The sequence below is a fragment of the Symbioplanes lichenis genome, assembly GCF_030709675.1.
Taxonomy (GTDB): Bacteria; Actinomycetota; Actinomycetes; order Mycobacteriales; family Micromonosporaceae; genus Actinoplanes; species Actinoplanes lichenis.
Map to the genome: position 1 here is coordinate 335,795 of NZ_JAUZQD010000009.1, position 47,383 is coordinate 383,177.

44 protein-coding genes (1 of these 44 only partly in view) are annotated in these 47,383 nt (G+C 72.5%); 28 read left to right on the top strand and 16 right to left on the bottom strand.

Going from position 1 to position 47,383, the window contains the following annotated elements; all coding sequences use genetic code 11:
* Positions 1 to 1,269, bottom strand: the 5' portion of a protein-coding gene (locus tag RAN62_RS23515; RefSeq protein WP_305786888.1) for a sodium:solute symporter family protein. 408 nt of this gene lie to the left of the window's left edge; 1,269 of the gene's 1,677 nt are visible here — the first part of the coding sequence; it begins with the start codon at positions 1,267 to 1,269; its stop codon lies off the left edge, out of view.
* Positions 1,270 to 1,397: 128 nt separating this feature from the next.
* Here RAN62_RS23515 and RAN62_RS23520 point away from each other — a divergent pair, with 128 nt between their 5' ends.
* Positions 1,398 to 3,263, top strand: coding sequence for a Xaa-Pro dipeptidyl-peptidase (locus RAN62_RS23520; protein ID WP_305786889.1), 1,866 nt, complete (start codon positions 1,398 to 1,400; stop codon positions 3,261 to 3,263).
* 63 nt (positions 3,264 to 3,326) lie between these two features.
* Positions 3,327 to 5,882 (top strand): NPCBM/NEW2 domain-containing protein, encoded by a 2,556-nt coding sequence (locus RAN62_RS23525; RefSeq protein ID WP_305786890.1) that lies wholly within the window; start codon positions 3,327 to 3,329, stop codon positions 5,880 to 5,882.
* Here RAN62_RS23525 and RAN62_RS23530 read toward each other — a convergent pair.
* A complete protein-coding gene (locus tag RAN62_RS23530; protein ID WP_305786891.1) occupies positions 5,840 to 6,571 on the bottom strand; it encodes a TetR/AcrR family transcriptional regulator in 732 nt (243 codons plus the stop codon). The genes RAN62_RS23525 and RAN62_RS23530 overlap by 43 nt on opposite strands.
* Positions 6,572 to 6,668: 97 nt before the next feature.
* Between RAN62_RS23530 and RAN62_RS23535 the strand changes: the two genes are divergently transcribed.
* Positions 6,669 to 7,844 (top strand): FAD-dependent monooxygenase, encoded by a 1,176-nt coding sequence (locus RAN62_RS23535; RefSeq protein ID WP_305786892.1) that lies wholly within the window; start codon positions 6,669 to 6,671, stop codon positions 7,842 to 7,844.
* Between the two features lie 105 nt (positions 7,845 to 7,949).
* Here the strand turns inward: RAN62_RS23535 and RAN62_RS23540 are convergent, their stop codons facing one another.
* Positions 7,950 to 8,606: an HAD family hydrolase gene (locus tag RAN62_RS23540; protein WP_305786893.1), complete on the bottom strand. Its 657-nt coding sequence runs from the start codon at positions 8,604 to 8,606 to the stop codon at positions 7,950 to 7,952.
* Complete coding sequence (locus RAN62_RS23545; RefSeq protein WP_369077191.1) at positions 8,603 to 9,481, bottom strand: LLM class F420-dependent oxidoreductase; 879 nt, start codon at positions 9,479 to 9,481, stop codon at positions 8,603 to 8,605. Before RAN62_RS23545 ends, RAN62_RS23540 begins: the two co-directional genes overlap by 4 nt.
* Before the next feature lie 553 nt (positions 9,482 to 10,034).
* Between RAN62_RS23545 and RAN62_RS23550 the strand changes: the two genes are divergently transcribed.
* The gene (locus tag RAN62_RS23550; RefSeq protein ID WP_305786895.1) at positions 10,035 to 11,036 is read left to right on the top strand and encodes a glycosyltransferase family 2 protein; all 1,002 of its coding nucleotides are present in this window, start codon (positions 10,035 to 10,037) and stop codon (positions 11,034 to 11,036) included.
* Positions 11,037 to 11,219: 183 nt separating this feature from the next.
* Here the strand turns inward: RAN62_RS23550 and fgd are convergent, their stop codons facing one another.
* Both fgd and RAN62_RS23560 read right to left on the bottom strand, forming a co-directional pair.
* Positions 11,220 to 12,218 carry a glucose-6-phosphate dehydrogenase (coenzyme-F420) gene (fgd, locus tag RAN62_RS23555; RefSeq protein WP_305786896.1) on the bottom strand — a complete coding sequence of 333 codons (999 nt, stop codon included), beginning with the start codon at positions 12,216 to 12,218 and terminating at the stop codon, positions 11,220 to 11,222.
* Between the two features lie 9 nt (positions 12,219 to 12,227).
* Positions 12,228 to 14,138 carry a sigma-70 family RNA polymerase sigma factor gene (locus RAN62_RS23560; RefSeq protein WP_305786897.1) on the bottom strand — a complete coding sequence of 637 codons (1,911 nt, stop codon included), beginning with the start codon at positions 14,136 to 14,138 and terminating at the stop codon, positions 12,228 to 12,230.
* A gap of 184 nt (positions 14,139 to 14,322) precedes the next feature.
* Here RAN62_RS23560 and RAN62_RS23565 point away from each other — a divergent pair, with 184 nt between their 5' ends.
* From RAN62_RS23565 to RAN62_RS23580, 4 genes are all read left to right on the top strand, one after another.
* The gene (locus RAN62_RS23565; protein WP_305786898.1) at positions 14,323 to 14,751 is read left to right on the top strand and encodes an ATP-binding protein; all 429 of its coding nucleotides are present in this window, start codon (positions 14,323 to 14,325) and stop codon (positions 14,749 to 14,751) included.
* 100 nt (positions 14,752 to 14,851) lie between these two features.
* The gene (locus RAN62_RS23570) at positions 14,852 to 15,970 is read left to right on the top strand and encodes a PP2C family protein-serine/threonine phosphatase (RefSeq protein WP_305786899.1); all 1,119 of its coding nucleotides are present in this window, start codon (positions 14,852 to 14,854) and stop codon (positions 15,968 to 15,970) included.
* A gap of 71 nt (positions 15,971 to 16,041) precedes the next feature.
* Positions 16,042 to 16,497, top strand: a complete 456-nt coding sequence (locus RAN62_RS23575; RefSeq protein WP_305786900.1) for a MarR family winged helix-turn-helix transcriptional regulator — start codon at positions 16,042 to 16,044, stop codon at positions 16,495 to 16,497.
* 100 nt (positions 16,498 to 16,597) lie between these two features.
* Positions 16,598 to 17,473: an LLM class flavin-dependent oxidoreductase gene (locus tag RAN62_RS23580; protein ID WP_305786901.1), complete on the top strand. Its 876-nt coding sequence runs from the start codon at positions 16,598 to 16,600 to the stop codon at positions 17,471 to 17,473.
* Between the two features lie 609 nt (positions 17,474 to 18,082).
* Here RAN62_RS23580 and RAN62_RS23585 read toward each other — a convergent pair.
* The gene (locus RAN62_RS23585; protein WP_305786902.1) at positions 18,083 to 18,430 is read right to left on the bottom strand and encodes a histone-like nucleoid-structuring protein Lsr2; all 348 of its coding nucleotides are present in this window, start codon (positions 18,428 to 18,430) and stop codon (positions 18,083 to 18,085) included.
* 600 nt (positions 18,431 to 19,030) lie between these two features.
* On the opposite strand from RAN62_RS23585, the gene RAN62_RS23590 reads away from it, so the two are divergent.
* Positions 19,031 to 20,383 carry a D-alanyl-D-alanine carboxypeptidase family protein gene (locus RAN62_RS23590; RefSeq protein WP_305786903.1) on the top strand — a complete coding sequence of 451 codons (1,353 nt, stop codon included), beginning with the start codon at positions 19,031 to 19,033 and terminating at the stop codon, positions 20,381 to 20,383.
* Between the two features lie 46 nt (positions 20,384 to 20,429).
* Here the strand turns inward: RAN62_RS23590 and RAN62_RS23595 are convergent, their stop codons facing one another.
* Positions 20,430 to 20,927 (bottom strand): DUF456 domain-containing protein, encoded by a 498-nt coding sequence (locus tag RAN62_RS23595; RefSeq protein WP_305786904.1) that lies wholly within the window; start codon positions 20,925 to 20,927, stop codon positions 20,430 to 20,432.
* Positions 20,928 to 21,078: 151 nt separating this feature from the next.
* On the opposite strand from RAN62_RS23595, the gene RAN62_RS23600 reads away from it, so the two are divergent.
* The 4 genes from RAN62_RS23600 to RAN62_RS23615 all read left to right on the top strand — a co-directional run bounded on the left by RAN62_RS23600 (position 21,079) and on the right by RAN62_RS23615 (position 23,586).
* Positions 21,079 to 21,381, top strand: coding sequence for a hypothetical protein (locus RAN62_RS23600; RefSeq protein WP_305786905.1), 303 nt, complete (start codon positions 21,079 to 21,081; stop codon positions 21,379 to 21,381).
* Positions 21,378 to 22,007: a PIG-L deacetylase family protein gene (locus RAN62_RS23605; RefSeq protein WP_305786906.1), complete on the top strand. Its 630-nt coding sequence runs from the start codon at positions 21,378 to 21,380 to the stop codon at positions 22,005 to 22,007. The genes RAN62_RS23600 and RAN62_RS23605 overlap by 4 nt, the downstream gene beginning before the upstream one ends.
* Before the next feature lie 214 nt (positions 22,008 to 22,221).
* Positions 22,222 to 23,115 carry a sigma-70 family RNA polymerase sigma factor gene (locus RAN62_RS23610; RefSeq protein WP_305786907.1) on the top strand — a complete coding sequence of 298 codons (894 nt, stop codon included), beginning with the start codon at positions 22,222 to 22,224 and terminating at the stop codon, positions 23,113 to 23,115.
* A gap of 141 nt (positions 23,116 to 23,256) precedes the next feature.
* Positions 23,257 to 23,586, top strand: a complete 330-nt coding sequence (locus tag RAN62_RS23615; RefSeq protein ID WP_305786908.1) for an HAD hydrolase family protein — start codon at positions 23,257 to 23,259, stop codon at positions 23,584 to 23,586.
* On the opposite strand, the gene RAN62_RS23620 is transcribed toward RAN62_RS23615, so the two are convergent.
* Positions 23,570 to 25,894 (bottom strand): HelD family protein, encoded by a 2,325-nt coding sequence (locus RAN62_RS23620; RefSeq protein WP_305786909.1) that lies wholly within the window; start codon positions 25,892 to 25,894, stop codon positions 23,570 to 23,572. The two genes, RAN62_RS23615 and RAN62_RS23620, sit on opposite strands and share 17 nt — an antisense overlap.
* Before the next feature lie 152 nt (positions 25,895 to 26,046).
* Between RAN62_RS23620 and RAN62_RS23625 the strand changes: the two genes are divergently transcribed.
* Positions 26,047 to 26,559: a hypothetical protein gene (locus RAN62_RS23625; RefSeq protein ID WP_305786910.1), complete on the top strand. Its 513-nt coding sequence runs from the start codon at positions 26,047 to 26,049 to the stop codon at positions 26,557 to 26,559.
* Positions 26,560 to 26,602: 43 nt separating this feature from the next.
* Here the strand turns inward: RAN62_RS23625 and RAN62_RS23630 are convergent, their stop codons facing one another.
* Positions 26,603 to 27,505, bottom strand: a complete 903-nt coding sequence (locus RAN62_RS23630; protein WP_305786911.1) for a sigma-70 family RNA polymerase sigma factor — start codon at positions 27,503 to 27,505, stop codon at positions 26,603 to 26,605.
* Between the two features lie 252 nt (positions 27,506 to 27,757).
* Between RAN62_RS23630 and RAN62_RS23635 the strand changes: the two genes are divergently transcribed.
* Positions 27,758 to 29,314: a DEAD/DEAH box helicase gene (locus RAN62_RS23635; protein WP_305786912.1), complete on the top strand. Its 1,557-nt coding sequence runs from the start codon at positions 27,758 to 27,760 to the stop codon at positions 29,312 to 29,314.
* 158 nt (positions 29,315 to 29,472) lie between these two features.
* Here the strand turns inward: RAN62_RS23635 and RAN62_RS23640 are convergent, their stop codons facing one another.
* Positions 29,473 to 30,117 (bottom strand): hypothetical protein, encoded by a 645-nt coding sequence (locus RAN62_RS23640; protein WP_305786913.1) that lies wholly within the window; start codon positions 30,115 to 30,117, stop codon positions 29,473 to 29,475.
* A 17-nt stretch (positions 30,118 to 30,134) separates the two neighbouring features.
* On the opposite strand from RAN62_RS23640, the gene RAN62_RS23645 reads away from it, so the two are divergent.
* The gene (locus RAN62_RS23645; protein ID WP_305786914.1) at positions 30,135 to 30,311 is read left to right on the top strand and encodes a hypothetical protein; all 177 of its coding nucleotides are present in this window, start codon (positions 30,135 to 30,137) and stop codon (positions 30,309 to 30,311) included.
* Positions 30,312 to 30,314: 3 nt separating this feature from the next.
* On the opposite strand, the gene RAN62_RS23650 is transcribed toward RAN62_RS23645, so the two are convergent.
* The 3 genes from RAN62_RS23650 to RAN62_RS23660 form a co-directional block, all read right to left on the bottom strand.
* Complete coding sequence (locus RAN62_RS23650; RefSeq protein ID WP_305786944.1) at positions 30,315 to 31,316, bottom strand: App1 family protein phosphatidate phosphatase; 1,002 nt, start codon at positions 31,314 to 31,316, stop codon at positions 30,315 to 30,317.
* A 137-nt stretch (positions 31,317 to 31,453) separates the two neighbouring features.
* Positions 31,454 to 32,176, bottom strand: coding sequence for a hypothetical protein (locus RAN62_RS23655; RefSeq protein ID WP_305786915.1), 723 nt, complete (start codon positions 32,174 to 32,176; stop codon positions 31,454 to 31,456).
* Positions 32,177 to 32,320: 144 nt separating this feature from the next.
* The gene (locus tag RAN62_RS23660) at positions 32,321 to 32,647 is read right to left on the bottom strand and encodes a hypothetical protein (protein ID WP_305786916.1); all 327 of its coding nucleotides are present in this window, start codon (positions 32,645 to 32,647) and stop codon (positions 32,321 to 32,323) included.
* A gap of 163 nt (positions 32,648 to 32,810) precedes the next feature.
* Between RAN62_RS23660 and RAN62_RS23665 the strand changes: the two genes are divergently transcribed.
* From RAN62_RS23665 to RAN62_RS23700, 8 genes are all read left to right on the top strand, one after another.
* Positions 32,811 to 33,656, top strand: coding sequence for an NAD-dependent protein deacetylase (locus RAN62_RS23665; protein WP_305786917.1), 846 nt, complete (start codon positions 32,811 to 32,813; stop codon positions 33,654 to 33,656).
* Between the two features lie 444 nt (positions 33,657 to 34,100).
* Entirely contained in the window at positions 34,101 to 35,108 is a 1,008-nt protein-coding gene (locus RAN62_RS23670; RefSeq protein WP_305786918.1) for a LacI family DNA-binding transcriptional regulator, read from the top strand.
* Positions 35,109 to 35,221: 113 nt separating this feature from the next.
* Entirely contained in the window at positions 35,222 to 36,904 is a 1,683-nt protein-coding gene (locus RAN62_RS23675; RefSeq protein WP_305786919.1) for an ABC transporter substrate-binding protein, read from the top strand.
* A gap of 94 nt (positions 36,905 to 36,998) precedes the next feature.
* Positions 36,999 to 38,087: an ABC transporter ATP-binding protein gene (locus RAN62_RS23680; RefSeq protein WP_305786920.1), complete on the top strand. Its 1,089-nt coding sequence runs from the start codon at positions 36,999 to 37,001 to the stop codon at positions 38,085 to 38,087.
* Complete coding sequence (locus tag RAN62_RS23685) at positions 38,084 to 39,064, top strand: ABC transporter permease (RefSeq protein WP_305786921.1); 981 nt, start codon at positions 38,084 to 38,086, stop codon at positions 39,062 to 39,064. Before RAN62_RS23680 ends, RAN62_RS23685 begins: the two co-directional genes overlap by 4 nt.
* Before the next feature lie 4 nt (positions 39,065 to 39,068).
* A complete protein-coding gene (locus RAN62_RS23690) occupies positions 39,069 to 40,154 on the top strand; it encodes an ABC transporter permease (protein ID WP_305786922.1) in 1,086 nt (361 codons plus the stop codon).
* On the top strand, positions 40,151 to 41,155 hold the full coding sequence (locus RAN62_RS23695; protein ID WP_305786923.1) for an ABC transporter ATP-binding protein: 1,005 nt from the start codon (positions 40,151 to 40,153) through the stop codon (positions 41,153 to 41,155). The genes RAN62_RS23690 and RAN62_RS23695 overlap by 4 nt, the downstream gene beginning before the upstream one ends.
* On the top strand, positions 41,152 to 42,519 hold the full coding sequence (locus tag RAN62_RS23700; RefSeq protein ID WP_305786924.1) for a GH1 family beta-glucosidase: 1,368 nt from the start codon (positions 41,152 to 41,154) through the stop codon (positions 42,517 to 42,519). Before RAN62_RS23695 ends, RAN62_RS23700 begins: the two co-directional genes overlap by 4 nt.
* On the opposite strand, the gene RAN62_RS23705 is transcribed toward RAN62_RS23700, so the two are convergent.
* Complete coding sequence (locus tag RAN62_RS23705; RefSeq protein ID WP_305786925.1) at positions 42,491 to 43,342, bottom strand: LysR family transcriptional regulator; 852 nt, start codon at positions 43,340 to 43,342, stop codon at positions 42,491 to 42,493. The two genes, RAN62_RS23700 and RAN62_RS23705, sit on opposite strands and share 29 nt — an antisense overlap.
* A gap of 89 nt (positions 43,343 to 43,431) precedes the next feature.
* Here RAN62_RS23705 and RAN62_RS23710 point away from each other — a divergent pair, with 89 nt between their 5' ends.
* Entirely contained in the window at positions 43,432 to 44,415 is a 984-nt protein-coding gene (locus RAN62_RS23710) for an NADP-dependent oxidoreductase (protein WP_305786926.1), read from the top strand.
* Positions 44,412 to 44,777, top strand: a complete 366-nt coding sequence (locus tag RAN62_RS23715; RefSeq protein ID WP_305786927.1) for a nuclear transport factor 2 family protein — start codon at positions 44,412 to 44,414, stop codon at positions 44,775 to 44,777. Before RAN62_RS23710 ends, RAN62_RS23715 begins: the two co-directional genes overlap by 4 nt.
* A gap of 10 nt (positions 44,778 to 44,787) precedes the next feature.
* On the opposite strand, the gene RAN62_RS23720 is transcribed toward RAN62_RS23715, so the two are convergent.
* On the bottom strand, positions 44,788 to 46,044 hold the full coding sequence (locus RAN62_RS23720) for an ROK family protein (protein WP_305786928.1): 1,257 nt from the start codon (positions 46,042 to 46,044) through the stop codon (positions 44,788 to 44,790).
* Between the two features lie 170 nt (positions 46,045 to 46,214).
* On the opposite strand from RAN62_RS23720, the gene RAN62_RS23725 reads away from it, so the two are divergent.
* Together RAN62_RS23725 and RAN62_RS23730 are read left to right on the top strand one after the other, a co-directional pair.
* Positions 46,215 to 47,036 (top strand): class I SAM-dependent methyltransferase, encoded by an 822-nt coding sequence (locus RAN62_RS23725; RefSeq protein ID WP_305786929.1) that lies wholly within the window; start codon positions 46,215 to 46,217, stop codon positions 47,034 to 47,036.
* A gap of 57 nt (positions 47,037 to 47,093) precedes the next feature.
* A complete protein-coding gene (locus tag RAN62_RS23730) occupies positions 47,094 to 47,303 on the top strand; it encodes a hypothetical protein (protein ID WP_305786930.1) in 210 nt (69 codons plus the stop codon).
* Positions 47,304 to 47,383: the final 80 nt, after the last annotated feature.

The window sequence follows — 47,383 nt, forward strand, 5'->3', positions numbered from 1 at the left end:
CAGCGCCTGGATGTAGTTCATGATGTTGTCGTAGCCGGAGGCGATGAACGCCGTGCCGATGCTGATGATGATGCCGGCGATGGTCGCGATCCGGCCGACCCGCAGGTAGTACTCGTCCGAGCGGTCCTTGCGGACGTAGGTCTGCCACAGGTCGTACGTGAAGACGGTGTTGAAGCCGCTGACGTTCGCCGCCATGCCGGCCATGAACGACGCGACCAGGCCGGTGACCGCGACGCCCAGCACGCCGTTCGGCAGCAGGTCACGCATCAGCAGCGGGATCGAGTTGTTGTAGGTCAGGTCGCCGGACGCGGCGCCGAGGCCCTTGACGGTCACGATGGCGATCAGGCCGGGGATGACCGTGACGATCGGGATGAGCAGCTTCGGGAAGGCGCCGATGATCGGCGTCCGGCGGGCGGCGTTCATGTCCTTGGCCGACAGGGCGCGCTGCACCTCGGCGAAGTTCGTCGTCCAGTAGCCGAACGACAGCACGAAGCCGAGGCCGAACACGATGCCGATCCAGTTGGCGCCCAGCGGGTTGCCGGAGTTGGCTGTGCCTTGCCACGTGTGCAGAGCCGCGTCGCCCAGGTCGCTGTTGCGGACCGCGTCGAACAGGCCGTCGATGCCGCCGACCTTGACCAGGCCGACGATGGTCACCGGGAGCAGGCCCGCCAGGATCACGAAGAACTGCAGCACCTCGTTGTAGATCGCCGAGGACAGGCCGCCGATGGTGATGTAGGAGAGCACGATCGCGGCGCCGACGATGATTGAGACCCACAGGGGCCAGCCGAGCAGCGCGTCGAGGATCAGCGCGAGGGCGTAGAGGTTGACGCCGGCGATGAGGACCTGGGCGACCGCGAAGATGATCGCGTTGAGGAGGTGCGTCGGGGTGTTGAACCGCCGGCGCAGGAACTCGGGGACCGAGCGGACCTTCGAGCCGTAGTAGAACGGCATCATCACGATGCCGAGGAAGACCATCGCCGGGACGGCGCCGATCCAGTAGTAGTGCAGGGTCATGAGCCCGTACTGCGCGCCGTTGGCGGCCATGCCGATGATCTCGAGCGCGCCCAGGTTGGCCGAGACGAAGGCCAGACCGGTGACCCAGGCCGGCATCGCCCGCCCCGACAGGAAGAAGTCGGCGCTGGTGCTGATCGCTCTTCGGGCGGCGAGCCCGATGCCCAGAACCGTCGCGAAGTAGATCGCGAGGATCAGGTAGTCGAAGACATCGAGGTCGAGCCGTAGCCCGGGCCCCTCGGCGGCGAGCAGGTTCATGGGCACCTCCTGTGCAAGTCGGGCGCGGTCTACCCGACCCGAAGCTTTCTCACACCTGTGAGCCCGGACTCGTCGGTCATCGGATTGAATGGGATGGATCTCTTTTCACCCGACCGGAAGGTGTCTTCATGCTCCGGATCACCCCCTTCCTCGCGGCCGGCGCCCTCGTCGCCGCCCTCCTCGGGGCCTCGCCCGCCCAGGCCGCGCCGCCCGCCCACATCCGCGGCCTCGAGACCGTGCCCGTCTACGACTACGGCGCCGCGATCCGCGAGAGCGTCTGGGTGCAGACCCGCGACGACGCCGACCGCGACGGCGTGCCCGACCGCGTCGCCGTCGACCTGGTCCGGCCGCGCACGGCCCCCGGCGTGAAGGTGCCGGTCGTCATGGACGCCTCGCCCTACTACGCCTGCTGCGGGCGCGGCAACGAGAGTGAGCTCAAGGAGTACGACGAGAACGGCGTCATCACCAAGGCGCCGCTGTTCTACGACAACTACTTCGTCCCGCGCGGGTACGCCTTCGCCGCCGTGGACCTGACCGGCACCAACCGGTCGACCGGCTGCGAGGACGTCGGCGGGCCGCACGAGGTCGCCGGGGCCAGGGCGGTCGTCGACTGGCTCAACGGGCGCGCCCCTGCCTTCGCCGCCGACGGCCGCCGGGTGTCCGCCCGCGCGTGGACCACGGGCAAGGTCGGCATGATCGGCAAGTCGTGGGACGGCTCGATCGCCAACGGCGTGGCCGCGACGGGTGTCGAGGGCCTCGAGACGATCGTGCCCATCGCGGCGATCTCCAGCTGGTACGACTACATGCGTTACAACGGCACGCTGCGCTCCACGGACTATCCCGAATATCTGCAGGGCGTGGTCAGCGACCGGCTGGCCGAGTGCGCGGCCGTGACGGCGGACCTCGATCGGAACAGCGCCGAGGAGACCGGCGACTACAACGGCTTCTGGCGCGTACGCGACTATCGCCCCGCCGCCCGGAAGGTGCGCGCGAGCGTGCTCGTCGTGCACGGGGTCAACGACCTCAACGTCAGCACGCCGCAGTTCGCCGCGTGGTGGTCGGCGCTGGCCGAGGCCGGCGTGCCCCGCAAGATCTGGCTGCACCAGACCGGACATGTCGACCCGTTCGACCTCGATCGGGACGCCTGGGTCGACACGTTGCACAAGTGGTTCGACCGCTGGCTGCAGGGCCTGCCCAACGGCATCGACCGGGGGCCGCGGGCGACGATCGAGACCAGCCCGGGCGTGCTCACGACCGCGAAGGACTGGCCCGTGCCCGGCACGCGGCCGGTGACCGTGCCGCTCGGGAAGGGCACCCGGGCCATGACCGACCTCGGCCTGTCCGAGGCGGCGGCGACCGCGAACCCGGCCGCGGACCTGCCCGGACGGCTGGCGTTCCGGTGGGGGCCGCTGACCCGGCCGCTGCGCCTGTCGGGCACGCCGTCGGTGACGCTGCGCGTCCGCGTCGACCGGCCGACCACGCAACTGACCGCGAAGCTGGTCGACTACGGCACCGCGGAGCGGGTCGACTACGGGCGCGGTGAAGGCGTCACGACGCTGACGACCGAGACGTGCTACGGGGAGTCGACCGCGGACGACGACGCCTGCTACCGCGACGTGGCCGAGCGCGTGGTGACGAGCGACTACGCCGTGCTGACCCGGGGCTGGCAGGATGCGGCGCACCACGTGTCACTGCGGTTCACGACGCCGCTGACGCCCGGGCGCTGGTACTCGATCAAGGTGCCGCTGGCCGCGTACGACACGACGGTGGCGGTCGGGCACACGCTCGGACTGGTGCTGACCCAGAGCGACGCGCGCTTCACCGAGGCGCCGGACACGGGCGCGACCGTGGAGGTCGATCTGGCCCGGAGCAGGCTCACGCTGCCGGTGGCCGGCCACGTGACGCTCACGCCGGCGCCCGCCGCCGTGACCAAGGTGACGCCGGGCGAGGGCATCACCGCCGGAGAGCGGCCGGAGTACGAGCTCCCACGCTGAGGCGCACCGCGCCGGGGCCGGTGACGGTTCCGCTCAGGACATCGACGATGTTTAATTCTCGCTATGCGGGTGATCGCGATCGCGTTGATGCTCCTGGCCGGCTCGCTCGCCGGACCGGCCCCGGCTTCGGCCGCCGCAGCTCCCGGCGACTGGACCGTCACCGGGCCCGGCGGGGTGGTCACCGCCCGGCTCGGGCTCGATGCCACGGGCGGCCTGAGCTTCGGGGTCGATCGTCGCGGGACGACCGTTCTGGCGAGCGCGCCGATCGGCCTCGACGGGTTCGAGCCGGCCTTCCTGTCGCGCAGCACGCGCACGGTGCGGGAGCGCTACACGCGAACGACCGGCAAGCAGCGGGTACGAGACGTCACGCTCACCGAGTCCACGTTCCGGTTCACCGCGTTCGACGTTGTGGTGCGGGTTTCCGCCGAGGGGGCGGCCTACCGGTACGTGCTGCCCGCCGGCGCCACGATCACCGGCGAGAAGTCGTCGTGGCAGCTGCCGGCGGACGCACCGGCGTGGCTGCTGCCCTACACGCCGAACTACGAGGAGCCGCGCGTCACCACCACGGCCGGGACGGCGGCGGCCGGGGACTACGGGTTCCCGTCGTTGTTCCGGGTCGGGGACACGTACGCGCTGCTCAGTGAGTCCGATGTCGACGGGCGGTATGCCGGGGCGCGGCTGACGCACGGGGCGGGCTCGGGGGCGTACAGGATCAAGCTGGCCGACCCGGCGATCACCGCGACCGGTCCGCTCAGCACGCCGTGGCGCGTGGCCGTCGTGGGCGACCTGGCCACGGTGACCGAGTCGGCGCTGACCGACGACCTGGCGCCGCCGTCGCGGATCGGCGACCCGTCCTGGATCCGGCCCGGCACGGTCGCCTGGTCCTGGCTGTCGGAGCACGCCAGCCCGGCCGACCCGGTACGCCAGAAGCAGTACATCGACTTCGCCGCGCGCAACGCCTGGCCGTTCGTGCTGATCGACGAGGGCTGGGACGCGCAGTGGGTGCCGGAGGTCGTGCGCTATGCCCGGGCGCGTGGCGTGGAAGTGCTGCTGTGGTTCCACTGGACCACGGTGGACGACGCCGTGCTCTCCCGGATCCAGTCCTGGGGCGTCGCCGGGGTGAAGATCGACTTCCTCGACTCGGACAGCGCCGAGCGGTTCCGCTTCTACGACTGGGTGCTGCCCGCCACGGCGTCGCGGCATCTGATGGTCAACTTCCACGGGGCGACCGTGCCGCGCGGGATCCAGCGGACGTGGCCGCACGTGATGACGATGGAGGCGGTCCGCGGGGCCGAGCAGTTCCGCACCCGCGCGGAGCAGAACACCATCTTCCCGTACACCCGGAATGTCGTCGGTGGCATGGATTACACGCCGGCGGGCTGGGCGGTCGGCGACCGGGACACGACCGACGCGCACGAGGTCGCGCTGGCGCTGGTCTTCGAGTCGGGCTGGCAGCACCTGGCCGACCGGCCCGAGTCCTACGAGGCGCACGCCGAGGCGTTGCGCACCCTCAGCCGGCTGCCGGCCGCGTGGGACGAGACCCGCTTGCTCTCGGGTACGCCCGGAGCGTCCACGGTGGTCGCCCGGCGCCACGGGTCGCGGTGGTACGTCGGCGGCATCTTCGCCGAGCCGGCCACGCCCGCACGAGTGCCACTCGACATGCTCGGCTCGGGGCGGTTCCTGGCCGAGACCCTGCAGGACGGCGACCACGGGCTCGAACGCGTGTCCCGGATCGTGCGCCGGGGCGACGTGCTGGACGTGCCGGGTGCCTTTGTGACGGTGCTGTGCGCCTATACCGGGGCGGCGACGTGCGACACGCCTTTGCGGCACGTTCCGGCGACGACGTTGACGCTGACCCGCGACGGGTTCACGGTGTCGGCCACGTTCACGGTGCCGGCGGGTGGGCCGCTCTCGGGCGTACGGGTGGCGCCGCGCCCGCCCGCCGGATGGACGGTCTCCGGACGGGTCGTCACCGCGGCCACCCTGCGCGGCGGGCAGTCATTGACCGGGACGTGGACCTTCACGCCCGGGGCGGACGTGCGGCCCGGCTACGTCGACCTGCCGGTGGCGGCGACGTTCACCTTCGCCGGCGACGCGGGCTATCCGGACCGGCCGGGTCCCCTGCCGGTGCACGTCGAGCAGGCGTCCCGGGTGCTGGTGCCGCCACCGGACCCGGCCGGGACGGCGGACGTCAGTGACCTGCCGTTCCTCACCGAGACCAACGGGTACGGGCCCGTCGAGCGCGACTCGGCCAACGGGGAGGCGGCGGGCGGCGACGGGGGGCCGCTGACGCTGGACGGGATCGCGTACGGGAAGGGGCTGGGCATGCACGCGCCGGGTGCGGTGACGGTGTGGCTCGGCGGGGCGTGCAGCGAGTTCTCGGCGACGGTCGGGATCGACGACGAGGTGACGTCGCCGGGCTCGGTGGACTTCCAGGTGCTCGGGGACGACGTGCCGCTCGCGGCCTCGGGGGTGCGGCGCAGCGGCGACTCGCCGCTGGCGTTGAGGGTGCCGGTGGCGGGGGTGCGGGTGCTGACGTTGCGGGCCACCGACGGGGGTGACGGGAAGAACTTCGATCACGCGGACTGGGCGTCGGCCCGGGTGACCTGCCGATCCTGATCCTGCCTGTCTCTGAGCAGGACCTCCACGCCGTCGAGGATGCGGGCCAGGCCGTAGTCGAAGGCCTGGTTCGCGCCGCCCGGCTCGCCGATCGCCGCAGTCAAATGGGGAAAGCGGTCGCCGTGGCTGCGCAGGACGGCGCCCATGGCCCTCACCATCTCGTCCTCGGCGCCGTCCGGTGCGGCTTCCCCCGGCATCGCCCCGGCCTGCTGGGCGAGCATGCGGCCGTGGCCGGCCAGGACCGCGATGGTGTCCAGGCGCTCGGAGCCGGTGAGCGGGAGCCCCGACAGGCAGGCCAGGGCGGTCTCCATCCAGCTCAGCTCGTGGGGCCCCAGGGGCCGGCGCCCCACCGTCGCCTCCACGGCCCAGGGATGCGCGAGATAGCGGGCCAGCAACAGCGTGGACCATTCCTCGAGCCGGGCGCGCCACTCCCCCGGCGTCAGCTCCGGCGGGGCGCCGATCGCCCGCTCCAGCATCAGCGCGACCAACTCGGTCTTGCCCGGCAGATAGCGGTAGAGCGACATCTTCGTGAAGCCGAGCTCCGCCGCCACGCGCTGCATCGACACCGCGGCGAGACCCTCCGTGTCGGCCACCGTCACGGCCGCGTCGGCGATGGCGTCGAGGGTCAGGGCCGGCTTGGGCCCTCGCGTGGACCGGGGCCGCTCGTGCCAGAAGAAGTCGATCGTCATCCTGCCGCCTTGCGCTTCACGGGAACTGTCTCTACCGTACACAGAGGAAATTGAGGCCGTCGGACACAGTTTCACGGGGGGGGTCATGGGTGGACGGGTGCTGATCTCAGGAGCGGGCCTGGCCGGGCCCGCGCTGGCCTGGTGGCTGGGCCACCACGGGTTCCGGCCGACGGTGGTGGAGCTGGCCCCGGCGCTGCGCACGGGGGGCAGCGCCGTGGACTATCGCGGGCCGGTGCACCTCGGCCTGCTCCAGCGCATGGGCGTGCTCGAGGCGCTGCGGGCGGTGGCGACGAGCGGCACGGCGATGCGGTTCGTCGACGAGCGGGGCCGGCGGCTCATGGAGATGCCGCCGGACTTCGCGGGCGGCGACCTGGAGGTGCGGCGCGGCGACCTGTCCCGCGTCCTCGCCGGGGCGAGCGGCGACCGCACCGAGTGGATCTTCGGCGACACGGTCACGGCGCTCACCGAGACGGCGCAGGGGGTGCGGGCGACGTTCCGCAGCGGCGGCGAGCGCGAGTTCGACCTGGTGATCGGGGCCGACGGGGTGCACTCCACCGTGCGGCGGCTGGCCTTCGGGCCGGAGAAGCGGTTCGTGCGGCACCTCGGTCACTACGTGGCCGGCTGGGATCTGCCGTCGTCCGGCCCCCGCGCCACCGCCTCGCCGGGGCGGGTGTCGTGGCACTACAACGTGCCCGGGCGGCTCGCGGCGGTCGGCGACGACGGCGCCTTCGTCGCGTTCTCGGCGCCGCGGCCGCTGACCTACGACCATCGGGACGTCGCCGCGCAGCAGCGGCTGGTGCGCGAGCGGTTCGCCGGGCTCGGCTGGGAGGTGCCACGCATGCTCGCCGGGCTCGAGACGGCCGCCGACTTCTATTTCGACGCCATCTGCCGGGTCGACGTGCCCACGTGGCACCGCGGCCGCATCGCGCTGGTGGGCGACGCGGCGTGGGGCGCGACGCTCGGCGGCATGGGCAACGGCACGGCGCTCGTCGGGGCCTACGTGCTGGCCGGCGAGCTCGCCGCGGCCGGGGGCGACCACGCCGTGGCCCTGCCGCGCTACCAGCGGCGGATGGCGCGCTTCGCCCGGCGCGCGCAGAAGGGCGGCGACACCACGGGCCGCTTCCTCGCCCCCCGCACCGCCCGCGGCATCCGCCTGCGCAACACCCTCTACAACCAGCCCTGGATGCTGCGCCTGACCATGAGCATCGCCGACGACCGGGGCGCCCGCATCGACCTCCCCGACTACGCCGCCCCGAGCCCGGCCGCCGCCTGACGCCTCTCAGCTTTCGCCCGCCGGGCGGGTGACCGGCGGGCGATTCGCTGTTCTGTCATCGCGACTTCTCGGGCCTGTCAGCGCGTCTTTCCGGGACTGCGGCGGTCAGCGCAGCTTGTCGACGGCTTCGACGGTGAGGTCGTCGAGGCTGTGCAGGACCAGGCCGGCGAGGGCCAGGGCGTCGTCGGCCGGCGGATAGACGCCGTGGGGGACGGCGATCACCGCGAGGCCCGCGGCGGCCGCCGAGCGGAGGCCGTTGCTGGAGTCCTCGACCGCCGCGCAGGTGGCCGGGTCGAGGCCGAGCCGGCGGGTCGCCTCGAGATAGGCGTCCGGGGCGGGCTTGCCGCGCGGCACCTCCTCGGTGGACAGCGTCGTGCGGAAGGCATCGGCGAGGCCGGCCGTCTCGAGGACCTGGTCGATGAGGATCCGCGCCGACGAGCTGGCCAGGGCCAACGGGAAGTGCTCGGCCAGGCGGCGCACCGCGGCCACCGAGCCCGGGATCAGCGGGACCGCCGTGCGATAGCGCTCCGCCATCCGGCCCAGCACATCTTGGGCCACCTGCTCCGGGCTGCGCGGGACGCCGACCTCCTCGCTGAGATGGGCCGACCACTCGGGGGTGCTCATGCCCATCATGCGCGTCTGGGTGTCCGGCAGGAACTCCTTGCCGTGCTCGGCGACGTAGCCCCGGCGGACCTCCTCCCACACCTCCTCGGTGTCGATGATCACGCCGTCGAGGTCGAAGACGACCGCTGCGATGGTCACAGGGCCTCGATGGCGGGGAGGACCTGCGTGCGGATGATCTCGAACTTCTTGAGCTCGGTCACGCCCGCCATGCCGCCGTGTGCGACGGTGAAGCCCATCCCGGCCAGCCGGGTGGCCTCGGCGACGAGCCGCTCCACGTTCTCGCCCTCGGCGCCGGGGTCGAGGGCGAGGGTCACGGTCTTCTCGATGGTGTCGTAGTCGCGGCCCTCGTTCTCACAGTGCTGCCGGAGCACGTCGAGCTTGCGCTCCACGTCCGGCGAGTTGAAGAGGTTGCAGGCGTCCGCGTACTTCGCCACGAACCGCAGCGTCTTCTTCTCGCCCCCGCCACCGATGAGGATCGGCGGGTGCGGCCGGCTGATCGGCTGCGGCGAGTTGAGCGTGCGCCCGAGCTGGTAGTGCTTGCCCTCGAAGGGCCCGTCCTCGCCGTGGAACATCCGCAGGCAGATCTGCAGCGTCTCCTCCAGCCGCTCGAAACGCTCGGCCGTCGGCGGGAAGAAGAGCCCCAGGCCGCGCGACTCCTCCTCGTTCCACGCGGCGCCGAGACCCAGCATGGCCCGGCCGCCCGAGAGCACGTCGAGCGTGGTGACGGCCTTGGCCAGCAGGCCCGGGTCACGATAGGTCACGCCCGTCACCAGGGTGAGCAGCTTCGCCCGGCGGGTGCGGGCGGCGAGGAAGCCGAGCGCGGTGTACGCCTCGAGCATCTCGTGCTCCGGCGGCCCGATCATCGAGATCTGCCACAGGTGGTCCATGACGCTGATCCGGTCGAACCCGGCCTCGTCGGCGGCCGCGGCCACGTCGGCGAGCTCGGGGCCGAGCCGGGACGGGCCGTTCGGCCACGTGAAGTCGGAGATGTGCAGACCAAGTTTCACGGCCATGTCCTTTCCGGGGGCGACTCCGCCGACCCTACCGCCGGGAGGGTGGTACCCGGGCGCGCCTCCGCCAAGCCACCGAGCCGCCCTTGGTTGGCCGGCTGCGTGTGATGGGCGGCGCACCTCCGCCTTGCGGCTGCGAACGGCAGCTGGGGCCGGCGGCTGCGGCTCGCGGGCAGGGGCGGCGGCGCGGGCGGCGGGCGGCGGGCGCGGGCGGCGGGCGCGGGCGGCGGGCGGCGGGCTCGGCGGGCGGGCGGAGCAGGCGGCGGGCGGGCGTAGGGGTGAATTGCAGATGGCGCGGGGCGGGGCATGGGGGCGAGGGGCCGAGGGCGGGGCGGAGCCGAGCGACCGCCTGGGGTGACGGGGGTGGTCTCACCGTCCGTAGTGGATCGTGACCTCGCCTGAACCGGTTAAGCACAACGTGCCCGCGAGGTTGACCGACCGTAGTCAGTTGATAAGTTGTGAGCCGCCCACCGATCCGACCGCCGCCGAGGAGCCACCGCCCATGCCTCCCTCGTCGCGACGCCCGGCCCCGTCGCACACCATGCAGTCACCGACCGTGACCGTTGTCATCCCGGCCCTCAACGAAGAGCACAATCTGCCGCTCGTGCTCGAGAATCTTCCGCCCGTCGACGAGGTGATCGTCGTGGACGGCCGCTCCGACGACGACACCGTGGCCGTCGCCCGCGAGGTGCGGCCCGGCGCGATCGTCGTCCGCCAGACCCGCTCCGGCAAGGGGAACGCCCTGGCCTGCGGATTCGCCGCCGCCACGAGCGACATCGTGGTGACGCTCAACGCCGACGGGTCGGCCGACCCGGGCGAGATCCCGCGCTTCGTCGACGCGCTGCTGTCCGGGGCCGAGGCGGCCCACGGGTCGCGCTTCCGTCAGGGTGGCGCACACCGCGACGCCCTGCCGGCCGAGCGAGCGGCGCACGCCACGCTCAGCCGGGTGGTCAACGTGTTGTTCCGCACGCGGTTCACGGACCTGAGCTGCGGCTACAACGCGTACTGGCGGGAATTGCTCCCCGTGCTCGACCTGCCCCGGCCGGTCGACGGGCGCCTCAAGCGCGGCCGGCTCGCCTGGGGCGACGGTCCCGAGGTGGAGACGTTGATCACGGTCCGGATGGCCACCCGCGGGCTGCGCGTCGTCGAGGTCGCCACGGTCGGCTACCCCCGGATCCACGGCGAGCGGCCCCGCCGCTTCCTGCCGGCGGCCTGGCGCATCCTGCGCACGATCGCCACCGAGTACGCCCGGCGCTGGAGCCGCGAGCCCCGCCGCCCGGTCTACCGCGCCGCCGAACTCCCGGAAAGCCAGATCATGCGGCCCGAGAGAATGCCCGGCGCCGACCGCGGGCGGCCGGACGACGGACGCCACAGCCGTCACGCGGTCCCTCCACCGCCCCGCCCCCGCCGCCGCACCGACCTGCGCGTCATCCGCGGTGAGAGCGACGAGTGGGGCACGCGCGGCGACAACGGGCCGCGCTCGGCGGAGAACAGGCGTGACCGCTGGGACGACCCGGGCCCCTACTACCAGGCAGTCCCGGGCGAGAACTACCGCTGAGACGAACGAACCCGGTCCGGCGAGCGCAGACCAGCCCGGGGCCACGCCGCCACGTGGCTCCGGGCTCCGACCTCACTAGCGCACGCAGACCTCGAATTCGCACGCGAGCGAGAGAACGCGCGAGCGAGAGAACGCGCGAGCGAAAACGCGCACGAGCGGGAAAACGCGCGCAAGCGAGAGACCTCAGGAACCCGCACGCAGCCGGGGCAGGATCTCCTCGCCGTACACCTGGAGGAAGCGCTCCTGGTCCGGACCCGGCGCGTGGAACACCAGGTGCTTGAAGCCCATGTCGAGGTACTCCTTCACCTTGGCGGCGTGTTCGGCCGGGTCGGACGACACGATCCAGCGCGACACGGTCCGGTCGACCGGCAGCGCGTCCGCCCGGCGCTGCATCTCGATCGGGTCCTCGACGCCGGTCTTCTCCTCCGGGGAGAGCGCGAGCGCGCCCCAGTAGTGCGTGTCGTTGCGCGCCTTCTCCAGGTCGGGGTCGAAGGACACCTTGACCTCGATCATGAGGTCGAGGTCATCGAGCGACTTGCCGCCCTTCTCGGCGCCCTCGCGCACGGCCGGCAGGAGCGTGTCGGTGTAGAGGCTGTGCCCCTTGCCGCTGGTTGTGATGAAGCCGTCGGCGATGCGGCCGGCCAGGCGGGTGGCGGCCGGACCCGAGGCGCCGATGTAGATGGGCACCGGGGTGGCCGGCTTGTCATAGATGGTGGCCGTCTCGGTGCGGTAGAACTGGCCCTCGAAGGTCACCCGGTCCTCGGACCACAGCCGCTGGATCAGTTGCACGGCCTCCTTGAGCCGGGCGAAGCGCTCCTTGCCCTCGGGCCAGGTCAGGCCGAGCGGCACCTCGTTGAGCGACTCGCCGGAGCCGACGCCGAGGATGACGCGGCCCGGGGCGAGGCAGCCGAGCGTCGCGAAGGCCTGCGCGACGACGGCCGGGTGGTAGCGGAACGTCGGGGTGAGCACGCTCGTGCCGATCAGCACCCGCTCGGTGCTGGTCGCGAGCGCGCCGAGCCAGGGCAGCGCGGCGGGCGCGTGGCCGCCGTCGTGCCGCCAGGGCTGGAGGTGGTCGCTGACGAAGACGGAGTCGAAGCCCTGCCGCTCCGCCTCGATGCCGTAGCGGAGCAGCTCGCGCGGGGCGAACTGCTCCGCGGATGCCTTGTAGCCGAACCGAATCATGGATCGACCCTATCCCGCGGCCTTGTACGCCTTACCCGCCTCCGTGGGAGTCGACGAGTCCTTGTAGAGCCCGAAGTCGACGCTGTCCCCGACCGCGGGGAGGCCGAACCAGGCGTAGCGCTCGACGAACGACCGGGACTCCAGCCCCTTGGTCGTCCCCTCGATGAAGGCGACCTCCTGGGCGGCGCTCGGATACTTCGGGCTGCCCGAGAAGTTCATCAGCCCGAACTCGGTGACCCAGATCGGCAGCCCGTACTTTTGGTGCACCGCGTCCACGTACCCCAGGAACTGGCCGACCGCCGCGTCGCTGAAGTCGGATCCGTACCAGTGGATCGGGATGAAGTCGACCTTGAGCCCCCGGGCCTTCGCGCCGTCCATGAAGCGGTCGAGCCACCCGTCCTCGGTGTCGCCGCCGTAAGCCACGGCCGGCGCGCCGAGCCGCATGCCGGTCGCCTCGAGCTTGGGCCAGGCGGCGAGCGCGTCCTCGACGCTCATGTTGGCCTGCCCGCCCATGTCCGGCTCGTTGAAGCCGAGCAGCGTCCCGTCCCCCTCCTTCTTGACCTCGGCGAGGGTCGCGCTGGTGACGTTCGCCTTCCCCCAGACCATGGGTACGAACTCCACGCCGGCCGGCCCGGGCATGCTGTCGTTGGTCGGGGACCAGTTGTAGTACCACTTGGCGCCGACGTCCTCGAGCGCGCCCTTCACCCCGCTGAACTCCCACGTGCCGACGCCCTTCTTGCCCGAGATCTTCGGGGCGGGCGCGACGGCCGGCTTCGAGGTCTTCGCGGGCTTGGGCGACTTCTTCTTCGTCGCCGAGGGCTTGACCGACGGGGACGGCGAGGCCGAGGGCGACCGGGTGACCAGCGGCGTGCGCGACGGGGCCGGCGCGGCGACGACGGCGGCTGTGGTGACTGGTTTGTCACTGCCTTGGTTGTACGCGACCACAGCCGCCCCGCCGCCCGCGACCGCACCCGTGGCAAGAACAGCCGTCAGCACCCGGCGGCCGATCCCGACCGTGCCCTTGACCGCGATCTTGGCGGCGAGCGCCTTGCCCGAGCCGCCCGCCGCGTGGGCCGCGGTGTGCGCGCCCGTCGCGTGCGCCGCCGTGTGCGCGCCCGTCGCGTGCGCCGCCGTGTGCGCGCCGACGACCGGCAGCCCGTGCGAGAGGGTGTGCGGCAGGGGGACGAGCGCCATGCCGACGAGCAGCTTCTCCGCGGCGACGAGCCCGGACCACGCTCCGGAGCACTGCCGGCAGTCGCGGGTGTGCCGGGCGATGCGCTTGCGCCACAGCGGCCCCGGCCGCCCGTCCCAGTCGGCGACGACGAGGGACAGCTCGGGGCAGCGCGGCGACGCCTCGAGCGCCCGGACGACGGCGCGCGCGGTCTCCAGCTGACCCTTCATGCGCTGGATGCGCACGGCGGCGTGCTGCCGGGTCACCTCGATCGCGTCGACGATCTCGTCGCGGGTCAGCTCGCCGGAGGCCTCCAGCCACCACAGCGACAGCAGCTCGCGGTTGTCCTCGTCGAGCCAGCGGGTCGCCTCGGCGGTCTCGCGGCGCTGCCCGGAGAGCTCGAGCCGGGTGATCGCCAGGTCGGTGAAGTCGGCGCCGGGGTCGCGGAGGTCGTCGGGCAGCAGCGCGTCGGGGGCCGCCCGGCGCACCCGGTAGCGCTCGCGCACCTGCCGGACGGTGATCGCGACCAGCCACGACCGGAACGCCTCGGGGTCGCGCAGGTCGCCCAGGTTGCGCAGGACCCGGAGCATGGTGTCCTGCACGACGTCGTCGACGTCCGCGTGCCCGTCCAGCGCCCGGCCGACGATCGTGTAGACCAGCGGCAGGTAGCCGGCGACCAGGCGGTCGATCGCGGCCGCGTCGCCGTCGCGGGCGGCGAGCACGGTTGCGGTGTCCGGTTGATACGCCATCAGAGTGCAGACCCTTCCGTCGGCCCTGAACTATGCCTCGCCGCCGGGGTTTCGACGACCGCGGAAAGGGAGACGGGCGCGTACGGACAGGGATAACAGGAACTTCCGGGAGAGATTTCTCCGCCGGGTGTGGGTCACAGCTTGGGTTAGGCGCGGCGAGCACAGGGAACATGACGGTCCGTCGGTGGACCAGATCGGAGGGGGCGGGGCGATGCGCTTCTCACTGAACCTGAACCTGCCCCGGGAGGCGGACAGCGTCCCGGCCGTGCGCAAGATGCTGCGGTGCGCGCTGGCGGTGTTCGAGGTCGACCGGGAGGCCGGCGAGGACCTCGAGATCGCGCTCACCGAGGCGTGCGCCAACGTGGTGCGGCACGCGGACGGCGCGAACAGCATCGAGGTGCGGCTCGACGTGGCCGCGGACCGGTGCTCGATCGACGTCAGCGACAACGGCGCGGGCTTCGACGCCGACGCCGTCCCGGATCCCGCCCAGGGCGGCGACAACGGGCGCGGGCTGTTCCTCATCAAGGCGCTGAGCGAGAACGTCCGCATGCAGTCGACCCCGCGCCGGGGCAGCTTGATCCACTTCGAGAAGGCCTTCGCCGGGGCGCGCTGACGCGTGACCCTGCGCCGTGGCCCGTGGCGCTCCTTCTATCATCTTTGCTCTACGGCAAATATTGCCGTGGTTCACAGGATCGCAGGAGAGCGAGGGCCGCGTGTCCGACCGTCCGACGCCCGTGGGAGCGCTGCTGCGCGCGGCGCCGCCCGACCGGCTGCCCGAGGTGACGGCCGAGCATCTGCGCCGGCATCACGCCGCCGGCCGGGTCGAGGTGCTGCTGGGTGATCTCACCCTGACCGGGCTGCAGCCGGTGCTCGACGCGGACGGGCCGGTCGGCGACCCCCTCGCCCAGCGCTGCTTCGGCAGTCAGCAGCCGGTGCTCGACGGCAATCGCACCTATCTCCCGCTCACGGTGTGGGGCGAGCGCCTCGGCGTCCTCGAGGTCGAGCTGTCCGCCCCGGCCGACGTTGAGCCGCTGCTCCCGGTGGCGGGCGAACTCGCGCTGGCGCTCCGGGCCGCCGACATCGTGACCGACCGCTATCGCCGGGTGAGCCGCCTGCAACGGCTGACCATGGCCGCCGAGCTGCAGTGGGAGCTGCTGCCGGGCCGGTCGCTGGGCGACGGGCGCTTCCTGGTCGCGGGGCAGCTCGAGCCCGCGTACGCGGTCCTGGGCGACCACTTCGACTGGGCCCTCACCGGCGACCGGCTCACCGTGACCGTCCTCAACGGCGACGGCGACGGGCTGGACGCGGCCGTGCTGACGACCGTCGCCGTCAACGCCATGCGCAACGCGAGGCGCTCCGGGGCGAACATCGTCGAGCAGGCCGAGCTGGCCTCCGACGCGGTCTACGCCCGGTACGGCGGGGCCGCCCACGTGGCGACGCTGCTGCTCGAGGTGGATCTCGTCGCGGGCCACGTGGAGGCGGTCGACGCCGGGTCACCGCGCGCGCTCATCGCCCGGGACCGCGACATCGTGCCCGTACGCCTGGAGCAGCAGTTGCCCCTCGGCATGTTCAGCGAGACGCGGTACGAGACGCAGCGGTTCAGCCTCGAGCCCGGTGACCGGCTGTTGATCGTCAGTGACGGGGTGCACGAGGCGGCGCCGGGCGGTCGTCCCCCGTACGGGGAAACCGCCCTGCTGAACGCCTTGCGCCGGACGCGGCTGCAGCCCGCCACCGAGGCAGTCGGTACGGTGATGCGCGACCTCCGCGATTACCACGCGGGGCGGGAACCCGACGACGACGCGGTCACCGTCTGCCTCGACTGGAGGCGATGACGCTTCAAACCGGCGGCGAACGGGTACCGGGGGATTCCCCCTCTTCAGTCCCTGCGTCCCGAGGACCTGGCATGGAGCGCGTCACCGACGTCGCCGCGGCGGTCGAGCCGGCGGTGGAATCGCTGCTGGGCGTCTTCGAGAGCGCCCGGCTCGCCCAGTCGCCCGCCGTACCCCCGGCCCAGCTGCGCGTGCTCACGATCATCTCGCGCAACGACGACACCAACATGAGCCGGCTGGCCGAGGCCCTGGACGTCGTCCCCTCGTCGGCGAGCCGCCTGTGCGACCGGCTCGAGGCAACCGGCCTCCTGCGCCGCGTCCCCGACCCGCGCGACCGCCGCGAGGTGCGCCTGCTGCCCACGCCCGCCGCCCGCAAGCTGCTGGAGGAGCTGCGTGACCGGCGCCGGGCCGCGCTGGCCGAGATCCTCGAGCGGATGCCGCCGGCGCGGCGGGCCGATCTCGTGCGCGCGCTCTCCGCCTTCGACGCGGCGGCGACGGCGACGTCCGGCAGCGGCCTGCGCACGGCCTGACCCGCCGCCGGCTTTCTGCCGCGGCCTCCGCTTCCGCTGGGCTCTATCTCCGCCGCCGGGCCGCGCGGGGCTTGATCAACTGCTGGGGTACGGTCGCCCGGTGCGCATCGGCATCGTGATTCTTCCTGACCAGCGGTGGGCCGTGGCGGGCGAGCGCTGGGAGCGGGCGGAGCGGTACGGCTTCGACCACGCCTGGACGTACGACCACCTCGGCTGGCGTGACCTCGTGGACGGCCCGTGGTTCGACGCCGTGCCGACCCTGACCGCGGCCGCCGCCCGGACCAGCCGCATCCGCCTGGGCACCTGGGTGGCGTCGCCGAACTTCCGGCATCCGGTGCACTTCGCCCGGGAGACCCTCGCACTGGACGACATCTCCGCCGGCCGGCTGCTGCTCGGCGTCGGCGCGGGCGCCACCGGATTCGACGCCGGTGTCCTCGGCACTCCCCCGCTCACGCCCCGCGAGCGCGTCGACCGGTTCGAGGAGTTCCTCGGGCTCTATTCGCGGCTGCTCACGTCGGACCACGTGTCGTTCGAGGGTGCCTACTACTCGGCCGTCGACGCCCGTACGCTGCCCGGACCCGTGCAGCAGCCCCGGCCGCCGCTGATCGTCGCCGCCAACGGGCCCCGGGGCCTGCGGCTGGCGGCCCGGCACGGTGACGGCTGGGCGACCACGGGCGCGATGTTCACCGACGACGAGACCGCCTGGTGGAAGTCCGTGGCCGAGGCGTCCGCCCGCTTCGACGCGGCCCTCGCCGACGCGGGCCGCCCGGGCCCCGACCGCTATCTCAGCCTGGACTCCTCGCCGGTCTACTCGCTCAGCAGCGCGCGGGCGTTCGAGGACGCGGTCGGCCGGGCGGCGGAGCTCGGCTTCACCGACGTGGTGACGCACTGGCCGCGCGAGTCGAGCTGGTACGCCGGGTCGGAAGACGTGCTGGAAACGGTCGCCGGGATGCTGCCGGCGCTGCGGAAGTCCTAGCCTTTTCGTTCAGTACTTCGTGCAATGGCACCGGAAGCGGCCCATTGTTCCCGGCCGCCGCCGTTTCCGGGTGCCGTTTCCGGACGAGGTTTCCCAGTCGCCCGGAAAGATCATGGAGAACGGCATCGCGCGGGGGGCGGCGCTTACCGATAGCGCCCGCTTCGATGCGCAGCGTTTGCCACGGCTATCGCCGGGGCGCTCCGGCGCTCGTTCGTTCCCGGCGCCATCTCCGGGCCGGCGCCGGCTCGGCCGGGACGACGATTCCGATCCCGGCCCGGCGTGATCCGGCCGTGCTCGTGCGGCATCCGGCTCATGTCCGCGCGGCATTCGGCTCCGCCCGTGTTGCCTCCGGTGGGCGACCTTCCGTGCCCCGGCCGGCTGTGCGACTCCCGCACCCCGGGCCGGCTGGGCGACCTCCCGCGCCCAGGCCGACTGAGCGACCTCCCGCGCCCGGCCGGCCGGGCACAGGTGCGCGAGGTTCCCCTCCGCCTCTCCTGCCCCGCCTCTCCGCCTCTCCGCCTCACGGAACCGCTCCCGCGATCGAAGGCCGCCCTGAGAGCAGCCTTCCTCGTCAGCGGGCTTGAGCTGCGTCAGCGGGGTTGAGCTGCGTCAGCGGGCGTGGGCTGCGCGGTAGGCGCTGCTCACGCTCTGCGGGATGCGGCCCCGCTCGGAGATCTGGTGGCCGTGCTGGACGGCCCACTCGCGGATCAGCCTGTTCTCGTCGCGGCTGCCCGCGGTGCGCACCGGGGCGGGGCGGGACAGCGCCCGCGCCGAGCCGGCCCGGCCGACCCGGGTGCCCGCGCTGATGTACGGGTCCAGCGCCTTGCGCAGCTTTCCGGCATTCGCCTCGGAAAGGTCGATGGTGTAAGCCGTGCCGTCGAGGCTGAACTCGACCGTCCGATCGGCCGGCTTTCCATCGAGGTCGTCGATGAGGGTGGTGATTACCTGCCGCGCCATAACGACTCCTGAGTGCAATGAGGTCTATTCAGCGCGGACAAGACCGCGGCGGTGAGCCCCGGCGTCCCACCGGTCGAGGTAGGCCCCGAATAACCCTCAATCCGAAGAACGCGCTCAGTCTGGCGCGTGAACGGCCGGCGGCGCAACAGTTCCGGCCAATTTCACAGAATCATGCCGAGCCGGGTCAATTGCTGCGGCCCGGCGCCCGGGAAATTGCGGCCGCCTTTTGCGCCGAATCGGCGCGGGGCCGGCCCGCGATCGGCCCGTGCGCCGGCGCGGGATCGGCCCGTGCGCCGGCGCGGGATCGGCCCGGCGCCGACGTGGGATGGCCGCGGTGCCGGCGCGGGCGGGACGGGCCGCGTGGGCCCGCGAGTCGTCGCCGGAACCAGGAACATCATCCGCCGGCGGCTGTTGGTTACGGCCGGGCCGTCATGCTCACAGCAGGTGGGCACCGGCGCGGGGATGCCGTTAGTGTCGGGCCATGGACGCCACCTTCCCGCCGACCCGCTCCCCCAAGCGGGCCGCGCGTGCCGAGAGTGGCGAGTTGATCCCCATGGCGTTCCCGCCAGAGCGCCGCCCGACCGCAGGAGCCGTCCGGCAGTGACGTTTGGCAGAACCCTCCCCACGACCCGGCGCCGCGTCGTGGCCGCCCTCGCCGCGCTCGCCCTCGGGGCGAGCACCGCGTTCTCGCCCCTGAGCAGCCCGCCCGCCCAGGCCGCCACGCTTTCCGGGCCCACCGGCGCGCTTCCGGGCCGGCCGGCTGCTTACGCGGCCAAGGCCGACGTGCCGTGCCCGAAGCCGGACGTGAAGCCCCCGGCCGGGCGCCCCCCGCGGCCGAAGCCCCCGGCGGACGATCCGGTGCTGCGGGCCGTCGGCGGGGACGCGCTGGCGACCGACGGGCTCGTCGTGCCGGACGGGGTGAAGAAGCCGCCGGCGCTGACCGCCACCACGTGGCTGGTCGCCGATCTGGACACCGGCGAGGTGCTGGGCGGGTGCGGGCCGCACGTCTACCAGACGCCGGCCAGCGTGCAGAAGCTCCTGCTCGCCGCGACGGTGATGCCGAAGCTCGACCCGAAAAGGACCATCACGGTGACCGAGGGCGACCTCGCCATCGAGCCCGGGAGCTCCGCCGTGGGGCTGCTGAAGGGCGGCCGCTACACCATTGCCACGCTCTGGCTCGGACTGATTCTGCAGTCCGGCAACGAGGCCGCCAACGCGCTCGCCCGGCTCGGCGGCGGCACCGGCGGAGTGGAAGCCACAGTGGCGGCGATGAATGCGGAGGCGAAACGGCTGGGTGCGTACCAGACGCATGCGGTGACCCCCTCCGGCCTGGACGGACCCGGGCAGTTCACGAGCGCATACGATCTCGCGCTGATCGCTCGGCAGGTGTTCTCGTACCCCGACTTCGGCAAGTACGCGCTGACGAAGGCCACGCAGATCCCGGCGCAGAAACAGCTCAAGCAGGGCGGATTCCAGATCCAGAACGAGAATCGCCTGATCTTCGACTATCCGGGGGCGCTCGGCGGGAAGACCGGCTTCACCCAGCTGGCCCGCCATTCCTACGTCGGCGCGGCCCAGCGCAACGGCCGCCGCCTGGTCGCGACGCTGCTGGGCGCCGAGTCCAATCCGCTGCGCGGTCCCGAGCAGGGCGCGGCCCTGCTCGACTGGGGCTTCTCGCTGCCCAAGGACGCGTCGGTGGGCAAGCTGGTCGCCCCGGACGGCCAGGACGCCGAGGGTACGGCCGCCGACGCGAGCGCCGCCCCGGTGCCCGCTGCGAAGGACAAGCCGGCCCCGGCCGCCGCCCGCCCCGCCGCCTCGGACACCAAGGCCACCCTGGCCCTCGCCGCGACGATCGCCGTCGTCCTGGCCGCCACCCCGCTGCTCCTCCTGCTCACCCAGCGCCGCCGCCGCGTCCGTCGCCGGGTGCGCCGCCGCCCGCAAGCGTTCTACTGACCCGCGGCCTCTCCCTCGCCGCGGCGGTCAGCTTTCCCGTCGGGGGTCAGGTCCAGAGCAGGCCGAAGAGCCACAGGACGCCGATGCCCAGGGCCGCGGCCAGCTCGACGAGCATGGAGAGCCCGACCGCCCCCAGCGCGCTGCGCGTGGAAGGCCAGGCCCGGTTGCCCCCCAGGCGCCGGGCCTCGGCCAGATAGACCCCGAGCACGAACCCGAGCACCAGCCCGACCACCGGCACCACGAAGAATCCCACCAGCCCCAGCAGCCCGCCGGCGATCAGCGAGGACGTCGGGACGCCGGTCTCCTTCAGGCGGCGCCCGGGCCACAGATACTTGACGACCGTGCCGCCGGCGGCGATCGCGGTGGCGAGGACGAGGACCAGCCAGCGCCCGCCGTCCGCGTCGCCGAGCAGCGCCCAGAAGAGGACCGCCGCCCAGCAGAGCAGCAGCCCGGGCAGGACCGGCACGACGACGCCGATCACCCCGGCCAGCAACGCGAGCCCGGCGATGAGGTCGACGGTCGTCCCGGTGTCGGAGAGGTCCATGCGCTCCACCGTGCCGCAGTCCCGCAACATCCGCGCGGGGAGGAAAAGCACTTTCCCGAGTTCTCAAGCGGTGACCCCGGCGACCGATGGACACTCAGCGTCGCCGGAACCCCCTTCAGCGATGCCCTCGTACGCCGCGGAGGTAGCCCACATGCTGCGCGTCCCCACGTCGCGGACCGGCCGCGTCGTGCTCATCTCGATGAGCACGGCCGCCGCCGCCGGAGCCGTCGCCGCGCTCACCGCGCTGGGCGGCGGTCAGCTGGGTGCCCTGCTGCTGAGTCTGCTGGTGGCGGGAGCCGCGTTCCTGACGCGTCGCCCGGCGCTCGCCGCACCCGGCCCGGCCCACGTCGCGGCCGGCCCGGCGGTTGCCGGGAACGGCGCGGGGCGTTCGGCTGATGCCGGAACGGCGGCCGGAACCACAGGGATGAGCGGTACGGACGGGAGGCAGTCGTGAGCCGCAGTGTGCTGGCCGTGGGGGCGCACCCCGGCGACCTCGAGCTGGCCATCGGCGGCACCCTCGCCGCGCACCGGGCCGCCGGGGACTCCGTGACCATGCTCGTGCTGTCCTGCGACGGGCCCGAGGCCGCGTCGACGCGCCGGGCCGAGGAAGCCGCGAAGGCGCTCGACTGCCTGCTCGTGTGGGGTCCCGACGCGGCCGAGCGCCGGCACCGGGACCGGCGGACGCACCCGCGGAACGGACCCGACCGGCGCCAGCGTACGGAGGCCCCGCCCGTCACGGCCGCCATCGAGAACGTGCTCACCGGGGTCGACGCCGACGTCATCTACGTCCACGCGCCCGAGGACCGGGACGCCGACCGCCGGGCCGCCGCCGAGTCCACGGTCGCGGCCGCGCGGCACAGCAGCCGGGTGCTGTTCTACAACGGCGAGTCGACGCTGCGGTTCGAGCCGTCGCTGTTCGTGGACATCACCCCGTACCTGAGCACGAAGCTGACCGTCACCGACGACCCGGAACTGCCCACCGCCACGGCCCGCCACTTCGGCGCCCAGGCCCGGGTGCGCTACGCGGAGGCGTTCGCCCCGGACCGCTTCGTCTGGGACCTCGCCCGCGACTGGAGCTGAACGCTCACGCCCGACCGCCCGCGCTTGAGCGCTCGACGCTCCGGGCCTGAGGGGGCCTGTGGGGGCCGTGCGGGGCGGCACTTGAGGGGAAGTGACGAAGCAACCAGGCGGCAACTCAGAGCGACTCGAGCGGTCACCCCTGGTCACCGAAATTACTCGTGTCAGCCGGTACGGCCCACCGCCGGGCCACCGACCAGCACACGGGGGACTTCACATGACCAGCACCATGACGATCGCTGCCGACCTCACCGCCGACACCACGACCGCCATCGCCGTGCTGTCCGCCGCCGAGCAGGAGGAGCTGATCCGTCAGCACATGCCGCTCGTCGGGCACCTCGTGCGCGACATGCTCAGCCGCATCCCCAACCACATCCACCGCGACGACCTCACCAGCGCCGGCCTGCACGCGCTCGTGACCGCCGCCCAGGGCTGGGACCCGAACCGCGGCATCCCCTTCAACCGCTTCGCGACCACGCGCATCCGCGGCGCCATCCTCGACGAGCTGCGCTCGCTGGACTGGGCGACCCGCTCGGTGCGGACCAAGGCGCGCCAGACCGACGCCACCCGCCAGAGCCTGACGGTCGCCCTCGGCCGCACGCCCACCGCCGACGAGCTGGCGCAGGCCCTGGGCACCACGACGACCGACCTCAACCAGACCGACAACGACGTGCAGCGCGCCACCGTCCTGTCGCTGCAGGGCTTCACCACCAGCAGCGCCGACGACCTGGTCACCGAGCGCGCCCCCGGCCCCGAGGACATGCTGCTGCGCCGCGAGCAGATCGGCTACCTGCACCACGCGATCGACTCGCTGCCCGAGCGCCTCCAGTACGTCATCAACGAGTACTTCCTCAAGGAGCGCCCCATGGCGGACATCGCCGCCGACCTGGGCGTCACCGAGTCCCGCGTCTCCCAGCTCCGCGCCGAGGCCCTGTCCCTGCTCAAGGACGGCCTCAACACCCACCTCGACCCGCACCTGGCCCCGATCCCGGAGAACCCGGACAGCATCGTCGCCCGCCGCCGCGGCGCCTACTTCGACCAGATCGCCGGCAACACGAGCCTCCGCTCCCGCCTCGCCCTCACCAACGCCTACGGCATGACCGCCGCCTGACGCGCAAGCTTGTCCCCAGCCGCGGGTTGTCCACAGGACAGCCCGCGGCTGCTCCGTTTTTCCGTCAGACTGACCAGCGGGGGCGACCACCTGCGGGACTCTTTCGGCTTCGACCGGTCCTGCGGCCCCCGCCTGGAGGTGGTGGACGGCCGGTACAACGGCGCCGTCGCACACCACTTCGACGAGATCGACAAGCGGGATTTCGCCCTCGGGGTGGCCGCCGAGCTGGGTGTGGATCCGTCTCGCTGCGCGGCCGTCGGGGACAGCCGCTCGGATTTGCCGCTCTTCGCCGCGGCCGGGTTCGCCGTCGCCTTCAATGCGACCGGGCCGGCTCGGGCGGCGGCCGGCGCGGTGGTGGACGGCGATGATCTGCGGCTGATCCTGCCGCTACTTGCTGCCTGGTACGAAGGCGGTCAGAGGCCGGCCCGCACAGCACCGGCCTCTGCTGCCGTTGTCACGCCAGGGAGTTGAGCTCCTTGGGCAGGTCGGCCGTGTGCAGCACGCCGAGGCGACGCGTCGCGCGGGTCACTGCCACGTAGAGGTCGCTCAGGCCGCGCGGGCTCTCGGCGATGATGGCGTCCGGCTCGACCACGAGGACGCTGTCGAACTCGAGACCCTTGGCCTGTTTCACGGTCATCAGGACGATGTGGTTGAGCAGGTCGGGCTGTTCGCCGACGGCTGCGCCCGGCACCGCCGCGATCAGGGCCTCGCCGAGGGACTGCTCGAGGGCGGCGGGGACGAGGACGCCCACGCGGCCGTCGTCGACCTGCGCGGCTTCCGACCGTACGGTGGCAATCAGGTCTTCGGCGAGGGTGGGCGGCTGCACCCGGCGCGCCCACGGGGTGACGCCCGACTCGCGGACCGAGCGGGGCGGGGTGAGGGACGGGTCGACCGAGGCGAGGACGTCCGCGGCGACCGCCATGACCTCGGCCGGGGTGCGGTAGTTGACGGTGAGCTCGGTGAGGCGCCAGCGCTGGGCGACGTACGGCTCGAAGACCTGGTCCCACGTGGTCGTGCCGGCCAGGTCGCCGGTCTGGGCGACGTCGCCGACGACGGTCATCGAGCGGCTCGGGTTGCGGCGCATCAGGAGGCGCCACGCCATCGGGGAGAGCTCCTGGGCCTCGTCGACGATCACGTGACCGAAGACCCACGTACGGTCGGCGGCCGCGCGCTCGGCGGCGGTGCGCGTGTCGAGGACCTCGTGGCGCTCGACGAAGGCGCTCGCGTCGACGACGTCGATGGCGGACAGCACCTCCTCCTCGGCGTCGTCCTCGAAGTCCAGCGAGCGGGAGCCTTCGACGATCTCGAGCACACCCTCGGCGTACTCGATGGCCTCGCGGCGCTCCTGGGCGGCCTGGCGGGCGCGCAGCGTGTCGTCGACGCCGAGCAGTTCGGCCAGCTCGTCGAGCAGCGGGACGTCGGCCGGGGTCCAGCGGGCCTCGCGGGCGCGCAGCAGCAGGTCGCGCTCCTCCGAGCTGAGCTCGACGGCCGCCGACTGCAGCCGGTCGGCGTCGCTGAGCAGGTCGCGCAGCACCTGCCGCGGCGTCAGGACGGGCCAGAGATCGAAAAGCGCCTGCTGTACGTCCAGATCCTCGCGCAACTCGCGCCGCGTCTCGGCGAGGTCGGCCTCCTCCAGCAGGTTCTCGCCGCCGAGCGGGTCGGTGCCGATGCGCTCGGCGATCTGCAGTGACAGAGCGTGGATGGCCTCGGTGACGAAGACTTGCCGGGCCACATTGTGCGGCCGGCCGGTCCGGCGGGCCGCCGCCCGGGCGTCCTCGCAGACGGCCCGCTCGATGCGCAGCGGGTAGCCGTCGTGGTCGACCTCCACGAAGTCGCCGGGCACGGCCTGCCGGTCGGCGACCGCCTTGGCCAGCACGTCCAGCATGGACAGGCGGCCCTTGATCTCGGCCGCCGCCGGGGTCTCGGTGCCGCGCGCCACCACGCCCGGGAACATGTCGCCGAGGGTGGCCAGCAGCACACCGGTCTCGGCCAGCGTCGGGAGCACCTGGGAGATGTAGCGCAGGAACGTCGCGTTCGGACCCAGGATCAGCACGCCGCTGCGGGTGAGCGAGGCCCGATGGGTGTAGAGCAGGTACGCCGCCCGGTGCAGCGCCACGGCGGTCTTGCCGGTGCCGGGGCCGCCCTGCACCACCATGACGCCCTCGAGGCCGGACCGGATGACCTCGTCCTGCTCGGCCTGGATGGTCTCGACGATGTCGCGCATCCGGCCCGTGCGCCCGGCGTTGAGCGCCGACAGCAGCGCGGCCTCGCCGGTGACGTCCTCGCGGCCGCTGGGCCGGCCGGCGGCCAGGTCGAGCACCTCGTCGTCGACGCCGATCAGCTTGCGGCCCTTGGTGCGCAGGTGGCGCCGGCGGGTCACGCCGTCGGGCGACACGGCGGTGGCCAGATAGAACGGCCGGGCCGCCGGGGCCCGCCAGTCGACGAGGAGCGGGTCGAGGTCGCGGTCCTCGGCGAACAGTCCGATGCGGCCGATGTAGCGGGGGCTCTCCGCCTGATCCGCGAAGTCGAGGCGGCCGAAGCACAGGCCGTTCTCCACGGCGTTCATCTGGGCGACCTGCTCGGTCCAGTGACCGCGCATGGCCTCCCGCTGCTCGCGGCCCTGCGGGGTGCCGCCACCCTCGAGCAGGATGAGGCGCAGCCGCTCGGCCGCCTCGTCCCGCAGCACGTCGAGACGGCGGTAGAGGGTCGTCAGGTGGTCCTGTTCCGACGTGATGTCGTCGGCGGAGCTTGACAAGGTCGCTCCTCGCTGTGGTAACATTCGGCAGGTCAGCGCCCCTTCGTGGGCGCTTTTTGTGTTTCCCGCAAAGCCAGAACAATAGCTCATGCCGCTCGCGGTGACGACCTGTCAGGAATCCGTCAGGACACGCCTGCGGCCGTTACGTGCGGGCCCCGTGCGCCATTAACCGGGTCATGAACCACAGCCACTCCTTCCGGCGCGCCGGTGCGCTGGTGCTCGCCGCCACCGCCGCCCTCACCTTCACCGCAGCCTGCTCCGACGACGACGACACTCCGGCCGGCAACGCAGCCGCCGCGGCCGGCGGCCCGGAGCCGAAGACCCTCGAGGGCGCCAAGGCCGCCGCGCAGACCGTGTTCGACCGGTTCAGCGGCGGCGACTTCGGCGGCGCCTGGGACATGTACACCTCGGCCGGCAAGCAGGCGATCAGCCAGACCGACTACGTCAAGCTCAACGAGACCTGCTCCCGCAAGGGGCTGGCCATCACGCTGACCAGCGCGCGCATGGAGGGCACCGACAAGGCGGTCGTCATCGCGAAGCAGCTGGTGAACGCGCAGTCCTACACGATGGTCTACGAGGGCGACGCGTGGAAGCTCGAGCCCGCCAAGGAGGGCCTCGACCTCTACGCGAAGGGCGCCGACAAGGCGATCGCGGCGCAGAAGAAGGCCGGCACCTGCGCCAGCGCGTGAAGCAGCGGTCCCCCGAGGCAACCCTCGGGGGACCTCTCGCGGGTCAGGCCGCGGCGACCAGGGGCAGGCCGTCGGGGGTCGTGACGGCCAGGCGGTCGTGCAGGGTGCCCCGGCTGCCGATCTGCTCGTAGTAGGCGGACCGGCGGCGGGCCACGCAGCCCTCCTTGGCCGGCTGGGCGAGCGCCGGGTCGAGGTGGGTGTTGAGGCCGTCCTTGAGCAGCGACAGCGCCTCGGCCCGGAGCTGGGAGACGCGGGACTCGGTCACGCCCAGCTCGGCGGCGATCGCGGCCATCGGGCGCTCCTCGAAGAAGTAGCCGATGATCACCGCGCGCAAACGCTCCGGGAGGACGTCCACGGCGTGCCGCAGATAGCCCAGGCGCTCGCGGCGGATCAGCATCTCCTCGGGGCCGAGGCTCGGCTCGGTCACCATGTCGTCGGCGCCGGCCGTGGCGAAGCCCTGCAGGCTGAAGACCACGGCGCGCTGCACGTCGTCGTCGGCGGACTCGATGTCCTCGACCGAGCAGCCGAGCCGCGCGGCGACCTCGGCGACGGTGGGGGTGCGGCCCAGCTCGGCGGTGAGCTCCTGGCGGGCGGAGTCCGTACGCCGGGCCCGCTGGCGCACCGACCGGCTGGCCCAGTCCAGACCGCGCAGCTCGTCCAGCAGCGCGCCGCGCACCCGGGCGGCGGCGAACCGGGCGAACGGCACCCCGCGCGCGTCGTCGAAGCCCCGGGCCGCGGCCACGAGGGCGGCGTAGCCGGCGGAGAGCAGGTCGTCGCGGTTCACGTGGGCCGGCACCCGGGCCAGCATCTCGCGGACCAGGTGACCGACCAGCGGCATGTGCGCCCGGACGACGTCCTCGCGGCGGCGGTCCACCGGGAAACCGTCGGCGCCGACGCCGCTCTCACGGTTGTCACGGCGGCGATCGGCCTGGACGACATCGCTCATGGGGGTTCTCCTCGAAGTCCCGCCGGATGGGGGGCAAGATCCCGGCGCTGAGGAGATACGGTCCGGCTCGCTGAGTGCAGTTCGGGTCACACTCGGGTGCAGCCGGGTTGCGGTGCGTGGCCGCGTACACTTGATCTCGCCCTTCGGGTCGGCCACCGCGAGCAGCGACTTAGGGACGCGTCGAAACGCGACATCGTTTAAGGACGCGCCGGGCGGGCCACGACCCCTCTGACTTTTGGAGTTCTCCACCTGATGACCTCGTTCACCGACCTCGGCGTGCCCGCCGAGCTCGTCTCGGTCCTGACCGCGTCCGGCATCACCGCGCCGTTCCCGATCCAGGCCGCCACCCTGCCCGACTCCCTGGCCGGGCGGGACGTGCTCGGCCGCGGCCGCACCGGCTCCGGCAAGACCTACGCGTTCGCCATCCCGGTCGTCGCGCGCCTCGCCGCCTCCACGACCCCGCGCCGCCCCGGCCGCCCCCGGGCGCTGATCCTGGCGCCGACGCGCGAGCTGGCCACCCAGATCGACGCCACGCTGGCCCCGCTGGCCGAGGCGATGGGGATGCGTACCCTCACGATCTTCGGCGGGGTGGGCGCCAACCCGCAGATCCGCGGCCTGCGCAACGGCGTGGACATCGTGGTCGCCTGCCCGGGCCGCCTCGACGACCACATCCGCAACGGTCACGCCTCGCTCGACGCGGTGGAGATCACCGTGCTCGACGAGGCCGACCACATGGCCGACCTGGGCTTCCTGCCCGTCGTCCGGCGGCTCATGGACGCCACCCCGCGCACCGGCCAGCGGATGCTCTTCTCCGCGACCCTCGACAACGGCATCGACGTGCTGGTCAAGCGCTTCCTGCCCCGGCCCGTCACGCACCACGTCGACGCGGCCGCCGAGGCCCCGGTGCAGATGAGCCACCACGTGCTGCACGTCCGCGCCGACGACCGCTTCCCGGTGCTGGTCGACCTGGTCGCCGCGCCCGGGCGCAGCGTCGTCTTCACCCGCACCAAGCGCCGGGCCAAGACGCTGACCCGCCAGCTCATCCAGGCCGGCGTGCCCGCGGTCGAGCTGCACGGCAACCTCGCGCAGAACGCCCGCAACCGCAACCTGTCGGCCTTCTCCGACGGCAGCGCCGCGACGCTGGTCGCCACCGACATCGCCGCCCGCGGCATCCACGTCGACGACGTCGCGCTGGTCATCCACGCCGACCCGCCGGTCGAGCACAAGGCCTACCTGCACCGCTCCGGCCGCACCGCCCGCGCGGGCGCCGAGGGCACGGTCATCACGCTGATGACCGACGACCAGCAGGGCGACGTGCGCGACCTCACCCGCAAGGCCGGCATCAAGCCGACGACCACCCGCACCCGGCCCGGCGACGCGCTGCTGACGCGGCTCGCGCCCGGCGAGCGGACGTTCGTCGACCCGGCCGAGGCGGCGGCCGCGGTGGCGGGCCCGGCGCCGGCTCCGGCGGGTCGCCCGGCCCGATCCACGGGTACGTCCTCCGCGGACGGCTCCGCCCCGCGGACCGGCCGTCCCCGCCGCCGTCGTGGTGGCGCGGGCCGGGCGACCGGTGCGGCCCATGAGACGGGCACGCCGCGCACGCAGGAGACGCGCAGCACCCGCGCCGCCGCGACGACCGGTGGCCGGGCGCAGAGCCCGACCGGTGGCCGGGCGCAGAGTGGCGGTGGCCGGGGTCAGGGCACGCGCACGGCGGCGCCTTCCCCGCGCGGTGACGGCGGGCAGGCCAAGCAGGGCGGCGGTGCGGCCGCGTTCTCGGCGTCGAGCCGCGCGGGGCGTCGCAGCCGCTGATCACTTCCGGTCCCGGCGGCGCCACGGCTCCGTCGGGACCCGCCGCGGCCGCCGCGGCCCCGGCCCACCTGCGGCACCTCTCCCGGCCCGCCTGCGGCACCTTTCCCGGGCCGCCTGCGGCACCTTTCTCCGTGACGCTTGCGGTACCGGCGGCGGGGCTACGGGGTGTGGACGGCGATCTCGGTGCTCAGGCGGTAACCGTCGGCGAGCTCGAGGTCGTCCCCGCTCCAGAAGCGCCCCGGGTCGTACCACCCGTGGCGCCGGCCGCGGGGCAGCAGCCCCATGTCCTCGTACGTGATGGCGACGACCTCGGCGCAGTAGGCCGTCTCCAGCGTCGCGTCGGCCGGGACGCTCTCCTGCCACGGCAGGCGCACCTGCGGCAACCGCCCGCGGGCCCAGCGGAACGCCAGCTGCGCACTCGACGGGAACGGCGTGCCGTCGAGCCGGGCCACTGTCTTCAGCGCCCGGTCCTCCATCTCCTTGGTCGCCGACTGCTCCAGCTGACGCAGCCAGCCTCGCTGGCCGTACCGGTGGGCCCAGACGGTGACCGCGTCGCGCAGGTCGTGCAGCTGCACCCCGCGCTGGAAGGTGCCGGACCACATGTCGGGCAGCGACTTGCCCAGCTCGGCGTGCCACATCAGCGGCGGCATGTCCTCGATGACGATCGACATGCCGACGTGGTTGACCGGGCTGTTGGTCAGGGTCTGGATGGCCCGGTCCGGTCCCGAGCGGCCCCGGAAGATCCAGATGTCGCCGGTCCGCGTGAGTTCGATCGCGTCTTCGAGACTGATGTCGGCAACCACGTGTCTATCCTCGGCTGATGCGTTGGTGGAAGATTGCGGGACTGGCCGGACTGGCGGGAGTGGCCGCCACGGGAGCTGTGCTGGCCCGGCAGGAGCGGAAGCGGCGGGCATACACGCCGGAGGAGATCCGGGAGCGGCTGCACGCGCGGGTCGCCGAGGCCGATCGGGTGGTGCTGCCGATCGACGAGGGCTGAGGCTCAGACAACGTCGGTGTCCCGGAGCAGGGACCACAGGCCGGCGCCGTCCGGTGCGCTGAACCACGTCTTGCCGCCCGAGCCGACCGCCTCCGGGGTGCCCGAGGGCCCCGGGACGGCACCGGCGAGGACAGCCTGCGTGGGCGACAGCCGCCGGATGGCGACGGCCGCGACGTTGTCCGGGTGGGCGTGCGCGAACTCGGAGTAGATCTCCGGGTCGTGCTGGCCGTCGTCGCCGATCAGCAGCCACTTGATGTGCGGGAATTCCGCGGAGAGCCGGGCCAGGGTGTTGCGCTTGTGCTCCTGGCCGCTGCGGAACCAGCGGTCCGGCGTCGGGCCCCAGTCGGTGAGCAGCAGCGGCCCGGCCGGATAGAGCTGCCGGGAGAGGAAGCGGCTCAGGGTCGGCGCGACGTTCCAGGCGCCGGTCGACAGATAGAAGACGGGGGCGCCGGGGTTGGCCGTGACCAGCCGCTCGTAGAGGACGGCCATGCCGGGCACGGCGATGCGCGCGTGCTCGTCGAGGACGAAGGTGTTCCACGCGGCGAGCAGCGGACGCGGCAGGGCGGTGACCATGACCGTGTCGTCGATGTCGCTGATGACGCCGAACTTCTGCGCCGGGTCGACGACGCGGATGGGCGCCTCGACCGGCTGCGCGCCGTCGGTCGTGAGCGTCACCTTGCCCCAGCCGGGCTCGAGCTCGCCGCGGACGCGGGCGTCGACGTAACCGCTCCGGTCGGTGCGGGTCTCGTGGACCTGGTCGCCGATCTGGATGCGTACGGGTGCGTTGTCCACCGGCGACGAGGTGAAGCTGCGCCAGCCGCGTACCTTCTCCAGCCGCTTGGCCGCCTCCTGGCGGCGCGTGAGCACCACCCGGGCCATGACCCGCGCCCACCCGGGGGCGCCGTAGCCGGTGTAGGCCGTGATCACGGGCTGCCAGCCGCGTTGCCGCAGCCGCCGCTCGATGATCTCGTGCACGGCATCCTCGATCCGCGCGGCGCGGTGCATCCGCACGGCGGGGGATCGACCCGCCGGGGTCAATGACACGTCGGCCTCCTGCCAGTGGTCGTCCGGGCCCCTGTGACGGTACCTGTCCTGCTTGTGCCCCGCGCCGCAAGCACCCAACCGTCGATGGACGGGCTCTCTCAGTGCACGGCCACGGGCGTCCTCGCGGGCCGGGCGGCGGGCAGCCCGGCGCGGCGCGGGCCGGCCGGACTGATGTCGCGGCCGGCGGTCATGGTCGCGGCCAGGGCCTCGGCGCGCAGGCTGCGCAGGACGGCGGCGGCCTGCTCGGACTCGTGCCAGGCGGCCCGCTCGCGTTCGACGGCGGCCCGATATCGGTCCTGGCGGTGGTCGCGCACGGCCCAGCGCAGGGCGGCCTCCTGGGCGACCGGGTGCTTGCGGGCGTTCCAGCCGCCGCGGTGCGCGAGGGCCTCGTTGAGCTGCGCGATCGACAGCTCCCGGCGGCGGCACGCGGCGAGGGCGTTGCGGTGCAGGAAGCGTTCCCGGTCGGCGATCTCGGCCCGGGTGCGGCGCTGCTTGAGGACCGGGAAGGCGGCGGCCCGCAGGCACCGCCGGGCCTCGGTCTCCGCGGCGTCGAAGGCGGCCCAGGTCGCGTCGACCTCGGCCTGCGCCTGCTCCCAGGACTCCCGGCTCAGGCGCGCGGTCTCGGCGGCGTTTCGAGCGGCGGCGGCCAGCTGCTCGGCCCGGCCGGCGGCCGCGGGCACGACGGGACGTCCCCGCCGGGGCAAGGGGACCCGGGCCGCCGGCGCCGCCCCCGCGACGGGCCGGCGGGGCAGGGCGAGGGCCGCGATCATGGCGGCGAGGACGAGCAGCAGGGTCATCCAGACAACGGCGACGGTGTCCATCTCGGCTTCTCTCGGTGCGTCGGTCACGCTCGGTGGTGGGTTCGACCGGCCCGGGTACGCACACAGCGCGACGAGCCGCGGCATCGCCCCCGTGGCACGGGGTTTCCGGGCGTGGCGGAGCGACGAAACAGTGCGGAAGAAAGGTCAGGCAGCCGGGGGCGCGCGCCCGGCGACGGTGCGCTGGTCGGCGCCGGAGTGCAGCACCGCGAACTCGCACACGGCTGCCGGCGAGTCGACGGCGGCGACGCTGCCCGAGGCAGGCTCGACGGCCTGGACGGCCGGAGCCTCGCTCACCTCACCCGGCGCCGGGGCGTCCACCACGGTGACGACCGGGGCGGGCTCGGAGACCTCCGGGGCGGGACTCAGCGTGGGCACCGCGAAGGCGAGCGCGATCAGCGCCAGGCCCGTCAGGAACTGCAGCAGTCGCCGCCCGTCCCAGTGACGGGGGTGCAGGCGCGCGACGGTGGCCACGGAGTCAACTTACCCGCAACCGCAGGTCCGTGCACAGAACGCATCGACTGAGTGCTTCGTCCCACTCCTCAGGGTGACTGTTTCCGAGCTGACGGACCGTCACGAGACCACTCCCGACCGCCAGAAAGTGGGTACGGGCGCGAACGTGAGGGACCATGGGGAGGTGGAATCTGTCACGGGCGCCGGCGAGCTGGCCGAGTGGATCACCGACGGCGGCGTGGTGGTGCTCAGCGGCGCCGGGCTGTCGACCGAGTCGGGCATCCCCGACTACCGGGGGCCGTCCGGGCTGGCGCGGCGGGCGACGCCGATGACCTATCAGGCCTTCACCCGCGATCCCGACGCCCGGCAGCGCTACTGGGCGCGCAGTCACCTCGGGTGGCGCACGATCGGCGACGCCCGGCCCAACGACGGGCACCGGGCCGTCGCGCGGCTGCAGGAGCTCGGCCGCCTCGACGGCATCATCACGCAGAACGTCGACGGCCTGCACCAGGCCGCGGGCGCGCACGGCGTGGTCGAGCTGCACGGCAACCTCTCCTGGATCATCTGCCTGGACTGCGGCGACCGCAGGCCCCGAGCCGAGCACTCCGCCCGCCTCGACGCCGCCAACCCCGGCTTCGGCGCCCGCATCTCGGCCGTCAACCCCGACGGCGACGTGGAGATCGACGACGCGGAGCTGACCGGCTTCACAGTCGTCGACTGCACCGCGTGCGGGGGCATGCTGAAGCCCGACGTCGTCTACTTCGGCGAGACCGTCCCGGCGCCCCGCGTGAGCCGGAGCTTCGAGCTCGTCGCCGGCGCGCGCACCCTGCTGGTGCTGGGGTCCTCCCTGACGGTCATGTCGGGCCGCCGCTTCGTGCTGCGGGCCGCGAAGGACGGCATCCGGGTGGCAATCGTCAACCAGGGCGTGACGCGCGGCCATCCGTACGCGGGCCTGGTCGTCGACGCCCCCCTCGGCCAAGTGCTGCCCACCCTCGTCCGCCACGTCGAAGGCGTCCCCCTGCCCAGCTGACCACGAACCCGGCCGCGGCACAACGAAGGGCGCGCCGATCAGCAGGCCCGCGCGGGAGACCCGGACGCCCGAACGGCTTCCGTACGGCCTGAGCGACCTCTGCGCGCCCGTGACGCGTGCTACGCGCGGGATGCGGGCCACGGGGATGCGGGCGATCGCTCGGCCAGGAGCAGCACCCCGTCGGCCAGGGGGCGGCGGCTGCCGTCGCCGGGTCACGAGATCATCACGGAGTCCGGGGAGACTCTTGCCCGCTTGTGGGCACATTGACCAGCATTTGTGAAGTGTCTTAAACGATTCAGGCTGCCCGCGGTTACCCAGCCGAAACCTAAATAAAGACGCCGACGCGTTGACGTGACCGGGGTCACCGGAGTTAACTGCCGGAACCGCTCCCGAAACCGGTTCCGAAACTGCGGTGTTACCGCGTTGACACAAGTCGGAGGACCAGTGCCGATCACCATCGCCGATGTCGCGGCCCGGGCCAAGGTCAGCAAGACCACGGTCTCCCGGGTCCTGAACGGCAAGGGTGAGCTGGACGAGTCCACCGCCGCCCGGGTCCGCGCGGTCATCGAGGAACTCGGCTACGTGCCCAGCTCGCGGGCCGTCGGGCTGGCCCGGGGCCGGACCCGGGTCGTGGGCATGCTGGTCCCCTCGCTCACCTGGCCGTGGATCGGCGAGGTACTGCAGGGGGCGGTCGACGTCCTGGAGACCGAGCGCTACGGGCTGCTGCTGTTCACCTGCAACCGCGGCGAGGAGTCGATGCGCCAGTTCGGGGCGCAGGTCAACGCGAAGAGCTTCGACGGCCTGCTGGTCATCGAGCCCGAGGGGACGCTCGACTACATCGCCGGGCTGCACGCCCGCGGGCTGCCGGTGGTGCTGATCGACGACCGCGACCACCAGCCCGGGCAGATCCCGAGCGTGGGCACCACCAATTACACCGGCGCCGGGTCGGCCGCGCGGCACCTGCTCGCCATCGACCGGCACAAGCCGCTGGTGATCGCCGGGCCGGACCGGTTCGGCTGCACGGTGCAGCGGCTGGAGGGCTTCGCCAAGGAGTACGCCGAGGCGGGCCACCCGATCCCGCGCGAGCGCGTGCTGCCGGGCGACTTCACCATCGCGTGCGGCTTCGAGGGCGTGAACGCGGCGCTCGCGGCCGGCGTGGAGTTCGACTCGATCTTCGCCCACAACGACCTGACGGCCACCGGGGCCATGCAGGCCGTGCTCGACAGCGGTCGGCGCGTGCCCCAGGACGTCGCGGTGGTCGGCTTCGACGACATCCCGCTCGCGGCGCACACCACACCGCCGCTGACGACCGTGCACCAGCCGCTGCGCGAGATGGGCGAGGCGGCGGCCCGGACGCTGCTCGCCCACTTCGAAGGCTCGCCCCTGCCCAACCGACCGACCGTCATCCCCGCCACGTTCACCGTCCGCGGCTCCTCGGCCGCCCCCTCATAACCCCTCACGGACCATCAGGCGGGTCGCGCGAGTGACCGGCCGTCCCGCCCTGCGCGCAAGAACAGGGCACCCCCTCTCACCCCTCACCACACACCCCCTTCCAGGAGTCAGAGATGCAGAGAAGGAAACTGTTCGCGGTCGCCCTGGCGGGCGTGCTCGCCACGGGCGGGCTGGCCGCCTGCGGCGACTCGCCGAACTCGGGCAACAAGAACGCGGCCGGCGCCAAGAACTACCTCACCATCGGCATGCCGAACGGCCCGCAGACCGAGAACCACAACCCCTTCCTCACCACCTCGGCCGCCGCGTCGATCGGCTGGCGCTGGGCGCTCTACGAGCCGCTCATGATGTGGAACCCGGTCAAGCCGGCCGACCCCTACAAGCCGTGGCTGGCCACCGGCGCGGAGTGGAGCCCGGACTTCAAGAAGGTCACCGTGACCGTCCGCGACGGCGCGACCTGGTCCGACGGCAAGCCCGTCACCGGCGACGACGTGGCGTTCACGTGGAACCTGCTCAAGAAGTTCGAGGCGCTCAACCTCGCGGCCATCCCGTACGGCGACATCTCCGCCAGCGGCAACACGGTGACCGCGACGTTCACCCGCTCGATGTTCGTCTACAAGGACGCGTGGCTGGGCCAGACCCCGATGGTGCCCAAGCACCTGTGGGAGGGCATCAAGGACCCGACCACCGACACGGTGAAGAACCCGGTCGGCTCGGGCCCGTACACGCTGAAGTCCTTCACCCCGCAGACCACCACGCTGACCGTGCGCGAGTCGGGCTACTGGCAGGACCTGCCCCAGGTCAAGGAGCTGCGCTACACGTCCTACACGGACAACAACGCGCAGACCACGGCGCTGGCCGACGGCTCCAACGAGTGGAGCTTCGTCTTCATCCCGAACTACAAGCAGGTGTTCCTGGACAAGGACCCCGCGCACTACAAGGTGTGGGCGCCGCCGGTCCTCGGCATCCACGGCCTCTACATCAACACCACGAAGGCGCCCTTCAACGACCCGAAGCTCCGCCAGGCGATGAGCATGGTCGTGAACCGGGAGGACATCTTCAACCAGGCCGAGGCGGGCTACTTCCACCCGGTCGTCAACAGCGTGACGGGTCTGCCGTCGCCGGCCGGTGACGCCTACGTCACCGAGGCGTACAAGGGCAAGAACCAGGCCGTCGACGTGGCCGGCGCCAAGGCGCTGCTGCAGAGCGCGGGCTACAAGCTCAACGGCACCACGCTGAGCGACCCGAGCGGCAAGCCGGTCACCCTGACGCTGACCGACCCCAGCGGCTGGTCCGACTACCAGACCTCGCTCGAGATCGTGAAGAGCAACCTCGCCGAGATCGGCATCGTGGCCAAGGTCGACAAGGCCAACCAGGACGCGTGGTTCCGCAACGTGGAGGAGGGCAAGTTCGACGCCACCTTCCGCTGGACCAACGGCGGCTCGACGCCGTGGAACCTCTACCAGACGGTGATGGACGGCAAGCTGCTCAAGCCGATCGGCACCGCCTCCCCGGGTGGCAACTTCGGCCGCTTCGACAGCCCTGAGGCGACCAAGGCGCTCGAGGACTACGCGAACGCCGCCGACGACGCCGCGCGGACCACGGCGCTGGCGACGATCCAGAAGGTCTTCGTCGAGCAGGTCCCGATGATCCCGGTCGGCGCGGACAACGTCGGCATGGCCTACAGCACGAAGAACTGGGTCGGCTGGCCCGACGACACCAACCCCTACGGGGCCGGCCAGCCCACGCAGGCCAACGCGCTCGACGTGATCCTGCACCTCAAGCCCGCCAACTCCTGACCCGCTCCGCCGTCCCTCTCCCCCCGCGATCGGGAGAGGGACGGCGGTCGGCGTTTCCTGCACAAGGAAGCGTTTCCTCCGAGAAGGAACTGACATGACGTCGATTCCCGAGGCCCCGGCCGCGGCCGGCGAGGTGGTGCTCGAGGCGACCGGCCTGACCAAGCACTTCCCCGTCCGCCGCTCGCTGCGCGACCTCTTCAAGCGTACGAACGACGCGGTGCACGCCGTCGACGACGTGCACCTCACGCTGCGGCGCGGACAGGTCGTCGCCCTGGTCGGCGAGTCCGGCTCCGGCAAGTCCACGGTGGCGCGCCTGCTGGCGCAGCTCTACCCGCGGACGGACGGCGACATCGCCCTGCACGGCACGAGCACGCGGGTGAAGGGTGGCCGGGAGTTCCGGGCGTACGCCCGCCGGGTCCAGATGATCTTCCAGGACCCGTTCGCGTCGCTGAACCCCGTGCACACCATCCGCTATCACCTGACCCGGTCGCTGAAGATCCACGGCAACGCCGGGAGCAGCGCCGAGGACCTCGAGAACGCGCTGACCGACCTGCTCACCCGGGTCAGCCTGACCCCGCCGGAGCGCTACCTCGACAAGTTCCCGCACGAGCTCTCCGGCGGCCAGCGGCAGCGCGTCGCGATCGCCCGGGCGCTCGGCGCGAACCCCGAGGCGCTGCTGGCCGACGAGCCGGTGTCCATGCTGGACGTCTCGATCCGGCTCGGCGTGCTGAACCTGCTGCGCGACCTCAAGGAACGGCTGAACCTCGCGATCCTCTACATCACCCACGACATCGCGTCGGCCCGCTATTTCGCCGACGAGACCCTGGTGATGTACGCCGGCCGGATGGTCGAGGGCGGCGACAGCGAGACGGTCACCCAGTCGCCCGCCCACCCGTACACCCGGCTGTTGATCGAGTCCGCGCCGGACCCGGACCGGATCGCGGCCATGACCGCCGACGAGGGTGATCGGGGCGACGGCGAGCCGCCGAGCCTGATCCGCCCGCCCGCGGGCTGCCGCTTCCACCCGCGCTGCCCGGCGGCGATGGAACGCTGCACGACCGACCTGCCCGTACGCATCGAGATCGGTGACGGTCCGGGGCACTGGGCGGCGTGCTGGCTCTACGACGAGGCGACCGTGGCATCGAGCCCCCAGGTCGCGCCGGGGACGGAGGTGGTCCGGTGAAGTACCTGATCCAGCGGATCCTCTTCTACGTCTTCACGGCGTGGGCGGCGATCACGCTCAACTTCTTCATCCCCCGGATGATCCCCGGCGACCCGGTCAAGGCGCTGCTGTCCCGCTTCCAGGGCCAGATGAGCTCCGACGCGATCGAGTCGCTCTACATCCTCTTCGGGCTGGACAAGGACAAGAGCCTCTGGCAGCAGTACCTGGACTACTGGGTGCAGCTGTTCCACGGCGACCTCGGGCTGTCCTTCACCGCCTTCCCGTCCCCGGTCTCCGAGGTCATCTCCGACGCGCTGCCCTGGACGCTGGGCCTGGTCGGCGTCACCACGATCATCAGCTTCTTCCTGGGTACGGGGCTCGGCGTGCTCGCCGGCTGGCGGCGCGGCTCGTGGGTCGACGGCCTGCTGCCGGCCACCACGTTCCTGTCCTCAGTCCCGTACTTCTGGCTGGGTCTGCTCGCGATCTTCCTGCTCGCCGGGCCGGACAGCTTCTTCCCGTCCAGCGGCGGCTACGAGCCGGGGCTGGTGCCGGCGTGGGACCAGTACTTCATCCCGAGCGCCCTGCAGCACAGCCTCCTGCCCGCGCTGACGATCCTCATCTCGTCGGTGAGCGGCTGGATCCTCAGCATGCGCAACATGATGGTGACCGTGTCGGCCGAGGACTACATCACCGTCGCGCACGCCAAGGGCCTGTCCGACCGGCGCGTGGCCCTGAGCTACGCGGCCCGCAACGCGTTGCTGCCCAACGTCTCCGGCTTCGCGCTGTCGCTGGGCTTCATCGTCGGCGGCACGCTGCTGGTGGAGATCGTGTTCTCGTACCCGGGGCTGGGCTTCCTGCTCTTCCGGGCGGTCACCGCCAAGGACTATCCGCTGATGCAGGGCATCTTCCTCGTCATCACGATCTCGGTGCTGGTGGCGAACCTGATCGCGGACATCGCGTACCTGCTGCTCGACCCGCGCACCCGCAAGGAGGGCTGAGACGATGACCATTCCCACCTCCAGCGTCGAGCAGGTCATCCCCGGCCAGGGCGCGATGGCCCAGCCGGACCCGGCCCGGCCGGCGAAGGCGAAGCGGCAGCGGTTCCGGTTCATCGCCAACAAGAAGGCGTTCACCGGCGTCGTCGTGCTCGGCCTCTACATCCTCTTCGCGATCATCGGGCCCTGGGTCGCCCCGTACGATCCCGATGCCCGCAGCGAGGACCTCGTGCAGCCCCCGTCGGGCGCGCACTGGCTCGGCACCACGCATCTCGGGCAGGACGTGCTCAGCCAGATTTTGGACGGCACCCGGACGGTCATGGTCGTCGGTCTCGCCGCCGGCGCCATGGCGACGATCCTGTCCGTGCTCATCGGCGTCACCGCCGGCTATCTGGGCGGCGGCTGGGACGACAGCCTGTCCGCCCTGTCCAACGTCTTCCTGGTCATCCCGGCCCTGCCGCTGATCATCATCGTGACGGCGGCGGCCCCGAGCGGCGGCGCGGTCCTGGTCGCGCTGATCATCGGCTTCACGTCGTGGGCCTGGAACGCCCGGGTGCTGCGGGCGCAGACGCTGTCGCTGCGCCGGCGCGACTACATCGAGGCGTCGCGGGCCAACGGCGAGAAGACCTGGCGGATCATCCTCTTCGAGATCCTGCCCAACCTCACGGCGATCATCGCGTCGGGCTTCGTCGGCACGGTCATCTTCGCCGTCACGTCCGAGATCACGCTGGCCTTCATCGGCATCGGTGCGGACTCCGGCTGGAACTGGGGCACGATCCTCTTCTGGGCGCAGAGCCAGCAGGCGCTGGCCCAGGGCGCGTGGTGGTGGTTCGTGCCGGCCGGTCTCGCGATCGCGTTCCTCGGCACGGCCCTGTCGCTGATCAACTTCGGCATCGACGAGTTCGTCAGCCCGCGCCTGCGGAGCGCGGGCAAGACCAAGGTCAAGACCGCTTCCGGGCGTACGGTCCGCATGCGCGTCGGTTTCACGCCGGTCCTGAGCAACTCGTCCGCGCCGCACACCCACGCCAAGCCGATCCCCGCCGTCACCACGGCCGCGGCGACCCCGGTGCTGAAGAAGGAGGGCTCGCAGTGACAGGCGACCCGATCCTCGAGATCAAGAACTTGAACGTGGACTACGGCCTGGGCGACCAGGCGGTGCACGCCGTCCGTGACGTCAACCTGACGCTGCACCGCGGCGAGGTCCTCGGCCTGGCCGGCGAGTCCGGTTCGGGCAAGTCCACCCTCGCGTACGGCCTCACCCGGCTGCTCGCCCCGCCGGGGGTCATCAGCGGCGGCGAGGTCATCTACCACTCCCCCGACCACGGCACCTACGACGTGCTCGGGCTGGACGACAAGGGGCTCCGGGACTTCCGGTGGGCCGAGACCGCGATCGTGTTCCAGGGCGCGATGAACTCGCTCAACCCCGTGCACAAGATCTCGACGCAGCTCACCGACGTGCTCGAGGCGCACGAGCCGAAGATGTCGGCGCACGCCCGCAACGCCCGGGCCCGCGAGATGCTCAAGCTCGTCGGGATCGCGGCCGACCGGATGGACGCGTACCCCCATCAGTTGTCCGGCGGCATGCGGCAGCGCGTGATGATCGGCATGGCGCTCATCCTGCAGCCGCAGGTGGTCATCATGGACGAGCCGACCACCGCGCTCGACGTGGTCATGCAGCGGCAGATCCTGGGCCAGCTCATCGAGCTGCGCGAGCGGCTGGGCTTCTCGGTCATCTTCATCACGCACGACCTGTCGCTGCTGGTGGAGTTCTCCGACCGGATCGCCATCATGTACGGCGGCCGGATCGTGGAGGAGGCGCCGGCCGGGGCGCTCTACAAGGACTCGCTGCACCCCTACAGCGCCGGGCTGCTGGGCTCCTTCCCCGCCCTGCGCGGGCCGCGGCGCGAGCTGACGGGCATCCCGGGCTCGCCGCCCGACCTCAAGGGCATGCCGACCGGCTGCTCGTTCCACCCGCGCTGTCCCAAGGTGTTCGACCCGTGCGCGGACAACATCCCGGTGCTCGGGCCGCCGTCGACGCCGGACGGCTCCACGCGTACGGTCGCCTGCTGGCTGCACCCGGTGGTGACCGCGTGACGGCGGCTTTCCCGCCCGGGTTCCAGTGGGGCGTGGCGACGTCGGCGTACCAGATCGAGGGCGCCGTGGCCGAGGACGGCCGGACACCGTCCATCTGGGACACGTTCAGCCGGGTGCCGGGCGCGATCGACGGCGGGGACCACGGGGACGTCGCCTGCGACCACTACCACCGGATGCCCGCCGACGTGGCGCTGATCAAGAGCCTGGGCGTGGACACGTACCGGTTCTCGGTCTCCTGGCCGCGCGTGCAGCCGGGCGGGCGGGGCCCGGTCAATCCGGAGGGCCTGGCCTTCTACGACCGGCTGACCGACGAGCTGCTGGGCGCCGGGCTCAACCCGTGGGTGACGCTCTACCACTGGGACCTGCCGCAGGAGCTCGAGGACGCGGGCGGCTGGCCGGCGCGGGACACCGCCTACCGGTTCGCCGACTACGCGATGCTCGTCTTCGACAAGCTCAGCGACCGGGTCGACGCGTGGACGACGCTCAACGAGCCGTGGTGCTCGGCCTGGCTGGGCTACTACGAGGGCGTGCACGCCCCGGGCCGGCGGGACTTCGGCGACGCCATCGCCGCGATCCACCACCTGCTGCTCGGGCACGGGCTCGCGACCCAGCGGATGCGGGCGGCGGCGACCCGGGACCACACGTTCGGGATCACGCTCAACATGGGCCAGGCCGACCCGGCCACCGACTCACCGCTGGACGTGGCGGCGGCGCGGCGGGCGGACGGGATGGGCACGCGCGTCTATCTCGATCCGCTGCACAAGGGGTCGTACCCGTCGGACGTGGTCGCGGATCTCGCCGCGCGCGGCACGTCGCTGCCGATCCAGGACGGCGATCTGGAGATCATCTCGACGCCGCTCGACGTGCTCGGGGTGAACTTCTACTTCGGGCAGGACTTCAGCGGATCGTCCCCCGGCGGTTCCGCGATCGACGCGGACGGCCACCCGGTCGTGCGGGAGGTGCCCATCGACGCCCCGAAGACGGCGATGGGCTGGCCGGTCACGCCTGACCGCTTCACCAAGCTGCTGGTCCGGCTGCACCGGGACTATCCCGGGCTGCCGCTGGTGGTCACGGAGAACGGCGCCGCCTTCGACGACCCGCCCGTGGTGGACGGGTCGGTGGCCGACCTCGACCGGCTGGACTACCTGCGCACGCACATCGCCGCCGTGGCGGACGCCCGCGCGCAGGGGGCCGACATCCGCGGCTACTTCGCGTGGTCGCTGATGGACAACTTCGAGTGGGCGTACGGGTACGCGAAGCGCTTCGGCATCGTGCACGTCGACTACGAGACGCAGGTGCGGACCCTCAAGCAGTCGGCCCTGTGGTACCGGGACCTCATCGCGCGGTCGCGCCTCGCCGACTGAGCTTTTCCCGGGCGATCCCGCGGAACTCCCGGATCAGGGGGTTGGGGTCGCCCGGCCGGCTCACCGCGACGACGGTGCTGGCGGGCGCGTCCGTGATCGGGACCGTCACCAGGTCGGGCCGGAGCGTGCTGCGCCGGTCCCCGCTCGGCACCACCGCGATCGCCTTGCCGCTCGCGACGAGCTCGAGCTTGTCCGCATGGCCCTCGACCGGCCGGGGATCCGGACCCAGCAACTGGTACGCACTCCACCCGCCCGCGGTCAGTGAGCACGGGTAGGGCTGCTCGTCCGCGAAGTCCTCCGTGCGCACCGACGCCCGGCCCGCGAGCCGGTGGCCGGCCGGCACGACGAGCATGCGCGGCTCCTCGTAGAGCACCTGCTCCTCGGCTTCGACGGGCACTGGTGACCGGGCGACCAGGACGTCGACATCCTTGATGGCGCCGCAGACCATGTGGCGGGTGGTGATGTCGGCGTCCGGGTGGCGGCGGCGCAGCTCCTGCACGGCGGGCGTCACGATCAGGTCCTCGACGTAGCCGACGGTGAGCCGGCCCGCCGAGGTGTGCGCGCGGGCGACGCTCGTGGCGCGGCGGGCGGCCCGGAGCAGGTCGTGCGCCTCGGGCAGGAACGCCTTGCCGGCCTCGGTGAGCTGATTGCCCCACGGGGTGCGGTCGAGCAGGCGCACGCCGAGCCGCTCCTCGAGCCGCTGGATCTGCCGGCTCAGCGAGGGCTGGGCGAGGTGCAGCTCGGCGGCGGCGCGGCCGAAGTTGAGGTGCTCCGCGACGACGGTGAAGTAGCGCACCAGCCGCAGGTCGAGATCGTCGTCCACCCGTCGAACGTACCCCCATGCGGTTCCGGTATCGGCCCATGAGAACCAGGTCTTGGACAGCTCGATCACCGCGGGGCTTGACTCGGGGCATGAAAGCGATCCGTTTGCACGAGCAGGGTGACCCTTCGGTACTGCGCTACGAGGAGGTGCCCGTCCCCACGCCGGGGCCGGGTGAGGTGCTGATCCGGGTGCACGCGGCGGGGATCAACCCGCCGGACTGGTACATGCGGGGCGGGCTGTCGTCGATGCCGGGCGAGACGACGTCGACGTTCCGGTTGCCGGCCATTCCGGGTACGGACATTTCGGGCGTCGTCGCGTCTCCGGCCGACGGTTTCCCGGTTGACGCCGAGGTGTTCGGGATGGTGCGGTTCCCGAGCTTCCACGGCGGGGGTTACGCCGAATACATCACCGCGCCCGTCTCGGATCTCGCCCGCAAGCCGGCCGGCCTCTCGCACGTCCAGGCCGCCGGGGTACCGATGGCGGCCCTGACCGCGTGGCAGTTCCTGATCGAGGTCGGGCACGACGAGCCCAACCCCTTCCAGCCCTTCCCGCATCGGCCGGTGCCGCTCGGCCCGGGGATGACGGTACTGGTCAACGGGGCCGCGGGCGGGGTCGGGCACTTCGCGGTGCAGCTCGCCGCGGCCGCCGGGGCCCGGGTCGTCGCGGTGGCTTCCGGCCGGCACGAGTCCTTCGTACGCTCGCTGGGCGCCTCCTCCTTCGTCGACTACACCAAGGAGGATCCCGGTGATGTCGTCCGGGATGTCGACGTGGTGCTCGACACCGTCGGCGGGCCCGCGGCCGGGCGGCTGCTGCGCACAGTTCGTCAAGGCGGCGCGGTGTTCCCGGTGTTTCCCGGCGAGTACGACGCCGCCGCCGTTGCGGAGCGCAACGTGGTGATCTCGGGCACGCAGGTGCGGTCGAGCGGCGCGCAGCTCGCGGAGCTGGGCCGGATGCTGGACGCGGGCACGCTGGTGGTGGGCATCGACAGCACGTTCCTGCTGGCGGAGGCGGCTGCGGCGCACGAGCGGGCCGCCCGGGGACACCTCCAGGGCAAGATCGTGCTGACGGTATGAACACCCTTTTCCGGTACGCGGCGGCGCTCGACGAGCGCGACCCGGCGGCCTTGGCGGAGGTGCTCACCGAAGACGCCACGTGGACGTTCAAGTCCGGCGGCGAGACCGTCGCCGGGCCGGTCGTGGGGCGGTCGGCGATCCTCGACTTCGTGCGGGCGGCGAAGCCCGGCGGTCAGCAGCGGCACCACCTGACGAATGTCGTCGTGGACGGCGGCACAGTGCGGGCGTACCTGCTGCTGACCTCGACCGCCGGCGGGCGGGCGGCGGTGGTCAATACCGGGCGGTGCACGTTCGGGCTCCGGGCGGCGGGCGACGAGTGGCGGATCGCGTCGCTGGTCGTCGAGTTCGACGGTCCGATGTAACGACCGCGCGTCAGGTTCTCGACTTCGAGAGGGCGCGGCGGTGGGCGGCCCGGGAGAGAGGGGCCGGGCCGGCGGTCGCGGGGAGGCCGCCGTCGGTGAGAAGGCGGGCGATGGGCAGGGTGGCGGCACCCATCGCGACGGCCTCGGGGCCGAGCTGGCAGAGGTCGATGCGGGTGCCGGCGTACGGGTGGCGGAGCGCGTTGCGGGCGGCGGCGTCACGAATGTCGGGAAGAAAGCGCTCTCCCAGCGCCGACCCCGCGGAGCCGCCGAGCACGATGCGCTCCGGCGAGAAGAGGTTGACCAGGTTGGCGATGCCGGCGCCCAGGTAGCCGACCGTCTGCCGGATCACCTCGGCGACCTCCGGGGCGAGCGTGCCGTCCGCCGCCAGCGCCCGGTCGAGCAGCTCCGGCGCCGGCTCCTCCCCCGTCGCCGCGGCCAGGCGGGCGATGACCGTGCGCGACCCGATGTACGCCTCGAGGCAGCCGCGGGCGCCGCAGCGGCACAGCTCCCCGTCGTACACGATGGTGGTGTGGCCCCACTCGCCCGCGTTGCTGTTGGCGCCGCGGTAGCTGCGGCCGTCCATGACCACGGCGGCGCCGACGCCCGTACCGATCATGATGATGACGGCGTCCCGGGCCCCGCGCCCGGCGCCGAACCACATCTCGGCCTGGCCCGCCGCCTTGGCCCCGTTCTCGACGAAGATCTCCACGCTCGTCCCGGCGCTCAGCAGCTCGCCCAGCGGCACCGCGTCCCAGCCGGTCGTCTGCGAATGCACGACCGCGCCGCCCGCGCCCTGGTCGACGACCCCGGGCACCCCGACGCCGTAGCCCAGCACCTCGGACAGCTCGACCCCGGCCTCGGCGACGACCGCGGTGAGCCCCTCGAGCAGCCGATCGGCGACCGTACGCGGATCGGGGTCCCCGGCCGGCAACTGGTAGCGCACGAAACCGAGCCGGGACATCGCCAGGTCGTACAGCTCCACGGTCACCCGGGTCTCGCCGACGTCCGCCCCGGCGACGTACCCGTATCCGGGCGCGACCCGCAGCAGCGCCCGCGGCCGGCCGCCGTCCGAGCCGACCAGGCCGGCCTCCTCGACCAGGCCCTCGTCGATCATCTCGCCGATGAGGTTGCTGACGCTCGCCTGGCTGAGCGCGGTCGACTCCCCGAGCTGCTGCCGGCTCTGCCGCCCGCCGTGGAAGAGATCCGTGAGCAGACTGGCCCGGTTGGCGCGGCGGACGTCCCGCACCGTCGTACGCCTGGTCTCCAAGCCGCACCCGCCTTCCGATCCACCGCCGTCGACCTGCCCATCTAACGCCATGCACGCTCACGGGTGCGGAACGGGGCCTTCGGCGGGGGTCCTGGCCGTTGCTTCCGGTCTTTTGGGTTCCGGGCTTTTTTCGGTTCCGGGCGGCCTGGGCGGCGGGTTACCGTCCCGGCGTGGACGACTACCGCACGATCAACCGGGCCAACTGGGACGAGCGCGCCCCGGCCCACGCCGCCTCCGCGGGCTACAACCTCGCGGCCTACGCCGATCCGGTGCACCTGAGCGACACCGTGACCTTCGACCGCCCGCGGCTCGGCGACCTCACCGGCCTGCGCGGCGTGCACCTGCAATGCCACATCGGTACGGACACCCTCTCCCTGTCCCGCCTCGGCGCCACCATGACCGGCCTCGACTTCTCGCCGGCCTCCCTCGACCAGGCCCGCCGCCTCGCCGCGGCGGCCGGGGCGGCGATCCCGTTCGTGGAGGCCGACGTCTACGACGCGGTCGAGGTGCTGGGTGCGGGCGGGTTCGACCTCGTCTACACGGGGATCGGCGCGCTGGGCTGGCTGCCGGACGTGCGCCGGTGGGCTCGTACGGTGGCGGGGCTGCTGCGGCCGGGCGGCCGGCTCTTCATCCGGGAGGGGCACCCCGTGCTGTGGTCGCTGCAGGACGGGCGGCCGGACTCGCTGGTGTGCCTCGAGTACCCGTACTTCGAGCACGAGGAGCCGCAGGTCTGGGACGAGGACGGCACGTACGTCGACACCGACGCGACCTTCACGCACACCGTCACGCACGAGTGGAACCACGGGCTGGGCGAGATCGTGACGGCCGTCCTGGACGCCGGGCTGACCCTCACGGGTCTCGTCGAGCACGACTCCGTCCCCTGGGAAGCGCTTCCCGGCCAGATGACGCTGCTGCCCGGCGGCGAATGGCAACTCACCGACCGGCCCGGGCGGCTGCCGCACACGTACACGTTGCAGGCGAAGCTCGTTTAGAGATCGAACGGTACGGGGTATCTCGCGGCCAGTTCCCCACCTGCTAAGGAGCCCCCGATGCGCGCAGGATCCATAGGCGGAGTAATCGTCATCATCTGGCTGGTGCTCGGCGCCGTGGCCGCGTTCGAGCGCGGCTACTTCAAGGACACGGGCGACGCCAGCTGCGCCGAGGCCGGCACGGTCATCGTGACGGTGGTCGCCGGCCCGCTCAACTGGATGGGCGTCAATCCCAAGATCACGTGTGACATCCCCGAGCCGTCCAAGTAAGCCCCACCCCCGCTCCACCCCCCGCGGGGGGGGGCCCCCCCCCCCCCCGGCCCCCCGGGGGCCCCCCCCCCCCCCCGACC

Coding starts and splice junctions, on each gene's coding strand:
- RAN62_RS23630 (WP_305786911.1), bottom strand. CDS start 27,505: ATGAGCGATGTCGTCCAGGCCGATCGCCGCCGTGACAACCGTGAGAGC.
- RAN62_RS23710 (WP_305786926.1), top strand. CDS start 43,432: ATGAAAGCGATCCGTTTGCACGAGCAGGGTGACCCTTCGGTACTGCGC.
- RAN62_RS23635 (WP_305786912.1), top strand. CDS start 27,758: ATGACCTCGTTCACCGACCTCGGCGTGCCCGCCGAGCTCGTCTCGGTC.
- RAN62_RS23600 (WP_305786905.1), top strand. CDS start 21,079: ATGCTGCGCGTCCCCACGTCGCGGACCGGCCGCGTCGTGCTCATCTCG.
- RAN62_RS23690 (WP_305786922.1), top strand. CDS start 39,069: ATGACCATTCCCACCTCCAGCGTCGAGCAGGTCATCCCCGGCCAGGGC.
- RAN62_RS23680 (WP_305786920.1), top strand. CDS start 36,999: ATGACGTCGATTCCCGAGGCCCCGGCCGCGGCCGGCGAGGTGGTGCTC.
- RAN62_RS23560 (WP_305786897.1), bottom strand. CDS start 14,138: ATGGCGTATCAACCGGACACCGCAACCGTGCTCGCCGCCCGCGACGGC.
- RAN62_RS23610 (WP_305786907.1), top strand. CDS start 22,222: ATGACCAGCACCATGACGATCGCTGCCGACCTCACCGCCGACACCACG.
- RAN62_RS23525 (WP_305786890.1), top strand. CDS start 3,327: ATGCGGGTGATCGCGATCGCGTTGATGCTCCTGGCCGGCTCGCTCGCC.
- fgd (WP_305786896.1), bottom strand. CDS start 12,218: ATGATTCGGTTCGGCTACAAGGCATCCGCGGAGCAGTTCGCCCCGCGC.
- RAN62_RS23620 (WP_305786909.1), bottom strand. CDS start 25,894: ATGTTACCACAGCGAGGAGCGACCTTGTCAAGCTCCGCCGACGACATC.
- RAN62_RS23730 (WP_305786930.1), top strand. CDS start 47,094: ATGCGCGCAGGATCCATAGGCGGAGTAATCGTCATCATCTGGCTGGTG.
- RAN62_RS23715 (WP_305786927.1), top strand. CDS start 44,412: ATGAACACCCTTTTCCGGTACGCGGCGGCGCTCGACGAGCGCGACCCG.
- RAN62_RS23575 (WP_305786900.1), top strand. CDS start 16,042: ATGGAGCGCGTCACCGACGTCGCCGCGGCGGTCGAGCCGGCGGTGGAA.
- RAN62_RS23625 (WP_305786910.1), top strand. CDS start 26,047: ATGAACCACAGCCACTCCTTCCGGCGCGCCGGTGCGCTGGTGCTCGCC.
- RAN62_RS23595 (WP_305786904.1), bottom strand. CDS start 20,927: ATGGACCTCTCCGACACCGGGACGACCGTCGACCTCATCGCCGGGCTC.
- RAN62_RS23650 (WP_305786944.1), bottom strand. CDS start 31,316: ATGCACCGCGCCGCGCGGATCGAGGATGCCGTGCACGAGATCATCGAG.
- RAN62_RS23655 (WP_305786915.1), bottom strand. CDS start 32,176: ATGGACACCGTCGCCGTTGTCTGGATGACCCTGCTGCTCGTCCTCGCC.
- RAN62_RS23545 (WP_369077191.1), bottom strand. CDS start 9,481: ATGGCCGTGAAACTTGGTCTGCACATCTCCGACTTCACGTGGCCGAAC.
- RAN62_RS23645 (WP_305786914.1), top strand. CDS start 30,135: ATGCGTTGGTGGAAGATTGCGGGACTGGCCGGACTGGCGGGAGTGGCC.
- RAN62_RS23530 (WP_305786891.1), bottom strand. CDS start 6,571: ATGACGATCGACTTCTTCTGGCACGAGCGGCCCCGGTCCACGCGAGGG.
- RAN62_RS23585 (WP_305786902.1), bottom strand. CDS start 18,430: ATGGCGCGGCAGGTAATCACCACCCTCATCGACGACCTCGATGGAAAG.
- RAN62_RS23675 (WP_305786919.1), top strand. CDS start 35,222: ATGCAGAGAAGGAAACTGTTCGCGGTCGCCCTGGCGGGCGTGCTCGCC.
- RAN62_RS23520 (WP_305786889.1), top strand. CDS start 1,398: ATGCTCCGGATCACCCCCTTCCTCGCGGCCGGCGCCCTCGTCGCCGCC.